49 protein-coding genes and 1 riboswitch (2 of these 50 cut by a window edge) are annotated in these 57,671 nt (G+C 39.0%); of the genes, 23 read left to right on the forward strand and 26 right to left on the reverse strand.

Annotated elements, in window-relative coordinates; translation table 11 throughout:
• Positions 1 to 328: the end of a 4'-phosphopantetheinyl transferase family protein gene (locus DUT68_RS06250; RefSeq protein ID WP_113636730.1), read on the forward strand. The gene continues 404 nt to the left of window position 1, outside the view; 328 of the gene's 732 nt are visible here — the last part of the coding sequence; its start codon lies off the left edge, out of view; its stop codon occupies positions 326 to 328.
• A gap of 83 nt (positions 329 to 411) precedes the next feature.
• Here the strand turns inward: DUT68_RS06250 and dctA are convergent, their stop codons facing one another.
• Entirely contained in the window at positions 412 to 1,680 is a 1,269-nt protein-coding gene (dctA, locus tag DUT68_RS06255) for a C4-dicarboxylate transporter DctA (protein ID WP_113636732.1), read from the reverse strand.
• Between the two features lie 143 nt (positions 1,681 to 1,823).
• Here dctA and DUT68_RS06260 point away from each other — a divergent pair, with 143 nt between their 5' ends.
• Entirely contained in the window at positions 1,824 to 2,255 is a 432-nt protein-coding gene (locus DUT68_RS06260; protein WP_113636734.1) for a hypothetical protein, read from the forward strand.
• Positions 2,256 to 2,261: 6 nt separating this feature from the next.
• On the opposite strand, the gene DUT68_RS06265 is transcribed toward DUT68_RS06260, so the two are convergent.
• Together DUT68_RS06265 and truA are read right to left on the reverse strand one after the other, a co-directional pair.
• The gene (locus DUT68_RS06265; protein ID WP_113636736.1) at positions 2,262 to 4,040 is read right to left on the reverse strand and encodes an ABC transporter ATP-binding protein; all 1,779 of its coding nucleotides are present in this window, start codon (positions 4,038 to 4,040) and stop codon (positions 2,262 to 2,264) included.
• Between the two features lie 147 nt (positions 4,041 to 4,187).
• A complete protein-coding gene (gene truA, locus DUT68_RS06270) occupies positions 4,188 to 4,946 on the reverse strand; it encodes a tRNA pseudouridine(38-40) synthase TruA (protein WP_113636737.1) in 759 nt (252 codons plus the stop codon).
• Between the two features lie 116 nt (positions 4,947 to 5,062).
• Here truA and DUT68_RS06275 point away from each other — a divergent pair, with 116 nt between their 5' ends.
• The 5 genes from DUT68_RS06275 (at position 5,063) to DUT68_RS06295 (ending at position 10,660) form a co-directional block, all read left to right on the forward strand.
• Complete coding sequence (locus DUT68_RS06275; protein ID WP_113636739.1) at positions 5,063 to 5,506, forward strand: DUF4293 domain-containing protein; 444 nt, start codon at positions 5,063 to 5,065, stop codon at positions 5,504 to 5,506.
• A gap of 83 nt (positions 5,507 to 5,589) precedes the next feature.
• The gene (locus DUT68_RS06280; RefSeq protein WP_113636741.1) at positions 5,590 to 6,870 is read left to right on the forward strand and encodes a T9SS type A sorting domain-containing protein; all 1,281 of its coding nucleotides are present in this window, start codon (positions 5,590 to 5,592) and stop codon (positions 6,868 to 6,870) included.
• 503 nt (positions 6,871 to 7,373) lie between these two features.
• Positions 7,374 to 9,296, forward strand: coding sequence for a DEAD/DEAH box helicase (locus tag DUT68_RS06285; RefSeq protein ID WP_198659543.1), 1,923 nt, complete (start codon positions 7,374 to 7,376; stop codon positions 9,294 to 9,296).
• Positions 9,297 to 9,482: 186 nt separating this feature from the next.
• Positions 9,483 to 10,166, forward strand: coding sequence for a Crp/Fnr family transcriptional regulator (locus tag DUT68_RS06290; protein ID WP_113636743.1), 684 nt, complete (start codon positions 9,483 to 9,485; stop codon positions 10,164 to 10,166).
• 95 nt (positions 10,167 to 10,261) lie between these two features.
• Positions 10,262 to 10,660 carry a DM13 domain-containing protein gene (locus DUT68_RS06295; RefSeq protein WP_113636744.1) on the forward strand — a complete coding sequence of 133 codons (399 nt, stop codon included), beginning with the start codon at positions 10,262 to 10,264 and terminating at the stop codon, positions 10,658 to 10,660.
• A 77-nt stretch (positions 10,661 to 10,737) separates the two neighbouring features.
• Here the strand turns inward: DUT68_RS06295 and DUT68_RS06300 are convergent, their stop codons facing one another.
• The 6 genes from DUT68_RS06300 to DUT68_RS06325 form a co-directional block, all read right to left on the reverse strand.
• Positions 10,738 to 11,070: a hypothetical protein gene (locus tag DUT68_RS06300; RefSeq protein WP_113636746.1), complete on the reverse strand. Its 333-nt coding sequence runs from the start codon at positions 11,068 to 11,070 to the stop codon at positions 10,738 to 10,740.
• 64 nt (positions 11,071 to 11,134) lie between these two features.
• Positions 11,135 to 11,776 carry a 1-acyl-sn-glycerol-3-phosphate acyltransferase gene (locus tag DUT68_RS06305; RefSeq protein WP_113636747.1) on the reverse strand — a complete coding sequence of 214 codons (642 nt, stop codon included), beginning with the start codon at positions 11,774 to 11,776 and terminating at the stop codon, positions 11,135 to 11,137.
• Complete coding sequence (locus tag DUT68_RS06310) at positions 11,751 to 12,605, reverse strand: alpha/beta fold hydrolase (RefSeq protein ID WP_113636749.1); 855 nt, start codon at positions 12,603 to 12,605, stop codon at positions 11,751 to 11,753. The genes DUT68_RS06305 and DUT68_RS06310 overlap by 26 nt, the downstream gene beginning before the upstream one ends.
• A gap of 4 nt (positions 12,606 to 12,609) precedes the next feature.
• A complete protein-coding gene (locus DUT68_RS06315) occupies positions 12,610 to 13,608 on the reverse strand; it encodes an NAD(P)H-dependent glycerol-3-phosphate dehydrogenase (protein ID WP_198659544.1) in 999 nt (332 codons plus the stop codon).
• 122 nt (positions 13,609 to 13,730) lie between these two features.
• Positions 13,731 to 15,083, reverse strand: a complete 1,353-nt coding sequence (locus tag DUT68_RS06320; protein ID WP_113636752.1) for an efflux RND transporter periplasmic adaptor subunit — start codon at positions 15,081 to 15,083, stop codon at positions 13,731 to 13,733.
• A gap of 32 nt (positions 15,084 to 15,115) precedes the next feature.
• Positions 15,116 to 16,543, reverse strand: a complete 1,428-nt coding sequence (locus tag DUT68_RS06325; protein WP_113636754.1) for a TolC family protein — start codon at positions 16,541 to 16,543, stop codon at positions 15,116 to 15,118.
• A 111-nt stretch (positions 16,544 to 16,654) separates the two neighbouring features.
• Between DUT68_RS06325 and DUT68_RS06330 the strand changes: the two genes are divergently transcribed.
• Positions 16,655 to 17,308 (forward strand): polysaccharide deacetylase family protein, encoded by a 654-nt coding sequence (locus DUT68_RS06330; protein WP_113637053.1) that lies wholly within the window; start codon positions 16,655 to 16,657, stop codon positions 17,306 to 17,308.
• 1 nt (position 17,309) lies between these two features.
• On the opposite strand, the gene DUT68_RS06335 is transcribed toward DUT68_RS06330, so the two are convergent.
• The 3 genes from DUT68_RS06335 to pgi all read right to left on the reverse strand — a co-directional run bounded on the left by DUT68_RS06335 (position 17,310) and on the right by pgi (position 20,708).
• Positions 17,310 to 18,098, reverse strand: coding sequence for an erythromycin esterase family protein (locus DUT68_RS06335; protein ID WP_113636756.1), 789 nt, complete (start codon positions 18,096 to 18,098; stop codon positions 17,310 to 17,312).
• A 260-nt stretch (positions 18,099 to 18,358) separates the two neighbouring features.
• Complete coding sequence (locus tag DUT68_RS06340) at positions 18,359 to 18,889, reverse strand: DUF4251 domain-containing protein (RefSeq protein ID WP_113636758.1); 531 nt, start codon at positions 18,887 to 18,889, stop codon at positions 18,359 to 18,361.
• A gap of 172 nt (positions 18,890 to 19,061) precedes the next feature.
• The gene (pgi, locus tag DUT68_RS06345; protein WP_113636759.1) at positions 19,062 to 20,708 is read right to left on the reverse strand and encodes a glucose-6-phosphate isomerase; all 1,647 of its coding nucleotides are present in this window, start codon (positions 20,706 to 20,708) and stop codon (positions 19,062 to 19,064) included.
• A 150-nt stretch (positions 20,709 to 20,858) separates the two neighbouring features.
• Here pgi and DUT68_RS06350 point away from each other — a divergent pair, with 150 nt between their 5' ends.
• Positions 20,859 to 22,160, forward strand: coding sequence for an amidohydrolase (locus DUT68_RS06350; protein WP_113636761.1), 1,302 nt, complete (start codon positions 20,859 to 20,861; stop codon positions 22,158 to 22,160).
• Positions 22,161 to 22,208: 48 nt separating this feature from the next.
• On the opposite strand, the gene DUT68_RS06355 is transcribed toward DUT68_RS06350, so the two are convergent.
• The gene (locus tag DUT68_RS06355) at positions 22,209 to 22,658 is read right to left on the reverse strand and encodes a hypothetical protein (protein ID WP_113636762.1); all 450 of its coding nucleotides are present in this window, start codon (positions 22,656 to 22,658) and stop codon (positions 22,209 to 22,211) included.
• A gap of 501 nt (positions 22,659 to 23,159) precedes the next feature.
• On the opposite strand from DUT68_RS06355, the gene prfB reads away from it, so the two are divergent.
• Both prfB and DUT68_RS06365 read left to right on the forward strand, forming a co-directional pair.
• Positions 23,160 to 24,234 (forward strand): peptide chain release factor 2 gene (prfB, locus tag DUT68_RS06360; RefSeq protein WP_113636764.1). Its coding sequence is split into 2 segments (ribosomal slippage): positions 23,160 to 23,219 and positions 23,221 to 24,234, totalling 1,074 coding nucleotides; the frame shifts between segments, so codons are not numbered across the junction.
• Positions 24,235 to 24,336: 102 nt separating this feature from the next.
• A complete protein-coding gene (locus DUT68_RS06365; RefSeq protein ID WP_113636766.1) occupies positions 24,337 to 25,257 on the forward strand; it encodes an alpha/beta hydrolase in 921 nt (306 codons plus the stop codon).
• Positions 25,258 to 25,608: 351 nt separating this feature from the next.
• Here the strand turns inward: DUT68_RS06365 and DUT68_RS06370 are convergent, their stop codons facing one another.
• Entirely contained in the window at positions 25,609 to 27,219 is a 1,611-nt protein-coding gene (locus tag DUT68_RS06370) for a S41 family peptidase (RefSeq protein WP_113636768.1), read from the reverse strand.
• Positions 27,220 to 27,382: 163 nt separating this feature from the next.
• On the opposite strand from DUT68_RS06370, the gene murQ reads away from it, so the two are divergent.
• The 6 genes from murQ (at position 27,383) to DUT68_RS06400 (ending at position 35,702) form a co-directional block, all read left to right on the forward strand.
• Positions 27,383 to 28,186, forward strand: coding sequence for an N-acetylmuramic acid 6-phosphate etherase (gene murQ / locus DUT68_RS06375; RefSeq protein WP_113636770.1), 804 nt, complete (start codon positions 27,383 to 27,385; stop codon positions 28,184 to 28,186).
• Positions 28,187 to 28,266: 80 nt separating this feature from the next.
• Positions 28,267 to 28,839 carry a hypothetical protein gene (locus DUT68_RS06380; RefSeq protein ID WP_113636772.1) on the forward strand — a complete coding sequence of 191 codons (573 nt, stop codon included), beginning with the start codon at positions 28,267 to 28,269 and terminating at the stop codon, positions 28,837 to 28,839.
• Positions 28,840 to 28,874: 35 nt separating this feature from the next.
• A complete protein-coding gene (locus tag DUT68_RS06385; protein WP_237088273.1) occupies positions 28,875 to 29,633 on the forward strand; it encodes a Bax inhibitor-1/YccA family protein in 759 nt (252 codons plus the stop codon).
• Positions 29,634 to 29,749: 116 nt separating this feature from the next.
• A riboswitch (SAM riboswitch) is annotated at positions 29,750 to 29,863 on the forward strand.
• Between the two features lie 154 nt (positions 29,864 to 30,017).
• Positions 30,018 to 34,256 carry a methionine synthase gene (gene metH, locus DUT68_RS06390; RefSeq protein ID WP_113636773.1) on the forward strand — a complete coding sequence of 1,413 codons (4,239 nt, stop codon included), beginning with the start codon at positions 30,018 to 30,020 and terminating at the stop codon, positions 34,254 to 34,256.
• Between the two features lie 47 nt (positions 34,257 to 34,303).
• Positions 34,304 to 34,666, forward strand: coding sequence for a four helix bundle protein (locus DUT68_RS06395; protein ID WP_113636775.1), 363 nt, complete (start codon positions 34,304 to 34,306; stop codon positions 34,664 to 34,666).
• A gap of 82 nt (positions 34,667 to 34,748) precedes the next feature.
• A complete protein-coding gene (locus DUT68_RS06400) occupies positions 34,749 to 35,702 on the forward strand; it encodes a methylenetetrahydrofolate reductase (protein ID WP_113637057.1) in 954 nt (317 codons plus the stop codon).
• Positions 35,703 to 36,449: 747 nt separating this feature from the next.
• Here the strand turns inward: DUT68_RS06400 and DUT68_RS06405 are convergent.
• The 6 genes from DUT68_RS06405 to DUT68_RS06430 form a co-directional block, all read right to left on the reverse strand.
• Positions 36,450 to 37,580 carry a cytochrome-c peroxidase gene (locus tag DUT68_RS06405; protein WP_113636777.1) on the reverse strand — a complete coding sequence of 377 codons (1,131 nt, stop codon included), beginning with the start codon at positions 37,578 to 37,580 and terminating at the stop codon, positions 36,450 to 36,452.
• Between the two features lie 2 nt (positions 37,581 to 37,582).
• The gene (locus DUT68_RS06410) at positions 37,583 to 38,197 is read right to left on the reverse strand and encodes a hypothetical protein (protein WP_113636779.1); all 615 of its coding nucleotides are present in this window, start codon (positions 38,195 to 38,197) and stop codon (positions 37,583 to 37,585) included.
• An 11-nt stretch (positions 38,198 to 38,208) separates the two neighbouring features.
• Positions 38,209 to 39,642, reverse strand: coding sequence for a RagB/SusD family nutrient uptake outer membrane protein (locus tag DUT68_RS06415; RefSeq protein WP_113636780.1), 1,434 nt, complete (start codon positions 39,640 to 39,642; stop codon positions 38,209 to 38,211).
• A 10-nt stretch (positions 39,643 to 39,652) separates the two neighbouring features.
• Entirely contained in the window at positions 39,653 to 42,916 is a 3,264-nt protein-coding gene (locus tag DUT68_RS06420; protein ID WP_113636782.1) for a SusC/RagA family TonB-linked outer membrane protein, read from the reverse strand.
• Position 42,917: 1 nt separating this feature from the next.
• Complete coding sequence (locus DUT68_RS06425; protein ID WP_113636784.1) at positions 42,918 to 43,931, reverse strand: FecR family protein; 1,014 nt, start codon at positions 43,929 to 43,931, stop codon at positions 42,918 to 42,920.
• An 82-nt stretch (positions 43,932 to 44,013) separates the two neighbouring features.
• Complete coding sequence (locus tag DUT68_RS06430) at positions 44,014 to 44,547, reverse strand: RNA polymerase sigma factor (RefSeq protein ID WP_113636786.1); 534 nt, start codon at positions 44,545 to 44,547, stop codon at positions 44,014 to 44,016.
• 170 nt (positions 44,548 to 44,717) lie between these two features.
• Between DUT68_RS06430 and DUT68_RS06435 the strand changes: the two genes are divergently transcribed.
• The 3 genes from DUT68_RS06435 to DUT68_RS06445 all read left to right on the forward strand — a co-directional run bounded on the left by DUT68_RS06435 (position 44,718) and on the right by DUT68_RS06445 (position 47,105).
• Positions 44,718 to 45,032, forward strand: a complete 315-nt coding sequence (locus DUT68_RS06435) for a hypothetical protein (protein ID WP_113636788.1) — start codon at positions 44,718 to 44,720, stop codon at positions 45,030 to 45,032.
• A gap of 54 nt (positions 45,033 to 45,086) precedes the next feature.
• Positions 45,087 to 45,497, forward strand: a complete 411-nt coding sequence (locus DUT68_RS06440) for a tail fiber domain-containing protein (protein WP_157960786.1) — start codon at positions 45,087 to 45,089, stop codon at positions 45,495 to 45,497.
• 117 nt (positions 45,498 to 45,614) lie between these two features.
• Positions 45,615 to 47,105, forward strand: a complete 1,491-nt coding sequence (locus DUT68_RS06445; RefSeq protein WP_113636791.1) for a glycoside hydrolase family 10 protein — start codon at positions 45,615 to 45,617, stop codon at positions 47,103 to 47,105.
• A 104-nt stretch (positions 47,106 to 47,209) separates the two neighbouring features.
• On the opposite strand, the gene thrC is transcribed toward DUT68_RS06445, so the two are convergent.
• The 4 genes from thrC to DUT68_RS06465 all read right to left on the reverse strand — a co-directional run bounded on the left by thrC (position 47,210) and on the right by DUT68_RS06465 (position 52,945).
• The gene (gene thrC, locus DUT68_RS06450) at positions 47,210 to 48,514 is read right to left on the reverse strand and encodes a threonine synthase (RefSeq protein WP_113636793.1); all 1,305 of its coding nucleotides are present in this window, start codon (positions 48,512 to 48,514) and stop codon (positions 47,210 to 47,212) included.
• A gap of 80 nt (positions 48,515 to 48,594) precedes the next feature.
• The gene (locus tag DUT68_RS06455; protein WP_113636794.1) at positions 48,595 to 49,575 is read right to left on the reverse strand and encodes a homoserine kinase; all 981 of its coding nucleotides are present in this window, start codon (positions 49,573 to 49,575) and stop codon (positions 48,595 to 48,597) included.
• Positions 49,576 to 49,671: 96 nt separating this feature from the next.
• A complete protein-coding gene (gene thrA, locus DUT68_RS06460; RefSeq protein WP_113636796.1) occupies positions 49,672 to 52,119 on the reverse strand; it encodes a bifunctional aspartate kinase/homoserine dehydrogenase I in 2,448 nt (815 codons plus the stop codon).
• A 370-nt stretch (positions 52,120 to 52,489) separates the two neighbouring features.
• Complete coding sequence (locus DUT68_RS06465; protein WP_113636797.1) at positions 52,490 to 52,945, reverse strand: GNAT family N-acetyltransferase; 456 nt, start codon at positions 52,943 to 52,945, stop codon at positions 52,490 to 52,492.
• A 620-nt stretch (positions 52,946 to 53,565) separates the two neighbouring features.
• Between DUT68_RS06465 and gcvT the strand changes: the two genes are divergently transcribed.
• On the forward strand, positions 53,566 to 54,648 hold the full coding sequence (gene gcvT, locus DUT68_RS06470) for a glycine cleavage system aminomethyltransferase GcvT (protein ID WP_113636799.1): 1,083 nt from the start codon (positions 53,566 to 53,568) through the stop codon (positions 54,646 to 54,648).
• Between the two features lie 79 nt (positions 54,649 to 54,727).
• Positions 54,728 to 55,441, forward strand: a complete 714-nt coding sequence (locus tag DUT68_RS06475) for a 2-phosphosulfolactate phosphatase (RefSeq protein ID WP_113636801.1) — start codon at positions 54,728 to 54,730, stop codon at positions 55,439 to 55,441.
• Between the two features lie 8 nt (positions 55,442 to 55,449).
• On the opposite strand, the gene DUT68_RS06480 is transcribed toward DUT68_RS06475, so the two are convergent.
• Together DUT68_RS06480 and gldB are read right to left on the reverse strand one after the other, a co-directional pair.
• Positions 55,450 to 56,229, reverse strand: a complete 780-nt coding sequence (locus DUT68_RS06480; RefSeq protein WP_113636803.1) for a patatin-like phospholipase family protein — start codon at positions 56,227 to 56,229, stop codon at positions 55,450 to 55,452.
• A 56-nt stretch (positions 56,230 to 56,285) separates the two neighbouring features.
• Entirely contained in the window at positions 56,286 to 57,320 is a 1,035-nt protein-coding gene (gene gldB, locus DUT68_RS06485) for a gliding motility lipoprotein GldB (RefSeq protein WP_442417760.1), read from the reverse strand.
• A gap of 144 nt (positions 57,321 to 57,464) precedes the next feature.
• Between gldB and DUT68_RS06490 the strand changes: the two genes are divergently transcribed.
• Positions 57,465 to 57,671, forward strand: partial view of a porin family protein gene (locus DUT68_RS06490; RefSeq protein ID WP_113636806.1) — the beginning only. The gene runs 438 nt beyond the window's last position; 207 of the gene's 645 nt are visible here — the first part of the coding sequence; it begins with the start codon at positions 57,465 to 57,467; the stop codon falls past the right edge of the window.

Genomic DNA, 57,671 nt, shown 5'->3' on the forward strand with positions numbered 1-57,671 from the left:
GGGCATCGATATTGAACATTTAAATAGAGATTTCGATTTCAAATCCATACTGGACATCACGTTCTCCAAAAAGGAGATAGACTATATTGGCGATAAAGACATCGATCCTACAAATTTTTATGTGATGTGGACGCGTAAAGAAGCCTTACTAAAAGCTAGCGGTGAGGGCGTAAGCGATAATCTTCACTTAATCGAATGCCTTGATGAGCACTTGGAATATCATAAAAAAGTGTTCAAAATGCGCACTTTTATGATTGAGGAAAACTATGTGGCAAGTATTGCAACCACACTCGAACAAAAAGAACTACTTTTTTGGAATTGGATTTAGCTTTGGTTGTTTAGTTGACGGGTTGTTTGGTTGTCTGGATATGATTAAATTTGAATCATCATTGTGTTTGCTTTTGGCTTGCCTTAAATTTCCTCAGCATTTTCAATGGCGATGGCACTTGTTGCTTTCTGGTATTTCTCTTCATCAAAAGCTTTTTCACTTTTAGCAATAACAATAGCGGCTATTCCATTTCCTATCATATTGGTAATGGCCCTAGCCTCGCTCATAAACCTATCTACGCCTAACAATATGGCAATATGTTCTACAGGCATAATTTTAAGTGCCGTTAAAGTACTGGCCAACACAATAAACCCGCTTCCAGTTACACCAGCCGCACCTTTACTAGTTACCATTAAAACAAGCATGATTGAAACCTGCTCGCCAATGCTTAAATCAATCCCAAATACCTGCGTTAAAAAAATCACGGCCATGGCCAAATAAATTGAAGTGCCATCTAAATTAAACGAATAACCTGTAGGAATTACCAAACCAACTACTGATTTATCGCAACCGATATCCTCCATTTTTTTCATCATGCTTGGCAAAACCGATTCGGAAGAGGAGGTACCCAAAACAATTAAAATTTCCTGGCGGATGTATTTAAGGTATTTCCACAAACTAAACTTGTAATACCTACAAATAGCATTGAGCACTACAAAAATGAAAAGAAAGCAAGTAAGGTAAACTGCACCCATTAACTTGGCCATTGGCAGCAACGTATGAAGTCCAAATTTGCCTACGCTGAAGGCCATACCACCAAAAGCACCCAGCGGCGCCAAACGCATAATTACCTTCATCATATTAAAAAGCACCTTGGCAATTTTATCGAAAGTAACCAACAAGGACTCCCCTGTTTTACCCATTTTACTTAAGCCATAGCCAAACAAAATAGCGAATACTAAAATTTGCAAAATTTCGCCCTTGGCAAAGGCATCAAATATATTTTTAGGAAAAATATGTGCTATAAATTCCAACCAATTAATAGTTCCTGCCTGCTTGGCGTAGGCATCTATTTTCGAAACATCGCCCTCAGGCACACTAACGCCAACGCCCGGCTTAATTACATTGGCTACGAATAAACCAATTACAATGGCCACCGTAGTAACCAATTCAAAATAAAGTAAGGCCTTACCGCCTACAACGCCTACCTTTTTCATATCGCCCATGTGGGCTATACCTAACACTATGGTGAAGAAAATTATAGGCGCTATCAACATGCTAATCAGGTTGATGAAACTTTTGCTAATCAGCTCAGCATGCGGCGCAAACCCCGGAAATTTTACGCCTACCAAAATCCCTAGTGCAATAGCAAAAAGTACCTGAAAAGTTAAGTTCGATAATAATTTCTTCATGTTTTGGTTTAAATTGAAGAGGGAAATATATAAACTATTTCACGAAGCGCCCAACACTATATCGCGATAGGTAAAAAAAGATTAGTTTTGGTTAAAAAAACACAAGCTTGTTTTGTTTCGTATATTTGTTAAAAAAATCGAAAATGAGCAGATTAAGATTTCTTCCGGCTATTTTAATTGGTATTGCAATAATTTGCTTTGCTTGTGAAAAAGTGCCCGTAGATAGCAAAATTTTCGTGGAGCGCTACCTCACAGGAACAGCGTCTACCAAATGGCCTATACAGTCATACGTTAAACTTCAACTTAAAGGTAAAGACACCTTAGTTAAAGACACCATTGATTTGGCCATTGACAGCGCTATTTTCAACATCAATTCGAAATACATTAGAGGAACAGATACGGTGAACTTCGCTATTGATCAAGCTGGCGAAAACATTACTTTTTCTACCAAGCCAGATAGCACTTGGCATATTGAATACTTAAGAACCTCTACTTTTAAATTGGTGCATCAGCGTAATGAAACCGTAAATGGTGTAACTACCAACTATAAAATTGAGCAGATTTTCAGGAAGTAGAACCCGCTATTTCGCAATCCCTACCGAAGAGAACTGCAAATCGTAAAGTTTTTTGTAGTATCCGTCCAATTTTAGCAGTTGCTGATGAGTGCCCTTTTCTTTGATTTCACCTTTATCCAATACAATAATTACATCAGCTTTTTGAATGGTTGATAAACGGTGTGCAATTACAATAGAGGTACGCCCCTGCATTAACTTGTCGATGGCATGTTGAATAAGCAATTCCGTTTCGGTGTCTACGGAGGAAGTAGCTTCGTCCAATACCAAAACCGCAGGCTGATAAACTAAGGCCCTGATGAATGAAATCAGCTGAGCCTGACCGGCGGAAAGCGTTGCGCCACGTTCCATAACATTATAGTGGTAACCGCCGGGCAAACGTTCTATAAATTCATGTGCGCCAACCTGCTTAGCGGCATCCACTACTTCTTCAAAGCTGATATCCGGATTATTTAGCGTAATGTTGTTGTAAATGGTGTCCGAAAAAAGGAAAACATCTTGTAATACCGTGGCAATTTGCTGGCGCAGAAAATTCAAATCATAATCTTTAATAGCTACACCATCCACGCTGATACTGCCTTTCTGAATTTCGTAAAAACGATTGAGGATATTGATGGTGGTAGATTTTCCAGCGCCAGTAGCGCCAACCAATGCTATTGTTTGTCCAGATTTTACTTCGAATGAAATGTCCTTCAATACATACTTCGGATCCGTTTCATTATCCTGATCATAGCTGAACCAAACGTTTTCAAAGGAAATATCTCCCCTAACTTTTGCAGGTTTAAAAGTTCCGTTGTTAGCGGTAATTTCTTGCGTATCTAGCACCTTGAAAACACGTTCGGCACCAACCATACCCATTTGCAAGGTATTGAATTTATCGGCCAACTCTCTAATTGGTCTAAACAACATGTTAATGAACATGATGAAAGAGGTGATAATGCCAGGTTCAATTTTTGGATTTTCAAGTACTGATTTCGCACCATACCAAATCAGCAAGCCTAACGACATCGCAGATATCAATTCAACTACTGGGAAGAAAATGGAATAGTACCAATTTGAACGGATATTGGCATCGCGATAGCGCAAATTAATGTTTTTAAATTTTTTATATTCTTGGTTTTCCCTTGCGAAATATTGGATAATAGATATTCCGCTAATGTGTTCCTGTAGAAAAGTATTTAAATTGGACACTTCTGCCCTAACTTCCTGAAAAGCAACCTTAATGGCTTTTTGAAAAACACGGGTAGCCATAATTAGCAGTGGCATTGGTAAAAGCACAATCAACGTGAGCTTCCAATCTAAATAAAACATGATTCCCATGATGACGATCACCTGCAACAAATCGCCAATCATGGCAATTAATCCTTCAGAGAAGATATCTGCAATGGTTTCCAAATCAGAAACAGTACGGGTAATCAACTGACCGATAGGTGTTTTATCGAAAAACTTTAACCGCAACTTGGTGATATGATTAAATACATTGATCCTTAGATCTTTAATAGCCGACTGCCCAAGTTTATTGGTGAGTAAAGTATGTGCATATTGGAAAACCGTTTGCAAAACGAGTAATGCCAACATCAAAATTGTCATGTTAAGCAGGCCATTGTAATTCCCTTTTAAAATATGCTGGTCAAGCGTGTAGCCCACCAATAATGGCCTTGCTGGAGCTACTGCAGCCAACAACAGTGTAAGTGCTACCGACCATAAAAAAACGGCACGATAAGGCCTAACGTAAGCCATTACCCTTTTCAACAAACTGAAATTAAATGCGTCGCCAGTTACAGCCATCTATTTAAATTTTAAATGAGTAAATTTTGAATGATTGAATTATTGCTAATGCCCTATTTTTAATTTTAAATGAGTAAATTTTTAAATGATTAAATATTGCCGAGTTCATCAACATTTAATCATTCAGTCATTCAATCATTTAATTTTTTAATCACTTTCAACATACGGATATACCACCGAAGTCAGAAATAGTCCGCAGGCAGGCACCGATTGCCCCGCATTGCTTCTATTTTTACTTGCTATGATATCCGTTAAGTGTTCCGCTTCAATCACGCCCTCTCCAACCATCACCAAAGTACCCATGATAGCTCGTACCATGTTACGCAAAAACCGATCGGCCTTGATGGTAAAAACCAAGCCATCAGCCTGTTGTTCAACTTTAGCATAGCTGATGTTACAGTTGTTCGTAAATGTTTGCGTATTGGATTTGCTGAAACAGGAAAAATCCTTTTGACCTAACAGCAGCTCGGCGGCTTTGTTCATTTGCTCAACATTCAGCTTACCTTTGTACAACCACGATCGGTTAACTTTAAAAGGATTTTTGCGAAAATGCAGATAATAATGATAAGCTCTTGCAGTGGCGTCAAAACGGGCATGTGCAACTGCAGCTACCTCAAATATCCTGTGAACCGCAATGCTGTAAGGCAATAAGGCATTAACTCCGGTTGTAGCGTTAAGCAGTTGTCGTTCATTCACACCAACCAAGTCAATATGGGCAAAAAATTGCGTAGCATGTACGCCTGTATCTGTACGGCCACAGCCCAAGGAGGCTACCTGCTGCCTGAAATAAGTACTCAAAGCTTTGTCCAAGCACTCCTGTACCGACACCGCATTTGGCTGAATTTGCCAACCGTGATAGTTAGTGCCGTCGTAGCTTAATTCTACAAAGTATCTTTTCGTTTCCAATAGGTGCAAAAATAAAGTTTTAGCCTATAAGTTTTCAGTATACAGCTATATAACTTTTAACTTTACCGCAATCAAACAGTTCAACAATTAAACAATTAAACGTATTTTCGCAGTATATGATTCAAAGAATACAATCTATTTGGCTTTTACTTGCTGCTTTAGCGGCCGTATCTTTATTATTTGTTCCAATAATTGGCTTGGGAAGTGCTGAGGGATATTTTACCTTGAATGGCGCTGGGTTAAAAAATGAAGCTTTGCCCACCACCAATAATTATCCTTTACTGATTAGCACAATTGCGGCTGCTTTAATTAGCGTAGCCAATATTTTCAATTTCAGGAATAGAAAATTGCAAATGCGATTAATATGGATCAACATCTTACTATTAATTGGCCTAGGGCTATGGATGTTTTTGCTAGGTAAATCTGTAACAGGATTAAAAACACTTGATATTGAAGAAGGGGTATTTGTAATTCCAGTGGCTATTATCTTTCTTTTTTTAGCACTAAGAGGAGTAAACAACGATGAGAAATTGATTCGTTCGGCGGATAGACTACGTTAAAATTCTATTAAAATAGTTACAGAAAACCCTGTAAAGGAGATTTTTACGTACCTTTAGCCATTATTAAAACTAACTTAGTGTATATGAAAAAACTTTTACTCCTTTTTTTACTAATTAGTAGATTTGCTACTGTTGGATACGGGCAAATTTTCACACAGAATTTTAGCAGCTCTACAGTAGTTAGCGATTATGTAGACGCAACAAATGGTTATGTCGCTAATAAGTTCACGGCAATAAGCTCCCTTACAAACTCTCCGTCCAGCGTATCAGGAGGAAGGCTAACTTTCTCAAAAACAGGAAATAGCGCATCTTATCTTTCGCAAATCAAAGACATGGGCGCCACAGTATTAATAGTGTCATTTGATTTTTCAGTATCAGGACAAAGTGCTGCTGGAACTTCTGCGGTTGTTTTTAACGTGGGATCGGCTTTCGGAAACAACAGCTCCGCTTACACAGGCTCAACAGGTGGAAATTCAAGGTTTGCTATCAATTTCGCAGCTACATCAGGAGAATTTACAGTACGCGATATCGTAAACACAACTAATTCAGCAAACACTTACTCAGGCAACCAAACAATTACCTTTGTAGTCAACAACAAAGCTGTTGGTATCTCTTATGATTCTCCTACTGGAAATAAGGAATCACTACCCGCCTATACTTGGGATTTATGGGTAGGCAATACCAGAGAATTTAACGATGTTGCGGTTGAAAACTCTAGCAATGCCTTAAATAACTTTAAAATTTCTGCTCAAAGCAGCGCTCCAAATTGCACTATGTCTTTCGACAACTTTGTGATAAAAGATCAAATGGAGCCTACGGTACTTCCAGTTGCCCTGAACGCATTTAAAGCAAAAGCCAACCTTCAACAGGTGGACTTAACTTGGAACACCGCAGCTGAAACAAACAACGCTCGTTTCGAAATTCTTCGCTCGGCAGATGGCAAAACTTTCAACAAAATAGATGAAGTTAGTGGCGCAGGAACAAGTACCGAGAACCGCAGCTATGCCTACACAGATCAAAACCCACTTCCTGGTGTAAACTATTACAAATTAAAACAGGTGGATTTCGATGGACAATATTCGTTCTCGGAAGTTGAAGCGGTAAAATCAAATGTTGCGGCCAGTAATTTCAAAGTTGCGGCCAACAAACAAAGCGGAACTGTTAAGCTAACGGTTTATGCAGCTAATAACGGTAAAGCAACGTTCAAGATTTACGACTTAAACGGACGCAAGTTAGCTGAACAGGAATTGAACTTAAGCAAAGGTTATTCAAATGTTTCGGTCCCTTTTAATGGCGGCAATGGACTACTTATTGCTTCCTTAACTACACCTACGGAAACCTTGACACAGAAATTTATTCAGTAATTCACCAAGTTTATAATACTTCGGGGTATTTATAGTTAAAGCCAGTTTGTTTTCCAAACTGGCTTTATTTTTTTAAGGAAATGCTACTAATCGAAATTTTACTAGTGGATTTTAACAGCTGTACGCCCAGCTGAAACAATAGGGACTCGCAGTTATTACCGCTGAGCTAGAAAAACGTTAAAACGAGCTACTTTACTGCGTTAAATAGCCCCGATTAAACGGAAAGCTTTTTTGTTGCACAACGGTATTTTATACTTCGTAAGTTTTAAAAACTTAAGAAGTATGACGAATAACTTTCACAAAAAACTTGAAGTGAAAGCGGGACTTTAGATGATAGAAAGTACTAAAAATGCGCTTCTAATGGTGCTACACCTACATTAACCAAAGGCGGGTAAAGCTAACTTTCTTATTTACAATTTATTAAGCAAAAAACTATTTGTTAATTTGTGCAAGAAATACCAATTATTAACTGTACCTTTGCGCCTTAATTTAAAAATGTTATAATGATAAACCCATTTAGTAAATTGGGGATAAGTGATGACGTTGTTAATGCCGTTAAAGAGCTAGGATTCGAAAATCCTACGCCTATTCAGGAGCAAGCCATTCCTGTACTGTTAGAGGGTAGTAACGACTTTGTTGGTTTGGCCCAAACAGGAACAGGAAAAACAGCCGCATTTGGTTTGCCGTTGTTAGAATTAATCGACTTTAAGAGCAATAAGCCACAGGCACTAATTTTGTGTCCTACACGTGAGCTTTGTTTGCAAATTGCAAACGACATCAGGAATTTCTCCAAAAACAAGCCTAATGCTAGCGTAGTAGCCGTTTACGGTGGCGCAAACATTATGCAACAACTACGCGAAATACGCAATGGCGTACAAGTGGTAGTGGCCACGCCCGGCCGTATGTTAGATATTATTGGTCGTAAGGCTATCGACTTTTCTAACGTGAAATATGTTGTTTTGGATGAGGCAGATGAAATGTTGAACATGGGCTTCCAAGAAGACATCAACGACATTCTTTCTACCACACCAGACGAAAAGAAAACTTGGTTATTTTCGGCTACGATGCCACCTGAGGTGCGCCGTATAGCTAAAAATTACATGGAAAACCCTACAGAGTTGACCATGGGCACCAAAAATACAGGTAATGCTAACATTGAACACGAGTACTACGTTGTACGTGCCCGTGATAAATATGCTGCCTTGAAACGTATTGTAGATTACAACCCAGATATTTTTGGCGTAGTTTTCTGTAAAACGAAAATGGATACGCAGGATGTTGCTGAGCATTTGATTAAAGACGGTTACAATGCCGATGCTTTACATGGCGATCTTTCGCAGCAGCAACGTGATAAGGTAATGAAACGTTTCCGTGAGAGAAGCATGCAGTTGCTTATTGCTACTGACGTTGCAGCTCGTGGTATTGACGTAAATGATGTTACCCACGTAATTAATTTTGCTTTACCTGATGAGATTGAGAGTTATACACACAGAAGCGGTCGTACGGCTAGAGCTGGAAAAACTGGTACTTCTATTTGTATCATCAACTCAAAAGAGGTTGGCAAAATTCGTCAGATTGAAAAAATTATTGGCAAAAAATTCACTAAAGCTGAATTGCCTACAGGCTTTGATGTTTGTGAGAAACAATTGTTTGGTTTAATTCACCGTGTACACAATGTGGATGTGAATGAAGAGCAAATTGGCCAATACATTTCACGTATCAATGATGAATTTGCTGATTTGAGCAAAGAAGAAATCATCAAAAAATTCGCTTCTTTGGAGTTTAACCGTTTCTTAGAATATTACCAAAATGCCCCTGATTTAAACATTAGCGCCGATGAGCGTGAGCGTGGTGAGAGAGGTGAGCGTGGCGGCAGAGAACGCGGAGAGCGTGGAGAGCGTGGCGATAGAGGTAGAGGCGCTGAAGCTGGTTATGCTCGTTTGTTTATCAATGTAGGATCAGTTGATGATTTTACCAGAGGTGATTTGTTAAGCTTTGTTTGCAACCACGGCCGCATTAGCGGTAAAGCAGTTGGAAAAATTGATTTAAAAGGTGTCTTCTCTTTCGTTGAAGTAGAAAGCGAAACTGCTGAATCTCTTTTGGCTAACTTCAAGGATGTGCAATACAATGGCCGTGAGGTGAGGATTGAAATGAGCGGTGATGCCCCTCGTAGCAGCAATCGCGGTGGTGACCGTGGAGGTCGTGGTGGATTTGGCGGAGAGCGTAGAGGCGGCGGCGAACGTCGTGGTGGCGGTTACGGCGGTGGAAGAGGCGGAGAACGTTCTGGCAGCGGAAGAAGAGATCGTGGCGAACGTTCAGGCGGAAGTAGCGAAGGCGGCTTCAGAGATTTTTCTGGACGCAGTCGTGATGACCGTGGCGGTAGCGGCAGACGTGAAGGCGGTGATCGTTCTAGACGTAGGTCTTAACATTCAGTTACCATATATAAAACGACAAAGCCCCGAAAATTTCGGGGCTTTGTCGTTTTATTAACTAATCCAAAAAGCACAGATTAAACATCTTTCACAAAATTTAACATTTGCTTTTCCACTAAATCAGCGTAAATATTTATTTTCATAGATATTTATCTATACCATTTACCTAAATCGTATTTCATGAATAATTATTGGCTATTTGAAAATGTAAATTTATTTTCAATCATTTGCCCTCATAAATACAGGGGCTATACTTCAAACCATCCTTTTAATTTTTTTAATAAAAACGAGTTTATTTATTTTCAAGGAGATGTATCAGACACCATCTTTTTGGTAAATAGTGGAAGTGTAAAAATTGGTTTTATAGATAATAAAGGTGAAGAATACATTATTGCATACCTAAAAAAAGGCGACATATTCGGCGAAAACGTTTTACTCAGTGAGATCAATCGCAAGGAATTTGCGCAAGCCGCAGAAAAAAACACCTCTCTTTGTGCGGTCACCACAAAGCAAATTGAAACTATAATACGGGACAATCAATCTTTTAGCACTAGCATCTACAAACTTATTGGATTAAAACTTAAAAAAATCGAACGTCGGTATCAAATCATGCTTTTCAGAGATGCAAAAACTAGAGCCATTGAATTTATTAAAGACCTTAAAGACGATGATAAAAATGCGACCAATTTGTTATCTGGCGAAATATTAATCAACAACCCTTTCTCTCAGCATGAAATAGCGAAACTTATTGGCACTTCTCGCTCAACATTCAATTTAATTTTACACGAACTAGAGAATGAAGGATTTATTATCTATCAAAAAAAACACTTTATACTAAAAAATAGGTTTTTGTTAGAAAGCTAACACTTTTTCATATTTAGGTATTTTACATTCGTATCAATCATTAAGTAACGACTGATTGCTATTGAAACTACCTATTAAAACTAATTACTTAAAATATGAAAACAATTAATCTTTTTCTTTTAATCTGCCTTTGTTTTACAGTGAGCTGTAAAAAAGACGATGCTAACGATAGCACCACCACCGCCTACACATATAAAGGCAATTTTCAGGCTTCTGCACATCCAACTTCTGGAATAGCATTAGTTTCTACAGATAAAACAAAACTTCTATTAGAAAATTTCAAGAGTGATAGCGGCCCGAATTTAAACATATACCTAACTACAAGTTTAAATAGTGTTAAAGCCGATTATATCGATCTTGGAGATATTAAAGGCCTAGATGGAAATTATGATTACAATATAGCATCGTCGACTGATTTCACGAAGTATAAATATGTAGTAGTTTGGTGTGTTGATTTCAATGTAAATTTTGGCTATGCAACGTTAGCACCATAATTATACATTACAACTGGTGTTGTACTACATCAATTTATAGGATAACAACACCAGTTGTAAATTTAACTAAATACGTATTACATTGGCCTAGTTTTGATTTGGCTAGCTTTTAAATAAATTTTAGCTCCTTTTTTATTGATGTAATACTTGCGGTTTTTACCATCAATGTAAACATTGGAACCATCTGGTGCCATTTTACCTTTGTAAGTTTGATCAACTACTTTTGCGCCGCCTTTTACGGCTACCTCTGCGGTTTTATTTCCAACAGCAGTAGCTCCTTTTTCTACAGCCTTACCTGTTTTTTGGATAGCCTTACCTACTTCGGTTTTTTTCTCCTGGGCGCTCACATTAGTAGTGAATAGGGTTACTGCAGCTATAGCAGCTAAACCCAATAAATATGTTCTTTTCATCTTTTTAAATTTTAGTGAAAGAAGAACAAACGACGGTATGATTTAGTTTGATTTGCCCATGCCTTCACTCCAAAACATGCAATGGCGGGTTGTATAATTTACGTTGTGCCTGCCTGCATGACTGATAAAATTGGTTGTAGGCATCTTCCAATTCTTTAGGATGTTGAACACCGCTATAATTCATCAGGTAAACGTTTGCTTTTGGTTTAAAACCAGCTAAAAAATCAAGCAGCACTACAGCAAAAACCACTTGGATCGGCTTTTCCTTTTTCTTCAAAATTCTGTCTAAGCCTTGTTCAAAATGGATACGCTCCAGGTGCAACGAAAAAACTCCTCCCTGCGGAAAAATGCCAAGCATATTTTTAGGGTCGCTTAGCAAAGACGCCGCATAATCTAAAGATTCGACTAATGACCTTGATTTTTTATTAACGGAAAAACAGCCGATGTACTTTAATGCCTTGAAGTTTTTCATTTGTTCTTCCAGCACCATTACTTTAAATGCTTTCTTTAGCACTTTTCTACAAAGAAAATGCATCATTGGACCATCATTAAAACTAAAATGGTTCATTAACACCAGCGTAGCTACGTTATGATCAATACTTGGGGCATTCAAAAAGTTGATTTTGGAAAACTTCGATAAAATGTATTTCTCTGCTCCCAACATTAACCATTGAATAATTTTAATTGGACGATCTTTGATAATCATTTGATTGCTGCAGTTGGGCGGTTAAATATTGATTCATTTTTTCGTTCACAAGTTCATGTCCATCATCGAATAAATGGATATTTGGTAAATGTAGCAATTTGGCAAAGCGCTCCCCTATTTGACTTGGGAATAATTTATCCTTTTTACCGAAGTAAAGATGCACCTCTATGTTGTTTTCATTAATCTGGTTGGCAATTCTACGCCTATCAAAAGAAAGCGTACCATAATAAGTGATGGTATTGTAACAAGTTAAGCGGGTATCAACAGTACCAAATTCAGCCTGTAAAATACGATAGATAGCCGCATCAACATAGTTAAGCTTCAGCAAAAGATTCAGCAAGAAATAAACCGCTTTAGGGCTATAAACTAGTCGGTAAAACAACCTGTTTACCAAAAAATTTGCACCGCCTAATTTCAATAATTTATTAGGCTCTATCCCATCAGGCGCAATTAAATAAGCACTTGCGATTCTTTCTGGCATTTGCTCAATTAAAGCCAGTGCCATGCGGGTGCCTATACTGTATGATAACAACGATACTTTTTCCGTTTCGGGATAGAGCGCCCCTAAAAACTGCTTGATTTGCTTTGTAAAAAAAACAGGCTGTAAACCTTTCCTTACCTTTTTAACATCAAAATCCTGTAGTGTAGTTTCTCCGTGAAAAAATAAATCGAAGCTAATGATTTTGTACTTTTTCCCAAGAGATGCTTCTAATACTTTAAACTGTGTGCCTTTCATGCCAAACCCGTGAAATGCAAGTAGTAAAGCAGTGCCGCTACCATACTCATGGTAACTTAGGCTGCAAGAAGAATCCACTTGAAATACGGGCATGTTGCTAACTCAACTTCTCGGTTAATAATTTCATTTCAACATGCGGCGATTGGCGTTCATATAAAATTCGATAAACTGCTTCGCAAATTGGCATATCTACCCCATATTTTTCATTAATGAGATGCATAGAATTAGCTGCGTAATATCCCTCGGCAATCATATTCATTTCAAGTTGTGCCGATTTTACCGTGTAGCCTTTTCCAATCATGTTGCCGAAGGTGCGGTTTCTACTAAATTGGGAGTAAGCGGTAACCATTAAATCGCCCAAGTAAGCCGATTCGTTAATATCACGTGCTATTGGATGCACTACATCTACAAAGCTTTTGATTTCCCTAATAGCATTTGAAATAAGTACCGCTTGGAAGTTATCGCCATAACCTACACCATGGCAAATACCACTGGCAACGGCGTAAATATTTTTCAGCACGGCAGCATATTCAGTCCCAAAAATATCATCAGAAATATTGGTTTTGATATATCTTGTGCGCAGCAACTGCGAAAAGCGATCAGCGTTGTTTACATTGGTACAAGCAATGGTTAAATACGATAGTTTTTCTAAGGCCACTTCTTCAGCATGGCAGGGCCCGCTAATCACTAAAATATCCTCATAAGGTAGGTGGTATTTTTGATGTAGAAAATCGCCTATAATTAAGTTGTCTTCAGGTACAATGCCCTTAATAGCCGATACTACTTTTTTTCCTTTTAGCTGCTCAGGACTGATGTTTCTCAAACTATCTCCCAAGAAAGCAGCCGGTACATTTAGAATGATAAAATCCGCTTCAGCAATGATTTGAGCAATATCCGAAGATACGTTTTCGGGCTTTAATTTAATTTCAACAGCACTTAGGTAACTTGGATTGTGTTTATAGTTTCTAATGTGGTCAATCGCTTCCTCATTACGCATCCACCAAAAAACTTCTTTTTCAGTTTCGTTATCAGAAAGCATTTTGATGATAGCTGTTGCCCAACTTCCTCCGCCAATCATGGCTATCTTTGCACTCATAATTTTTTTTTATTTAGGCTATTTTATCTTCAACTAAAATTAAAAATAAAAGGTTTAAAGAAATACACGGGGCATTTCCTTAAACCTTCGCAAAAATAATTAAATATTATGATTTGTAACTGCTACTTTTTGTTTGTAGCGTTAAACAATTTATCCTTAGTTGTTTGTTCCACTTTCAAATCATCTTTTAGTTTAGTTTGAATAGCTGTGTAAGGGCCAGTTACAATTTGCTGACCAGCTTTTAAACCAGTTTTAACAATGATGTATTGATCGTTTTGTATTCCAGTAGTGATTTCAGCTTTTTTAACTGTTGAAGCTTTGGCATCAAACAAATAGATGTACTGCCTGATTTTTTTATCGCTCAATTTGGTCTTTTGTTTTTCAGTATCAGGAGCTTCGCCATTTTTCTCGCTATCCGATTTATTTTCTGTAAACACAGCCTGAATAGGAACGGATAAGCCTTTCACGGTTTCGCTTTCAATATCTACAGTAGCCGATAGACCCGGACGAAAAGGTGATGGTAAATCCTTTGCGCCACCTTTAACACTGCTGTAAGATTGAGACAATAACCTCACCTTTACCGAGAAATTAGTAACCTGATCTACAGAGGCGGTAGCCGCAGCACCAACATTTGTTGCCGAGCTAGCAATTTCGGTGACTACACCCCTAAATTTTTTGCCAGCAAAAGCATCAACTTCTACAGTGGCGCTATCGCCCAAGCTTACGCGGTTGATATCATTTTCATTTACATCAACATTTACCTCCATATTGCTCAAGTTAGAGATTCGCATAATTTCGGTTCCAGCCATTTGTGAAGTTCCCAAAATACGATCGCCAAGCTCAATAGAAAGTTTAGAAACCACCCCATCCACAGGAGCGTAAATTGTTGTTCTTGCTAAATTGGCACCTGCCTCTTTCACGTTAGCAGCTGATTGCTCTAAGCCAAACTTAGCGCCGGTTACATTTTCTTTAGCACTTTGAAGTGTTGATTTTGCAGTTAAGTAAGCTGCTTTTGCATTATCAAACTCAGCCGCCGAAATCACTTTTTTATTGTATAGCTCCACATTTCTTTTGTACGTGGCTTCCGCATTTGCAAAATTAGCTTGTGATTGTACCAAGGATTGCTGTGAAGCGGCTACACTTGCTTTTTGCGAATTGTAAGACGCTACAGCACGCTCATAACCCGATTGCAAAATATCCGGACGTACTTTACATAGCAACTGACCTTTTTTTACCATATCACCCTCTTTCACCAAAAGTTCAGTTACCTCACCCGAAACCTCCGAGCTTAATTTAACCTCAGTTTCAGGCTGAATTTTACCACTTGCTGTTACGGTTTCGGTTACTGTTTTTTCGCCTACTTTTTCTACGGTTACCTGTACGGGTTTTTCTTTACCTATTACCCCAGCAAGTTTTAAGATGATGAGCAATCCTAAAATTACTCCTACGCCTATTAAAATGTGTTTTAACTTCATAATTTATTTAATATGCCTGTTGGCGATGTTGTTTAAAATGCTATTTGCTTCCCTAAATAGTAATCAATTACTTTTGACTTGAATAATAAATCATATTTGGCCTGTATCATATCTATTTCAGCCCTGTTTTTGTTTGTTAAAGCCGTACTATATTCTACAGAGTTAGCCAAGCCCACGTTGTAGCGCTGTTCAATTACGTAAAAAGCATCTTTTTGTGCTGCAAAGGCGTTAGTGGTTGATTCAAATTTGCTTTCCGCAGCTCTCAAATCGGCTACTGCCTGGTAAATTACCTTATTTAAGTTTACCCTCGAAAGCTGCTCTTGCACTTGCGTATTCTGGTAATTGATTTTAGCTCGGCGTACGTTAGACCTTGAAGTAAAGCCATTAAAAATTGGAATTGATAGGTTAACGCCAATAAACTGATTAAAGTTATCTTGAATTTGCGATCCAAATTTTTGATTAGCTAACGTAGTAATGAAATCAGGGACAAGTACTCTTTCATTTCCCGTTTCTGTTCTACCAATCTCTCTAAATCCGTTTGGCACAACGGCTACCACACTTTGACGGCCACTTGAATAATTGGTCCCCATGCCGCCACCAAAACTCAACCTTGGATAATAAGTACCTTTGGCCACGTCTACCCCTTTTTGAGCAGCCTGCGATCTTAGTCCAGCTAATTTGATATCTGGAAAAATACTCATCGCAGTGTTAACCACCTCTTCAGGACTTGCGTCGTTTTTTGGCAACATCTTAGGGTCAATCACAGGAACTTGAATTTCGAACTGATTATTTGCTGGCATCTCCATTAACTGATTTAAAGTCAAATAAGCAATTGCCAAATTATTTTTCGCATTTGTTACTTCCAATTCCGAGCTAGCTACCTGCGATTTGGCTTGCGATACATCGGCCAGTGTTTTGTTACCTACATCAAGCAATTGCTGTTGTTGGTTCAGTTGCTGCTTGGCAACTTCCAATTGTCCTTGTGCAGCCTTCAACAAATCTTTACTAAATAAAATCTGCATGTAGGACGTAACCACCTGCAAAATCAAATCGTTCTTAATTTTCTCAACGCTAGCTTTATCAGCATCTAACAGCAATTTATTTTGCTTAATTTGATTAATTTTTTGTCTACCAGAAAACACATCTACACTGGCAGAAAGGTTGCCACTAGCAGAGTTAAACTGTTGACTGATGTACTGGTTGGTTGAGGGGTCAATGCTACGGCCAAAATTCCGATTGCCGCTTGCACTAGCATTAACGTTTGGTAACAGTGCGTATTTCGATTGCGAATAGTTCTCATCGCTTAATGCCACACTAAGTTGCGCTTGCTTCACCTGCAGATTGTTTTGCAAGGTCCTATCAATGGCTTGCTGTAGCGTAAGCACTTCTTGCGCAGTGGTCACCTGCGACAAGGCTAACAGCAAACCACAACTTAAGCTTTTCAATAACAGTTTCCTCATTTACGTTTTATAGGTTTATTTGGCAATAAAGTAGCCAATAGTTTGTTTTGGCCATCATTACTGGCGCAATATCAATTTTTCAAATCGCCTTACAAATGTTACTTTTACCAAATGTACACTGTTAGGCCACCTTTTTTTCTCAAATGGATTTATCCCAAATTGTTATGGAATAAAGCTAACACTGAAAAAATTGTGTATTTAACCTTTGACGACGGTCCCATCCCTAATGTTACAGAATTCGTTTTAAATACCCTAAAAAACTTTCAAATTAAGGCTACCTTTTTTTGCATTGGCGATAACATACAAAAGCATCCAGAGATTTTCGAACTTATAAAAAAAGCGGGTCACGCTGTAGGCAACCACACCTTTAATCACCTAAAAGGATGGGATACAAACGATGAAACTTACATTGCAAATTTTTGGAAATGCCAAGCGCTTACAAACACTAATTTGTTTAGGCCGCCATATGGCAGAATTAAGAAAAGTCAGATCCGAGAATTAGCTAAAAGTTGGCAATTGATGGCAAACGACAAAGTAAAACCTGAGCATAGCCAACAACAAATTGTAATGTGGGACGTTTTAAGTGGCGATTTTGATGCTGGTATTTCAGGAGAACAATGCTATCAGAACGTGATTAGAAACACCCGCAATGGCTCAATCATTGTATTTCATGATAGCCTAAAAGCTTGGGACAGGTTGGAATATGCACTTCCGAAAACCATTGCTTTTTTAAAAGAAAAAGGTTTCCGATTTGAAGTGCTTTAACCTATTTTATCACATCACTTGCAGATGTTTTTCTGATAAAGATTAAGGCGTTAAAATCTTCCGCGATGGTAGTTGGCAACGCAAAAGGGGCTTTCCAATTTACCATGATATTTGTGATTTTTCGAGTCTGGCTAACAAATGGGTTCCCCTTGCTAAAATGGACATAGAAATTTGGATGTTTTACCTGGTTAAAGATTGAAGTAAAACTATCTTTATCAACCGGAGGTAGCGTTTTTATGTCAAACGTATACCCATTTTCGTTGCTCCAATTCATCGTATGCACATCACCTTCGTAAGTAGCAAAAGCAATATTAAAAAACTTGTCAGTGTAAGTTTGACTCAAATAATCACCCATAGCACTAATTTCTGGCATGGTTTTGTTCCTGACAGTATGGATATTATGAGCCCACAAAATTATCTTCGCATTGGTTGCATCTTTAACTTTTACTACCTCCTCACACATCAGTTGGTCTCGGGTAAAAGGATCATAAAAGCCTTCTTTATGGAAACCGAAAACCGCAACTTTATGATTAGGATTTTTTATGTTATAGGATCTTAACCATTGGAAGAGTTCGGCAAATTCTTGAGTCTTATAAGCCATAAGGTTCTCCATCGCCTTTGGCAAGTCTTGGCTTCTATCTGAAGAGATATAATCATTAATTTTTTGGATCTCGGTGTCCATATGCTCAAAGCCTATTTGAGTATAGCCATCGTTGCTAATCAAATATTTTATGATTTCATTTTTCTCCAGAAAAAACTCCTTTGTCCCGTGACTGGCTTCGCCCAGCATCAAAACCTCTACCCCCTTTAAGTCTGTTTTTAGTTCTTTTGATAACTTTTTAAGCTAATTGAATTTTCGTTCAACCATGCTAATTCTGTTTGCTGGGCACAACAAATGCTAGTTATTAATATAAGCTTGAGAAAGCAGAGTATTTTTATCATATAAGTTTGATCATTGTAATGAGATACTTTAACTATATGTAATGTATCTCAACAAAAAATGAAATTAAATTAAAACGGATGGATGTTGAGCTATTTAACGATTTGCTCTCATTTAGTTTCGTTTTCCTTTAAATACCCTTGATAAGTAATTGATTGTTTGTTATTGCTGTTCAATGATAAGGTTACGTATCCTTCATCGCCAATGTTAAAAGCTAATCGGTAATATTCTTTAGCATCCTTAGTTTGAACCAAGATATCCCAGCCACGTTTTTTGCCTTTTTTGCTAGTGTAAGTAAATTCTTTTGAATTAAATTTTACTCCACCTTCATTTTGGTTAATGGGCGCAGAAAATGAACGGCCGTAATATGGCAAAAACGCCACTACACTATCTGGCGTAACCCTAACCTCATAATAAGATTCATTTAAATTGATGGATCCGCCCTGCATAGCACCTGGCATCTTCCCTAAAACCGAATTGATATCTTGAACATTTAATGGCGTTGCCGTTCTAGCAACAAAAGTGTAGGATTTAGCTGCTACAATTTTTGCGGTAGTAGCTTTATCGGTTTGTGCGTTGGCGTTAAAAGAAATGAAAACAACCGCTGCAAAAGCGTACAATATTTTAAATTGATTCATCATTTGAAATTTTAAATTTATTTGTAGCTATGATGTTAAAAACGGTCGAAATCCATAAATGTTTCTTGGATTCCTCAAAATCAGTGTAATGCTGAGCTTACCGAAGTCTTTTCTACGATTTGCAGAAACCTTTCGACAAGCTCAACGTGACACTTATTATTGGAAATAATTTAGCTTATCTCCAGTTTTTGTATTGGTTAATCAATCCATTAGTTGATGCGTCATGAGAAGTTACCGGAGAAGCATCTTTAAGTTCAGGCTGGATTTTTTGAGCTAATTGTTTACCTAGCTCTACCCCCCACTGATCGAAACTAAAAATATTCCAGATGATCCCCTGTACGAAAATCTTGTGTTCGTAAATGGCAATTAAGCTACCCAAACTGTAAGGTGTAACTTTCTTCAACAAAATAGAATTGGTTGGACGGTTGCCTTCAAAAATTTTAAAAGGTGCCAATTTCGAAATTTGCTCGTGGGTTTTACCAGCTTTACTCAATTCCGCTACCACCTCTTCTTCATCTTTGCCGTTCATTAAGGCTTCCGTTTGTGCAAAAAAGTTAGAGAGTAAAATAGGGTGATGCTCGCCAATTGGATTTAAACTTTGCGCAGGAGCGATAAAATCAGACGGGATAAGTTTAGTGCCCTGATGAATCAACTGGTAAAAAGCGTGCTGCCCATTGGTGCCTGGCTCGCCCCAAATTACCGGACCTGTTTCATACATTACAACCTCGCCATTTCTATCAACATATTTCCCGTTACTTTCCATATCACCTTGTTGAAAATATGCCGCAAAGCGATGTAAATATTGATCATAAGGTAAAATAGCTTGTGTTTCGGCACCAAAGAAATTAATGTACCAAACGCCTAAAAGCGCTAAAATAACAGGCACATTTTGTTCGAACGAAGTTTCAGCAAAATGCTTGTCCGTAGCGTGTGCGCCAGCTAATAACTGTTTGAAATTATCAAAACCAATGCCTAGTGAGATAGATAATCCTATAGCGCTCCATAACGAATAACGACCGCCAACCCAATCCCAAAACTCAAACATGTTTTCGGTATCAATACCAAAGGCGGCAACATCTTTAGCATTGGTAGAAAGTGCGGCAAAATGTTTGGCGATATCTGCCTCGCTTGCGCCTTTACTTAAAAACCAATCCCTGGCCGTATTGGCGTTACTCATTGTCTCCTGTGTAGTGAAAGTTTTTGAAGCCACTAAAAACAAGGTAGTTTCAGGGTTTACGGCCTTTAAAGTTTCGGCAATGTGTGTACCATCCACATTAGAAACAAAATGCAAGTTCAGTCGGGTTTTGTAGTGCTTTAAAGCCTCGGTAACCATTACTGGGCCTAAATCAGACCCGCCAATGCCAATGTTTACCACATCAGTAATTTCCTTACCTGTATATCCTTTCCACTCTCCAGAGATGATTGCATTACTAAATTTCTCCATTTTTGCAAGCACAGCATTTACCTCGGGCATTACATCCTTACCATCAGCAAAAATTGGCGTATTACTTTGGTTGCGCAAAGCGATATGTAATACTTCCCTTCCTTCCGTTTCGTTGATTTTCTCGCCACTGAACATGGCTTTAATTGCTTCATCCAACTTACACTCTTTAGCCAACTGCACCAAAAGTGCCATAGTTTCATCGGTGATTCTGTTTTTTGAATAATCTACTAGGATATCTTCAAACAAAATAGAGAATTTATTGAAACGCTCCGGATCTTCCGCAAAAAGCGATTTCATGTCGGTTTGATTGATATCGATATAATGATCGGCTAAATATTGATAGGCCTTGGTAGTAGTAAAATTGATTTTTGGCAACATAAGATGATATTTTTAGTATGTGGTAAAAATACAAATTAAAAATCCACAGACGCACAGATATGGATTTTTTAGCATAATAGCTGAGAGCAGAAAATCAATTGTGCATCTGTGGCTAAAATAAACTATCTTGTATCAACCTAACTAATTAACATGAAGAAGCTTCTATTACTAAGCACCGTTTTGCCATTATTTGCAACAGCCCAAAGCAACCTAAAATCCGATGCAGCCAAACGGACAGCAACTATTACCCAAAAAGTTATCGACTGGCGTAGAGATTTCCATCAAAACCCCGAGCTTGGAAACAGCGAAAACAGAACTGCTGAAATTGTTGCCAAGCACCTGCAGGCTTTAGGCTTGGAAGTAAAAACGAAAGTTGCTAAAACTGGTGTGGTAGGTATTTTAAAAGGCGCTAAACCTGGGCCAGTGGTAGCTTTACGAGCAGATATGGACGCCTTACCCGTTACAGAACGTGGAAACTTGCCTTTTGCTTCTAAAGTGAAAGCGGTGTACAATAGCCAGCAGGTGGGTGTAATGCATGCTTGCGGGCATGATTCGCATGTAGCCATTTTGATGGGCGTTGCTGAAGTGCTTGCGGGCATGAAGAAAGATTTGGCAGGTACTGTGAAATTTATTTTTCAGCCTGCGGAAGAAGGTGCACCGGTTGGTGAGGAAGGTGGAGCCGAGCTAATGGTGAAAGAAGGTGTATTGGAAAACCCTAAAGTAGATGTGATTTTTGGGCTTCACATTAACTCACAAACGCCGGTAGGACAACTAACCTACAAACCTGGCGGCACAATGGCTGGCGTTAACGACATGAAAATTACGGTAATGGGAAGGCAGGCGCATGGTGCTTATCCTTGGAGCAGTATTGATCCGGTTGTGGTGTCGGCACAAATTATAAATAACCTACAAACTATTGTAAGTAGGAACCTGAATTTGACTGAAAATCCCGGCGTAGTAACAATAGGTAGCATACAAGGCGGCGTAAGATCAAACATTATTCCAGAGAAGGTGGAGATGCTTGGCACCGTAAGAACTTTTACCAATGAAGATGAGGCGATGTTTATTGACCGAATTAAAACGATTGCCACTAAAACTGCCGAAGCTGCAGGTGCTACTGCTGAAGTGAAAATTCCATACAGTGCACATTACCCGGTTACGTTTAACGATATTGCTTTAACAGAAAAAATGCTGCCCACGCTACAATTTACCGCAGGTGCAGATAACGTGAAATTAAAACCACCGGTAACAGGCGCAGAAGATTTTTCCTTCTATCAGGAGAAGGTTCCCGGGCTGTTCTTCTTTTTGGGCGCTATGCCTAAGGGACAAGATCCGCTGAAAGCACCATCGCACCATACACCGGATTTTTTTATTGATGAAAGTAGTTTTAATTTGGGGGTAAAAGCCTTGTGTAATTTAACGCTGGATTATATGGGAATGAAGAGGCAATAGTCTAATCATTTTAGAAGAACTAACGAGATCAATCTATATCTAGGTGACTTATACATTATTATGTAAACGATGTATCAGAGAAGAAAACTCATCATTAAGTTCATTTATTTTAAGTTGTTTATAAAAATTCTCTAATTCGACATGCCCTTGTGAAGTTTCGTGATTTAAATAAATCTTGTTGATGTTTTCAGCGATATCGTCATTAACAAAAAAATTTTTTTGGGTATAAATCAAACGAAGACTGGCTTCTAAAGATTTTAATTCCGTTGCGGTCAGGGCAGTAAGGTACATTTCCCAACATTTAAAAATGTCTTCTATATCATACTTTAATGAAGTTTTCTTTCTTGCAATACCCTCAATGGGAGTAGCTACAACATTTATAAAGTCCTTTATTGCAATATCTGGATTTACCCATTTTTCACTTGTTTTCTTGGCGAAAAAATCTGGAACATAGGCAAATAATATCAAACCTAAAATTAAAAGTAATATCCAATACATAATGTCTTATTTCATCACATTCGTCGATTAGCAAGATAAATATAAACATACAGTTTTTAAAGGCACTTTGCGAAAGCTTATTTAAACCTTTGCGGTTAATTTTTTAACGCAAAGAAAAGGAGGAGTTTCGCAAAGAACGCTAAGGCGGTAATGAACTTTGTCAATCTTAATTTGCTATATGCTCAAAAGATTGACAAAGTTTAGATAGGTTTTTGTTAACTAAACCCGGCAGCAGCGGAAATCCTTTTTGTAGCGTCATTTTCGACGAGGTACGAGGAGAAATATCTGTTAGTTGGTATAACTTAGCCTGAGGTTTCCCTCTACATTCGGAATACCTAGATGGAATTAAACAAAAAGATTGTAGCGAATGACGGGACTATCGGTACAGAAGAACCACCGCAATTGCTTTTCAAAACCTCATGCGCCCCGTTCCCGAAAATATTGCGGTTTTACCACGCTCGGCTTTCAAACATTACAACCTATTAACGTATATTTGCCCTTATGACTAAAGAACAGTTACAAGATTTGAGAGATAGGCTAGCTTCTCTGAGGGGGTATCTTTGACCTCGATGAACTTTTATACCAAATAAGCGAGGAAGAAAAAATTACCCTCGACCCTAATTTTTGGGACAATCCAAAAAAAGCAGAGCAAGTTTTAGCTCAAATTAGCAGTAAAAAGAAGTGGACAGAAGGATTTGCGCAGGCGAACGCAGCATATGAAGATACCGCTGTGCTGTATGATTTCCAGCAGAGTGGCGATGCTACTGAGGAAGAAGTAGAAGAGCAATATCAACTGGCGTTAAAAACTGTTGAAGAACTGGAATTGAAAAATATGCTGAATAGCAAGGAAGATCAGTTAAATGCAGTTTTACAAATTACGGCAGGCGCAGGAGGTACAGAAAGTTGCGACTGGGCCAGTATGCTAATGCGGATGTATTTGATGTGGGCGGAGAAAAATGGCTATAAAGTGGCAGAGCAAGATTACCAAGAGGGCGATGTAGCAGGTGTAAAAACGGTTACTTTAGAAATTAGTGGCGAGTTTGCTTATGGTTATTTAAAAGGCGAAAATGGGGTACATCGTTTGGTGCGCATCTCCCCTTTTGATTCCAACGCCCGTAGGCATACCTCATTTGCATCGGTTTATGTTTATCCTTTAGTAGATGACACCATTACTATTGATGTTAACCCGGCTGACATTGAGTTTGAAACTTTTAGAGCTGGCGGTGCTGGCGGACAGAACGTAAACAAAGTGGAAACTGCAGTACGTTTGTACCATAAACCTTCGGGGATCATTATCAAAAACCAAGAATCCCGTTCGCAATTACAAAATAAAGAAAATGCCATTCGTTTATTAAAATCTCAATTGTATGAGATAGAAATGCGTAAACGTATGGAAGCAACTGCTGCTATTGAAGGCAGCAAAATGAAAATTGAGTGGGGTTCGCAAATTAGAAGTTATGTTTTGGACGACAGGCGAGTGAAGGACCACCGTACGAATTATCAAACATCTAACCCTGATGCCGTGTTAAATGGAGACATTAACGAGTTTTTAAAGGCCTACTTGATGGAATTTTAATTTAGCAGCCAAAGCAGCATTTGAAATGAAGTTAAATAGTTTGATAATTATAAATAAATGTTGATTTTTAAGATTTGATGCCAACAACACAACAATTAAGCAATGAAACAATATAATGCTTTAAGACTTTTAACCTTTCTATTGATATTGGCGATGAACGCAAATGCCCAACAGGCAATTCCTTTGTATGGCGGTGCTGTACCTGGAGCTAAACCTACACCTGCAGATTACATTGAAGAAACTATTAAAGGTAAGGATGAAGTTGTGCGAACTGGCAAAGTATCAAAACCTGAATTGTACGTATACAAAGCGGAAAAACCTAATGGAACTGCGGTAATTATTTGCCCGGGTGGCGGCTATAGCATACTTGCTATTGAAAAAGAGGGTTTTTTAGTGGCAAAGCGATTTCAGGAAGTGGGTATTACTGCTTTTGTACTGAAATACCGTTTACCTAGTGATTTGATTATGAATGATAAAACTTTAGGCCCGTTACAGGACGCTTTGCAGGCCATTTATCTAGTTCGCAAGAATGCAGCGGTTTGGGGTGTTGACGTGAACAAAGTTGGAATCATGGGCTTTTCGGCAGGCGGCCATTTGGCATCGAGCGCTAGCACCCACTTTGCAGACATGAAAATTGACAATCAAGAAAATATTAGCTTAAGGCCCGATTTTTCCATTTTAGTGTACCCGGTAATTAACTTTGGTACTTATGCGCATTCAGGTTCGGTAACCCGATTGTTAGGAGAAAATCCAACTGACGCACAGCGCAAATATTTTTCATCGGAAAGGCAGGTAACTAACCAAACTCCTCCAACGTTTTTGGTACATGCTAACGACGACAAATCAGTACCGGTGCAAAATAGCTTAAGATACAATGAAGCCCTAGTTAAAAATGGCGTAGCGGCGGAAATGCACATTTACCAAGGTGGCGGCCATGGCTTTGGCCTTTACAACAAAACTACAAAGGATGTGTGGTTTGATCGATTGAAAAACTGGCTACAAGCAAATAAATTTTTGAACTAACCTGAGTTCGGAACAAGAGAATTATGCTATTTGCTAGCTATAGCGCTTCAAATCTTCGTTCAGCTAATTTTCGGTCGGTCTCTTGTTTTTAATGTTGTTAAAGAGCGCCTTACGGTATTCGGGCTGCAATAATAACCTGAGTCATCATTAACTATTTATTTGATTTACAGGAATATACAATATTTTCTAGCTAACTGACCCTGAAATAAATTCAGGGTGACGGCAACTTAGCGTTTGGTCATACTGTCCAAAATGTTCGGGATTAGTATCAGTTTTGAAAGCTAATTAGCAATGAATTAATAATTGAACTCTGGTTAATTGAAAGAAACCTGCGAAGCAAGCATATGCACTTTAATTTGTAGCCAAATAATTTAGGGCTTGCTTAATCATAGGATCGCTTTGATTATGCGCCCTGTAATAACCGGCATCACCCAAATAGTATTTGCAAAGCATTAGCTTAAGATTTTTATAGATTAAAGGCTTAGCAGCAATTAACTGTTTGGTATCAATTTTAACCTTCTTGCTTTCGGCATACTTCAAAAAATCAACATAATCCTTATCGGAGATGCTGAAAACACTCATATTTTTATTGAGATAGTCTGCCGTATACCTATCCGCCAATGTTTCAAATACAAAGTCGATAAAAATTTTCTTTTGTAACAGCGTAGCATAAAACCCGTTATAACCCGAAGTATCCAATCTTACATAAATATCTGGTTGTATACCTCCGCCAGCAAATATTTTCCTGCCATCTTTTGTGATATAGGGCATTTGATTCATTAAACTATCTGCTTTTTGCGATTCGGCAGTTAGCTCGCCACTATTTAGGCGGTTCTCAATATCTTGCTGGTAAGCTTTATATCCCTTTTTATAAGATTTTTGAATGCTGCGACCCAACGGCGTGTAATACCTTGCAATGGTTAAATTCAATGCAGAACCGTCCTCAAAAGCGAACTGCTCCTGCACTAAACCTTTACCAAAAGAACGGCGACCAATGATTACTCCACGTTTTAAATCCTGTATAGCTCCGGCAAAAATTTCGCTAGCAGAAGCCGAATTTTCATTGATAAGAACGGCCAGTTTGCCTTGCTCAAATTCACCTCCGCCAGTGGTAAAATACTCCGTACGCGGATCGTGTTTGCCTTCGGTATAAACCACTAGCTTGTTTTCGGGAAAAAACTGATTGGCTAAGGCCGTAGCTGCTGTGAGATAGCCTCCGCCATTATCCCTTAAATCCAACACCATTTTTTTCATGCCCTTTGCTTTTAAATTTTTTATAGCAATGGCAAAATCAGCATCAGTAGTAGCACCAAACTTTCCAATTCTTACATAAGCTGTTTCCGGATTAATCATATAGGCAGCATCTATACTGCTCAGTTCCACTTTTCCACGCTTTACACTAAAAAGCAATGGATTAGCAGTTCCTTGACGCTGTATAGTGAGTTGAACCGTAGTGCCCTTTTTACCTTTTATTTTACCCATCATGGCTGAGCGGGGCAAAAAACGACCGCTGACCACGTTGGTATCAACTTTTAAAATTTTATCGCCGGGTTTAATTCCACTCAAAAATGCGGGACCATCTTTAAGTACATTGGTTACCAACAAAGTATCGTTAAGAATGTAATACTCTACACCAACGCCTTCAAAATTACCATCTAAATCTTCAGCTAATTCAAAAGCTTCAGTGGGCGGCAAATAAACACTATGCGGATCCAGTTGATGCAATAAACTATCAATTGGCAAATTCTTTAGGCTGTCCGCATTAATGTCGTCAACGTATTTTTTTTTGATGATATGGATGATATCTTCTACTTTACCTTCTTCGGTATTAGCATATCTAACATCTTTTTGGACTTGAAAGCCTTGATCTTTTAAAAACCTATAGCCCAAAAACATACCGCCAATTAACGTTACGCAGTAGGCCAACGCAATTAATAAGTTGAGGCGAGTACTTTTTTTCATTAGTTTTGGGTACTGCAAAGTTAGCAAAATTACTTTCTCAATAAAAAGAACGTATAAATTAGGATTTAGTTTTTTGAAAATTTATGCAGATATTTGAAAATTCTTGCAACAAATTGCGGTTATCTGTAAGTTTGTAAGAACGAATGATCTATTAAACCACTCAATGAAAAGAATAACCGAGCAGGAATCCAAATATAAAGACATTGATAAAATGTCGGTAATGGAAATCTTAACTAACATTAATAATGAAGACAAGTTAGTTCCATTAGCTGTTGAGAAAGCATTACCACAAATTGAAAAATTAGCTTCGGCAGTTGCAGAACGCATGAAAAAAGGCGGCAGGCTATTTTACATTGGTGCTGGTACCAGTGGCAGGTTAGGTGTTGTTGATGCTTCTGAATGCCCTCCAACTTTTGGCGTTCCGTTTGACTGGGTTGTAGGAATAATTGCCGGTGGTGACACCGCCATTAGAAAAGCAGTTGAATTTGCCGAAGATGATGCCGAGCAAGCTTGGAAAGATTTGCAGGAATATGATATCAACGAAAAAGATTGTTTGGTTGGCTTAGCGGCTTCTGGCACTACGCCTTACGTAGTTGGAGGCTTAAATACTGCCCGCCAACATGGTGTACTTACCGGTTGTATCATTTGCAACGTAGGCGGCCCTGTAGTTGCCGAATCAGATTTTCCTGTGGAGGTAGTGGCGGGCCCCGAGTTTTTAACAGGCTCAACCCGTATGAAATCAGGTACTGCACAAAAATTAGTATTAAACATGCTGAGCACTACCGTGATGATTCAACTAGGCCGTGTTAAGGGCAATAAAATGGTTGACATGCAACTTACCAACCATAAATTGGTAGATAGAGGCACACATATGGTAATGGAAGAATTGAACATTGACCAAGCGCAGGCAGCCGAACTACTAATTAAATATGGTAGCGTACGTAAAGCCGTAGAGGCAAGCAAATAGATTTACGAATTACGATTTTAGAAAAACGATTGTTGGGTGTAGAAATCTAAATCGTCAATGTAAAATCGTAATTTTGCTTTATGCACGAAATTGAACCATATTATCAGTGGAGAGACGACTACATTGCCGCTGAGGATGAGCGTTCGCCATTTTTCAATACCGAGTACTCTGAGTTTTATTACGATAAACAACTCTATAATTACCTGATCCACCCTCAATGGGACAACTTCGGATCAAACACACTTTACATCAAGGTACTTTACGCCGATTACGAAAGACAATACGCCATTATCGAGTTTATTGGTGAGTGGAATGATGCCATCACTAACGACATCATGATCCTAAAAAGAGAGATTATTGAGCTGATGATGGATGAAGGCATTAGCAAATTCATTTTAATTGGCGAAAACATTCTGAATTTCCATGCTTCGGATGATAGCTATTACGAAGAGTGGTTCCAAGAAGTGGATGATGAAGAAGGCTGGATTGCGGGCATCAATTTCAACGAACATGTAATTAGGGAGTTCAGAGGAAACAATATCGATTACTACATTAACTTTGGCGGCGATTTAGACGATTTGCACTGGCGCAAGCTAAAACCGCTGCAGTTTTATAAAAAAGTTGAAGAAGTACTGACTAAAAGGTTGAACTAAAATTGTACTTTTAACCGTTAACCAATTTTAAATTAATGATGGAACAACAAAATTATCAATATCAGGATCACTCTGTTTTTGTAAGAGAGCGCTCCGTTTCTAAAAAATTCTTTGCCAATGTTTTCACTTGGATGTTTGTGGCATTGGCTATTTCTACTGCATGTGCTTACTTTTTATCTGCAAATATTGAATTGCTTCAGTACCTAACTAAAGTAAATATAGAGACTGGCCGAGCAACATTAAATATTTACGGATGGATAGTAATGCTGTCTCCTTTATTTATATTTCTGGCTATGAGCTACGGTCTATATAAGCTCTCCTATGCTACTTTAGTGCTGTTATTCACTGTTTATGCGGCGTTATTTGGCGTTAGCTTAAGTTTTATTCTAATGCAATATACCGGTGTTTCCATTATCAGTTGTTTAGCCGCTGCAGTAGCAATTTTTGCAGTAATGGCATTTATGGGCTATACAACAGATGTTGACTTAAGCCGCTTTAGAAGTATTTTGATGGCGGGTATAATTGGCATGATCGTAGTAAGCATTGTCAATATTTTTATTGGTAGCGAAACCATTTATTATATCTTAGGATATATCGGAGTAGCCATTTTTACCGCTTTAACGGCATATCAAATTCAAGAAATTAAACGCATTGGAGAAGGTTTAGATGAGTATGGTAATGAAATAGCTATGGTAGATAGCAAAAAATTAGCGCTCATTGCGGCACTATCACTTTACATCACATTTATCAATTTATTCTTGTCCTTATTAAGGATTTTTGGAGATAGGCGATAAGCTCGTTAACAAAATTTTATACCGAAGGCCGTGCAAATTTGCATGGCCTTTGTAATTTTATTTGGCTGTGTTGCTGATATTTTTGGAAATGATAAGCGGATGTTGCACCTTTGCACTGCTTATTAAGAAAGACGGAGGGAATAGACCCAACGAAGTCTTAGCAACCTGTGCCAACAAGGTGCTAATTTCTAATCCAGTCCCGAACGTTCGGGAGCGAGAGAAGATAAGTTTATGAGGAATATCTATTCTAAACCTTTAATAGTAAGCAATTTTGTATTTAGTATTGAGTATCTAGTAATTTGATATTACTATGCTTTATGCTAAGCTAAACGTGGTTGTTAAAAGTATTTTCTGAATACTTTCTACTAACTACTAAATACTACTATGAGCATTAGAGAAGAATTACAAAAACGTATTTTGATTATCGATGGCGCCATGGGCACCATGATTCAGCGTTATACCCTAACGGAAGAAGATTTTCGTGGGCAAAGATTTGCCAACCATCCCTGTGATGTAAAAGGGAATAATGATTTGCTAAATATCACCCGCCCAGATATTATCAAGGCTATCCATAAGGAATATTTAACAGCAGGCGCTGATATCATAGAAACGAATACTTTCAGTACGCAACGGATTTCCATGGCCGATTATCAAATGGAAGAGCTGAGCTACGAACTGAGCTATGAAGGCGCTAAAATTGCAAAGGAAGCTGCAATTGAATTTATGGCCGAGCATCCCGAAAGGAAATGTTTTGTAGCTGGAGCAATTGGCCCTACCAACCGTACACTTTCACTTTCACCTGATGTAAACGACCCTGGCTTCAGAGCCATCTCCTATGATGAGCTTTTTGACGCTTATTACGAACAGATAAGAGGTTTAGTAGATGGTGGTGCTGATGTGCTATTGATAGAAACCATCTTCGACACGCTGAATGCAAAAGTGGCTATTGCCGCCATTAAGCAATATGAACAAGAACTAAAGTCCCGCCCCTTAGGGGAGGGATTTAGGGAGGAGCCGCTAGAGATCATGATCTCGGGCACTATCACCGATGCTTCGGGAAGGACGTTATCTGGCCAAACAGCAGAAGCTTTTTTAAATTCGGTGGCACATGCCAAGCCTTTAAGTATTGGATTTAACTGTGCTTTAGGTGCAAAAGAAATGCGCCCTCATATTGAGGAGCTGGCGGCAAAAGCGGAATGCTATGTTTCAGCTTATCCGAATGCTGGCTTACCTAATGAATTTGGCGCTTATGATGAAATGCCACATGAAACCGCACATTTGGTAGATGATTTTATCACTTCTGGATTTGTAAACATTGTTGGCGGTTGTTGCGGCACTACGCCAGACCATATTGGCTGCATTGCTAAAAAAGCAGCAAAAGCCACCCCTAGAAAAATTCCAACCATTGCGCCTCACTTGCGCTTAAGCGGATTAGAGCCCGTAACCATCACTCCCGAAAGTATTTTCGTGAATGTTGGTGAGCGTACCAATATCACTGGATCTCCCAAATTTGCTAAATTGATTTTGGGAGATGACTATGAAGCCGCATTGGCTGTGGCATTGCAACAGGTAGAGGGCGGTGCACAGATTATCGATGTGAACATGGATGAGGGCATGATTGATTCGGAGGCGGCAATGACCAAGTTTCTGAACTTAATTGCATCAGAACCTGATATCGCCAAGTTACCAATTATGGTGGATTCATCCAAATGGACCGTAATAGAAGCAGGCTTGAAATGTTTGCAAGGCAAAGGCATTGTGAATTCTATCTCTTTAAAAGAAGGAGAAGAAGTTTTTAAAGCCAATGCCCGTAAAATTATGCGTTATGGAGCCGCAGTTGTGGTAATGGCGTTTGATGAGCAAGGCCAAGCCGACAATTACGATAGACGGATTGAAATCTGCAAACGCAGTTACGATATTTTAGTTAATGAGATAGGTTTTCCTCCTCAAGATATCATTTTTGACCCTAATATTTTAACGGTTGCGACAGGTCTAGAGGAGCATAACAATTATGCGGTAGATTTTATTGAAGCTACCCGCTGGATTAAGCAAAACCTTCCTCATGCAAAAGTTAGCGGTGGTGTTTCCAATATTTCATTTTCTTTCAGAGGAAATAATGTAGTACGTGAGGCGATGCACTCTGCATTTTTGTACCATGCCATTAAAGCTGGCTTGGATATGGGTATTGTAAATGCGGGTATGCTAGAAGTTTACGAGGAAATTGAGCCTGAACTTTTGGAGAGAGTAGAAGATGTACTTCTTAATCGTAGGGAGGATGCCACTGAGCGTTTAGTTGAGTTTGCGGAAACCGTGAAAAACAAAGGCAAAGCGGTAGTTAAGGATGAAGCTTGGAGAAAGTCTTCAGTTGAGGAAAGGTTATCGCACTCTTTAGTGAAGGGCATTGTAGAGTTTTTAGATGATGATGTGGAAGAAGCCCGTCAGAAGTACGACCGACCTTTGCAGGTAATTGAAGGCCCACTAATGGACGGGATGAATATTGTAGGTGATTTATTTGGTGCTGGAAAAATGTTCTTGCCCCAAGTAGTAAAATCCGCTAGGGTAATGAAAAAAGCCGTGGCCTATCTGCTACCGTTTATTGAAGAAGAGAAGAGGGCCCTCTCCCAACCTCTCCCCGAGGGAGAGGAGAGCATAACGCCTAAATATCATACCGCCGATCCTATGCTGTATCCAATGTTAAAGGAGTTTGCTTTAAACCATAGATCAGCGCCTACAGATGCCGAAAAGGTAATGTGGGACTTGATCAGAGGCAAACAGCTAGAAGGATATAAATTCAGGAGACAACACATTATAGGACAGTACATAGCCGATTTGGTATGTTTAGATAGAAAATTGGTTGTAGAAATTGATGGACTCATCCATCAACTGCCGGAAAACAAACTTTCAGATGAGGAAAGAACAGCTTGGCTGCAAGAACAAGGCTACGAAGTAGTTAGATTTACCAACGAAGAAGTACTATTTGATACCGATAATACCTTAACTAAGTTGGTTTTGGCTTTAGAAAACAGGCCGTCGATAAAAGCACAAAAGGACTTAATAAGCAGTCGCGAAAACTCCTCCCCTCAGGGGAGGTCGGGAGGGGCTGCTGGACGTATACTACTCGCTACCGTTAAAGGCGATGTACACGATATCGGGAAGAACATTGTAGGTGTAGTTTTGGCCTGCAACAACTTCGAAATTGTGGATATGGGCGTGATGGTTCCTGCTCAAGAAATCATTAAAAAAGCCAAAGAAATTAATGCCGATATTATAGGTTTAAGCGGCTTGATTACGCCATCATTAGATGAGATGGTACACTTTGCTAAAGAAATGGAGCGTGAAGGCTTTACCATACCGCTAATTGTTGGTGGAGCAACCACTTCTAGAATTCATGCAGCAGTTAAAATTGCACCTCATTATTCTGGTCCGGCAATTCACGTTTTGGATGCCTCAAGGAGTGTGACGGTTTGCAGCACGTTAATGAACGGAGAACTTAAACCGGGCTATGTAGACCAAATTAAGGCCGAGTACGATAAAGCTCGGGAAGCACATTTAAACAAGCGTTCGGATAAGCGTTTCAAAACTTTGGAAGAAGCAAGAGCAAATAAATTCCAAATTGACTTATCGCAAATTGCACCGGCACCAACATTTACCGGCACCAAAGTGCTAGATGATTATCCTTTAGCAGAACTTTTGCCTTACATCGATTGGACACCTTTTTTCCACACTTGGGAGTTGAAAGGAAGTTATCCTCGAATTTTCGAGGACAAAAATGTAGGTGCTGAAGCCACTAAGTTATTTGACGATGCTCAAGCTTTATTGAAACGTATTGTCGACGAAAAATTATTGAAAGCAAAAGCGGTGTTTGGTTTTTGGCCCGCACAAGCCATAGGCGATGATATATACTTAGAAGCCCACCCCCAACCCCTCCCAAAGGGAAGGGAGAGCGAGTTGCGAAATGAGCTACTAGCAGAGCAGGTGCAAAACTCCTCCCCTCAGGGGAGGTCGGGAGGGGCTGTTGTTATTCACACTTTGCGCCAACAGGCTGAGAAAGTTGATGGCCAACCTTATTATGCATTGTCGGATTTTATTGCACCAGCAACTAGCGGCAAACAAGATTATTTCGGCGGTTTTGCTTTAACTGCGGGTATTGGCTGTGATGAGCTAGTAGCTGAGTATGAAAAAAACCACGATGACTACAATAGCATCATGGTTAAAGCTTTGGCCGATCGTTTAGCGGAGGCTTTTGCCGAAAAGTTACATGAATTGGTACGTAAAGAATACTGGGGTTATGCGAAAGATGAGCACCTATCCAATGATGAGCTGATCAAAGAGCAATATGCAGGCATTCGCCCAGCACCAGGTTATCCAGCTTGTCCAGAACATACGGAGAAAGGCACTTTGTTCGCACTGCTTCAAGCGGAGGAAAAAATTGGGCTGAAATTGACGGAAAGTTACGCGATGTATCCAACCGCAGCGGTGAGTGGTTTTTATTTCTCGCACCCAGAATCAAAGTATTTTGGATTAGGAAAAATTACCAAAGAGCAAGTGGAGGATTATGCTTTAAGGAAAGATTTGAGCGTAGAAGAAGTAGAGCGTTGGCTGGCACCTAATTTAGCATACTAGTTGGTTTGTTGTTAGTTTTTTGGATGTTTGGGATAGCATAGCTGATTATGGCCTATCATAAATATACAGAGTTGGAAGTTTGGAAGACTGCGAGAGCATTTGCTGCAGACGTCTATAAACTCTCAGCTGGGTTCCCCAAAGAGGAAACGTACGGATTAACTTCTCAAATTAGAAGATGTGCGATTTCTGTACCATCAAATATCGCTGAAGGTTCAGGAAGACAACATCCAAAGGAAACCATTCAGTTCCTGACAGTTGCTAGGGGCTCACTTTACGAATTGGAAACGCAACTATACGTTTCTTATGATATTGGATTTATTTCAGAATTACAATTAGCTGAAAGTATCTCCAAAATAGAAGTGCTAGGAAAATTGATTAACGGTTATATTAGATATTTGAACAAGGAATAAATAAGATTTTAGCTTTGGGGCGAGATTGTTTAGCGAACCTATATTTGCCCAAACAACCAACAACCAAACAACCAAACAACCAATGAAGATTACAGAACATATTAAAAACGCAAAAGGTAAAACGTTATTCTCTTTCGAGTTATTGCCGCCAATTAAAGGGCAAGGTATCGATTGGATTTACAATGGAATAGAACCTTTGCTTGAGTTTGAACCACCTTTTATAGATGTTACCTCGTTAAGGGAGGATTATATCTACAAGGAGCATCCAAATGGTTTGCTGCAAAAGGTTTCCTATCGCAAGCGTCCGGGAACTATCGCTATTTGCGCAGCAATTATCCATAAATATAAAATTGATGCCGTACCACACTTAATTTGCGGCGGATTTACCAAAGAAGAAACCGAAAATGCCCTAATCGATTTACAGTTTTTAGGTATTGATAACGTATTGGCCCTAAGGGGAGATGCTCGCAAAGCCGATAGTTCGTTTGTGCCTACACCGGGAGGTCACGCTTATGCTACCGATTTGATTCAGCACATTAAAAACCATAACGAGGGCAAGTTTTTGCATGAAGATGTAGAAACCTTCAAAAGCGACTTTTGTATCGGCGTTGCCGGATATCCAGAGAAGCATTTTGAAGCGCCTAACTTAAATACAGATTTCAAATATTTGAAACAAAAAGTTGACTTGGGAGCCGAATTTATCGTAACGCAGATGTTTTTCGATAACCAAAAGTATTTCGAATTTGTGCAGAAATGTAGAGATAATGGAATTAATGTTCCAATTATTCCGGGTTTAAAGCCAATTAGTACCTTAGGTCAAATCAATGCTTTGCCTAAGATATTCCATATTGATTTACCAGATGAATTAACGGAAGCTTTATCTCATGCTAAAAATAATGCCGAAGCGAAGGAAATAGGAACACAAGCTATGATTAAGCAGTGTAAAGAATTAATTGAATTTGGCGCACCAGTACTACATTTTTACACCATGGGCAAGCCAGATCAAACTAAAGAGATTGCCAAAGCGGTATTTTAGGATGCATGGAATGATTAAGCTTTTTAGCATCATTAACCGTTTGAAATAACCAAGACAGCAAAGTTTCTAAATGAAAAAGCATGGAAATAAAATCCATGCTTTTCTATTTAACTTGAGTTCGGGTTGAGAACTTTTACAACTCTTTAAAATTTAGATTATACGTGTTTTTTAGCTCGCCGCCGCTAGGCTCTTACTTTTTGACCGCAAAAAGTAACAAAAACTCTCGGTTGCTTATTTTTCTTTCAAAGAAAGTGCGTTGGCTTATTAGTGCAACCCGAAAAATAAGAGACCGAAAATTAGCTGAACGAAGATTTGAAGCGCTATCGCTAGCAAATAGCATAATATCTTGTCCCCAACTCACGCTATTTTACACTGTATTAGCCTTTAACTTTTTTAAATAGCCATTTGATAAAAACATATAAAAGCGCCACAAAAAGACATGAAAGTATAAGTCCCCACAAGTTACTAATTGGGTCAAAACCGTAAATCTCCATAAGTCATTTTACAAATTATTTTGGCTATCTCTGTTAGGAAAAGATATTTATCTAGCCTAAAAACCTATTTTAGCCAAAAAAAGCACAGACTAAAAACCTGTGCTTTTTTATCTAATTACTTTTAGACTTTTGAACAAATTTAACTATCGCATACACCAACAGTAACATCAATGTTAACGATACGGTAGTTGAAATTAGCCAAATGGTAGTGCTTGTTTCTGATGCAATTAAATTCATGCGTTAAGGCGTTTAATTATTCTGGCAATTTAGGAGGCATAATTTTTTGCACTTGAGTGCTTATTGATTTTAAAAATGCCTCTAACTGCTGCTGTTCGGTTAAAGTTAAGTTTAATTTTTTTAACATCGCTGATTTTGGATTCTTTAATGAATCGGGGATGATGTGAGCTTTCTGATAACTTACCGGATTACCCAAGTTATAAAACTCAATTACATCTTTCAACGATGGAAAATTACCGTGGTGCATCCACGGGCCAGTAATATTCGTTTCGCGTAAAGATGGCGTTTTAAACGAACCAATGTCTTTCAAGTTTTTGGTTACGTTATACCTCCCTAAATCTTCCATGCGTGAACCTAACAAAGCCTGCCCATCGTTATGGAACTTGTTATCACTAAACAGAGGCGTGTTATGGCAATTGATACAGCCAGCCTTAGTACGGAACAAGTGTAAACCCATTACTTCATCATCTTTCAGCATTTTGCTGTTGCCTTTTACAAAAGCATCAAAGCGGCTGTTGGTACTTACTACGCTTCTCTCAAAAGTGGCGATTGCTTTCTGAATTTTATCCAAAGTTACTTCTTCGGTACCAAAAGCTTTCGCAAACAGTGGCTTGTAACCGGCCACTTTAGTTACGTTTTCCACCATCACTTTGAGGTCGGTATTCATCTCTACGTGGTCAGCAACAGGGAACCTAGCTTGATCTTCCAAACTCATGGCACGGCCGTCCCAAAAAAGTTTTTCGTAAAAGCCAACGTTCAACAACGTCATGGCATTGCGCTTACCGGTTTGCCTGCTATGTCCGTAGGCTACACGCTTTCCATCGCCCCAACCTAGTTCAGGATCATGACAAGAGGCACAAGCAATTTGCCCAGAAACAGATAGCCGAGGGTCAAAGAATAAAATTTTTCCCAACTTCTCTTTATCCGCATTAAACGGATTTTCGGCTGGATAGGTTGGACGACCAAGGTAGCCAATATCTCTAAAGCCTTTTTTAGCCTCCTCATGCAATTCAGGTTTTGGCCATTTGGCAGGGTCGCCGCTGTAGAGCGCTCTTAATTGGGCTACGGTATATTCTTTATTTTGTAAAAAGGCAGAGCTACAAACAAAAATGCCTAAAGCGCCTAGTAAAAAAAGTGTTCTTCTCATTATTAGTTTAAGGTTAATGCGTTTGGACTCAATTTATATTTAATGGTTCGTGTAGTACCACCAATGGCAGCTTCGTTAAAAGTGACATTCAAATCCATCACTTTGGTATTTTCATCGTAGGTACCGCTACCACTCATGCCAATAGCAATGGTACCTCCCGCTGATTTGCGTAAAATCACATCTTGCTGTTTAACCTTAACGATACCTGTTTTAGCACCCTCAAAATCTGGGAAAAATTGCAGCACCTGATCTGCGTTAATACCTACCGTTTTAATATTGGTAGTGCCCGTATATGTGCTGTACAAACGTACCATATCAAACATGGCTACGCCGCTATCTACTACGTAAGGATTGGTGAACCCTAAAAAACTTGGATCGGTTGTAGAAACCGTAGAAAAATGGCTGGCTATCCTAGCGCTCCAAGTCTTGGTGTCAGCATCATAGCGGTAAACATACATTTGGTAAAAGGATACTGCTTGATGAAACACCGCAATTGCAGACGATGAAGGCACAGTAACTGGCTGCGCAGGATATAAATCTTCTTTTGCTAATGGCTCGTCTTTTTTACAAGCGCTAAACAGAGCAGAGGCCACAAATAACATTAATAACTTTTTCATATCAAATCTTTTTAATATCCAGGGTTTTGAATCATATTTCTGTTAGCGTTAACTGTATTAGCTGGCAAAGGCATAATTACCCAATTACTAGTATAAGGCAAGTTTTTAATGGTGGCTGTTACATCAACCCTTGTTATATCCTTTTTCTTCCTCAACAAATCAAAAAGCAGGTTACCTTCAAAGGCCAGTTCTTTCCTTCTCTCCAATAGAATTGCGTCAATCATATCACTTTTTACGGAGATGCTTAATGTACTGGCGCTGGCATCAGCACGTTTTCTAATTAGATTTAAATCGGCGTTAGCCACCGTAAAATCAGGAACTGCCTTTTCTACGGCTGCTTCAGCACGGATCAGGTGTAGCTCTGTTAATCTCAATACTTTTATCGGCGTTGCCTGAAGACCACCAACTGTATACTTTTTGGTGAATTGATAATTGGTACCGCTGATATTTACCGTGTTGAACAAACTTGCACTGTTTCTTACATCAGTGGCGCTGTATAGCCCAAGCAAATCTGAGGTAGCGGCGTACATGCGGTAACCCGATAAATTTCCACTATCGTAATAAGAGCCCAAACCATTTCCCGAAAACGAAGCTTCGATAGCAAGCTCGAAAATAGACTCTGTAGATGGTACCCTTCCTACCCAGCTCGCTACATAATTAGCATTACTTAATAAAGTGTACTGGTTGCTTTTAATGATTTCATCGGCAAGCGCATAAGCCTCGTCCCATTTGTTCTGATAAAGGTAAACTTTTGCTAAAAGCGCCTTCGCTGAACTTTTAGTGAAGTAGTTTTGCTTATATCCGCCACTAAGCACTCCCACATTATTGCTATCGAATACGGCAATTGCTTCGTTTAAATCACGGGTAATGGCAGCATAAGTTTCGGCAACGGTAGCACGCTGAGGCAATGGATCAGAAAAAAGTTGAGGCTGCAAAACCAAAGCTATACCTAAATGAGAGCCATCGGAAGTAAAATTGATTGGCCTTGCAAATATCCTTACCAAATCAAAGTGTAACAAAGCTCTAATGCACTTGGCCTCAGCTATAATTTTTGCCTTATCGGCTGATGAACCTTGAGCAGTTGGCGTATATTTAAGGATGTTATTCACATTATTTAACTCGCTGTACAAGCCAGTATAAGTTTCGTTCATAGACGAATTTTGTGCGTCTGTAGATGCTTCATAAACATCTTCCAAACGCAAATTGGTAGTTTTGCTGAATTTGATGTTACCTGCTAAAATTTCAGGGTAAACCATTAAATTTTTCTGGTAATGAAACTCTTCCAGCATGTTTTTGTAGGAGCCTGCCAACGCAGTTTTAGCACCCTGAACATCTTTAAACAAATCTTCAATGGATAATTTGTCTGTAGGTTCTTTAACTAATATCTTCTCACAAGAAGAAAAAATCATTAAAGCCGCCACTAGTAATATGTAATATCTTTTCATGATTCAATTTTTAAAATCCAAGTCTAACACCAAACGTAAATGCCGAGCTCTCCGGATAAACGAAACGTTTTTCTGCAACACCATTTCTACCTTTTGTTCCGGCATCTTTATAGAGATATAGCAAGTTGGTAGCGTTGGCAATGATGTTGACATTATTTAAATGCAGCTTTGATGACAGCTCCTTTGGCAACTTGTAAGCAAGCGATACATTGGAAAGCTTTAAATAACTGGCATCATACAAATACCTCGACGAGTTGGCCACTATAGTTCGGTTAATGAGCAATCGAGGGATATCGGTGATATCACCTGGCCTTTGCCATCTATCTAATAGGTTAACGCTTTGATTTCTGTTCTGTAAGTTTCTCCCATCAGCTTCGTCAATGTAATTTACCATAATGGAAGCCCCATAACTGTAAAGAATATTGAAGGAAAGATTGAAGTCGTAAATGGTGATGTTATTGATAAAACCTCCCTGAAAATCAGGCAATCTATCAGCCAAAACCAACGTAGATGAGATAGGTAAAGCATTTATTTCCGAGGCAGTTCTTAACACGCCATTGTTGTCATAAAATTGCTCTACACCATCTTGCGGATTTACACCAGCCCAACGGTAGCCATAAATAGCACTAGTACTGTTGCCCACTTTTAGTCCTGCGGCGTCAGTTGCAGAAGAGTACAATGAAGCATAGCCGTTGTTAAAAGAAATCAGCTTATTTTTATTGGTACCTAGGTTAAATGAGGTATTCCAAGCGAAGTTCTTCTTATCAATAATCGGGGCATTGATACTTAACTCGAAACCCTGATTACGCATTTTCCCTGTATTTGCTGATATGGTTGTAAAGCCGGTTTCCTGAGGCACCGCTACAGAAGAAATTAAATCCTCGATGGTATTATTGTAATACTCCGCTGTAACCTGTACTTTTTTGAATAAGGTTAAATCCAAGCCAAAATTGAGTTTGAAATTCTTTTCCCACCCTAAATCTGGATTTGGTGCCGATGAGTTATCAGGCAATGAAATAATGTTTCCGTTATAGGTAGAACCCAATGCGGTTCCAAAACTATATAAACCACGGGCTGCATAGCTCCCAATTCGCGAGTTACCGGTTGAACCAAACGTAGTTCGTAACTTCACCAAGCTGAAAACGTTATTGTTTTTGAGGAAGTCTTCGTTGCTAAGTAACCAAGCTAAACCAACTGAACCATTAAATGCAACTTGTTTATCGCCTCCAAAAATGGACGACTTATCTAGCCGGGCGTTGAAGTTAGCAAAGTATTTCTTCTTAAAATCGTATCCCAACTGGCTATAATAAGACAAAGTAGCATCAGAATATCTAGATGATGCAGAACCTTGTATAGAGGCCATGTTAAGCACCCTGTAACGGTCGAAACTAAACCCTGTCCCTGAACCTCTCAATAAATCGGTGGTTTTATTTTCTATTTGATGACCGATTAAGAAGTTAACTGTATGTTTTTCAGCAAAAGTTTTGTCGTAGGTAGCTTGGATAAAACCTATGTAGCTTAAATAGTTCCTATCGTAAATTTGCAATCTGCCGTTGGCGTTTCTTCCTGTAGCATTTTGGGCCGAAAAATACTGGGTTTGCTTGTTCTGATAATTATCGCCTCCCAAAGTAGCCGATATGGCAATGTCTTTTGTAATTTGATATGAACCATTAATATTTCCCAAAAGCTGTATACCCTTGTTATTATTTTCGTTCTGGTTTAAAATTGCCAATGGATTAGGTACGCCTAAAATATCTGGGTACGAGCCATCTGGACCGTAAGGAGAAATATTCGGCGGAAGCAGTACACCACCATAAGTAGATAGCGCATTGCTTTGCGTATAGGTTGGGCTTAAGTTGAATCCAACTTTAAACTTGTCGTTCACTTTGTGATCAACCCTTAAGCGCAAATAAACTTTCTGCAAATCGTTGCCAAGCGAGGCCGCCTTCTGATCGCGGTAGCCGGTTGAAAACCTAAAGGTAGTTTTATCTGAACCTCCTGATAAATCCAAGCCTACGTTTTGATAAGTTGCATTTCTGTTGGTTAAGTCAAACCAATCTGTATTAATTGTGTTGCTTCCTGCCAACTGGGTAGCTTCGGTAACTGATCTTCCACCGTTAATGTAAGCCTCCCTAAGCAAGCTAAAATATTGAGGACCAGAAAGCCATTTGTATTGGTTAATAAAGCTGGATACGCCGGTTTCGTAATTAACATTAACCGATGTTTTACCCGCAACACCATTTTTTGTAGTGATGATGATTACACCGTTTGCAGCGTTAGCGCCATAAAGTGCAGAAGCAGTGGCATCTTTAAGCACTGCAATTGATTTGATATCTTCTGGATTAATATTAGAAAGTGGATTTAAATAGCTCTCGCCGTTAAAAACACTAGCTTCATTTCCCCTTTGTTGTTCGTAAGCAGGTATTCCATCAATTACAAATAGTGGTTGTGTTGATGTACCCCTACTGGCACCAAAACTGGGTAACGAACCTTGCCCACGGATATTTATTTTCACTGGTGTGTTTAGCTCCGTGGTAGTTTCTACCTGTACCCCTGCTACTAAACCTTCCAATAATTTATCAAAACTTTCTATTGGACGATAGGTTTGCAACTGCACACTACTTACTTGCGCAATACTTCCTACAACATCTTCTCTGCGTTTTTCTTTGGTGTATGACCCGGTTACAACAATTTCGTTCATCCCAAACACGTTAGATTGTAAGCTCACCTTCAAATAGGTTTGGCTGCCAAGCACTATGGTTTTAGTTTGCATTCCGATATAGATGAACTCTAAACTCACATCGTCCAAGTTATCGCCTACCAAACGCAAGGTAAATTCGCCATTGCTATTGGTAATGGTACCTTGCCTGGTGCCTTTTCTAAAAATATTTACCCCTGGAATAGGCTCGCCATCTTCAGTAACTACCAATCCTGTTACCATTTTAACTTGCGGAGGACCTTTTCTTTTACCTTTTCTAATGGAGATATTTTTACCAACAATATTAAAATCGAGCGAAAATTGTTCGGATAATGTTTCTAGCACATCCCTTAAACCGGCCTTTACATTTACCGTAGCCAATTGAGATAAATTCACCTCTTTTTGATCGTAGTTAAATGTAAATCCAGTTTGTTTTTCTATTTCTCTAATCACTTCCGTAAGTGGTTTCTGACGCACATTAAGGCTAACCGAAGGGTTAACTTGTTGTGCCACAGCCGAAAATGACAAAAGAAAAATTAATAGAGCGGATAAAAGATACTCTCGGTTTTTCTTCATTTTATTTAATTATGGTTATGGTTTTTTGTGTTAATTGATAATTGAGCCCTTTTGCAAAGCAGATGCTTTTAACGATATCGATGTAGTTGGCCTTTTGGAAACTTCCGGTGTAGTTCCATTGCTGCTCCCCTGATTTATTAACTAGGGTGATTCCGTAGGCATTGTAAAGTTGAGCGGCAATTTCATCGAAAGCGCTGTTATTGAAAGTAACGGTACCCTTTTGCCAAGCTAATGCAGCGCTGGTATCAAATGTTGTTTGCAGCAAGCTATTGGCCTTTGGATTAAAAACGGCCATTTGAGCAGGTTTTAGTTTCAACTTTTTATTTGAACCATCGATATTTAAAGCAACACTACCTTGCAAGAGCGATACTTTGATTGTGCTTAAATTGGGATAAGCGCACACATCAAATTTGGTACCCAATACTTTGGTGAAAAGCTTTCCTGTTTTTACAATAAACGGCTTATCTGGCTGGTGTGCCACTTCGAAAAAAGCTTCCCCGATAAGCTCTACGCTTCTGGTTTCACCTTCAAAGTTTTTTTGAAAAGTAAGTGTACTATTGCTGTTCAACGTAACTTTGGAGCCATCACTTAATACGATGATACTTTTATGGCCAAAGGTATTGCGCTTAGTGATGTAAATTGGCGTTACATTGCGCTGTTGATACGTAGTGATGGACAGCAAAGCCACCAAAACAACCACAGCAGCCGCAGCAACTATCTTTAAATAATTGAATGAACTGAAGATTTTCCTCTGAATAGGAACAGTATCGATTGTTGCAGGTCCTTTTAAAAATTCGTCGAACTTTGCAACTTCCATTTCAATTTCTGCTTCATCCAAACGAAGATATAATTGAGTAAGCAAGCGTTCGGCGGCTTTTACTTCATTTGATTTTTCAGGATGCGCAGCAAGCCAATGTTGCCAAAATGCTTCAGCATCGGCATCTTTTTTTAGGAAATAAGCCACAAAAGACTCGTCGGCGGCAAAGTCTGCGGCCTCGTAGGAATTGTATTGCATAGTTCAAGTTGGTTGTTACTACTAAGAGTTGCAACCCGTCTATTTTTACCAGAAAAAATTCAACTTTTTTTACGGAACGGTTTTAAGAAAGATAATCTCGCAAAATATTTAACGCTGCATGAACGTGATTATACACAGTACGCACCTTCAAATCAAGCATTTGCGAAATTTCTTCGTAGTTGTGGCCTTCATAAAAACGAAGCTTAAGCACTTCCTTTTGTGTTTTGGTTAACTTTGAGATCCCAATTTCCAACTGCCTTTTTTTCTCAGCGTTTTCCAAACTATCAATCAACAATGTTTCATAAGATTGCTGAATGGTTGCTTCCATTTCAAAACTATCTGGCAAAGTGAGCAAAACTGCATCGTGCTTCATTTGCTTCAACAGCTTATTCCTGAGGCATATTTTAATATAAGGCATCAGTTGGTAAACTATAGGTAAGTGCTCATGCTTTTCCCAAAATTCGCAGAAGAGTTCATGTATGGCATCCTTAGTCTTCTCCTTATCTGCAATCAGCTTAAATCCATAAACATACAATTCCTGAAAGCTATTTTGATATAAGCTTTTCATTGCAGCGCTATCGCCATTACGAATTTTATCCCAAAGGTTGACTTGCATGCCGGATGAGCAAAGATACAACTTATAAAACTATTTAGAATAATTCTAAACAAATGAGGGAATTAATTTAGTATGATAAAAATAAGGAGAGATTTGAACTTTTAATGCAGCAATTTGTTGTTTTACAGATAAATGATTTACACTTTCTTTATAAGGATTATATTTGCCCTATGCAAAAACAGAAACTTGGAAGCGCATTACTGTTGGGCCTACTACTTTTAGTAGCGTCTGTTTACAGTGCCCACGTTTTTGTTGGTAAACAAAATTCGATTGTTGACTTTGCAAACGTGAGCCAACAAGACGATACACCAGACAACGAAAATGAAGGCGCAAAAGAGGGGGCTCAATTTATTTTATTTGCAGAGAAATTACCGCATTACCTAAAGCCGCTAAATCCACTATCAATTACCTATAATAACGAAATTTTTCATTTGCTTCCCGAAGCGTATACGCAGTTGCATACACCGCCGCCCGATCTAACTTAATGATGCGGCACTAACCAAAACCAAATTTTTAATCAATTATAAATGTTCAAAAAGATGAAAAAATCACTTTTATTGAGTGCTATTGCCATGTTTGGCTTTGCACTACATACTTCGGCACAAACTGTTAAACAAACAGAAATCGCTTCTATTAACAATTCTTTAAATACTGTTTTAAAACTAACTCCCGTAAACTTTAGCTATGAAAAAGATTGGGCTACCAAACTTAAGCTAAGCACACAAAAACAACATGGATTTGCGGTAGAAGAAGTTGAAAAAGTAGCTCCAGAATTAGTGGTGAACCAACAAAAAACTTACACCGCTGGCAAAAATGCTACTAAAACAGCAACCGTACCTATGGTAGATTACGAAACTTTAATTCCGCTTTTAGTGGGTAGCATTAAAGAACAGCAGCTACAAATAGAGGCGCTAAAAAAAGAAATTAGCGCTTTAAAAAAGTCTAAATAACTAATAACAATCCCGACCGCAAATCGGGATTTTTTTACCCCCTAAAATGAAGCTTTATGCGGAAAATTGCAGTATTTTGAGAATTTATTTTTAATATTGATTATAAATCAAATCATCATGTTTAAAAAATTACTTCTCGTTTTATTCATCTGCTCCTCATTTATTGCCCAATCGCAAATTGTTAACCAGCCTAAAATACAAAGAGAATTTAGAGCTGCATGGATTGCAAGCGTAGCTAATATCAATTGGCCAAGCAAACCAGGGCTTACCACACAACAACAACAGGATGAAGCTATAGCACTATTAGACATGCTTCAAAAAAATAACTTCAATGCTGTAATTTTTCAAATTAGGCCTCAGGCTGATGCCTTTTACAAAAGTGACATTGAACCTTGGTCGTATTATTTAACAGGTGTGCAGGGGCAAGCACCAAATCCGTACTATGACCCGCTTGAATTTTGGGTAAATGCAGCTCACGAACGTGGCATGGAACTTCATGTCTGGTTAAACCCCTACCGTGCTCACCACATAGCCGGTGGCGAAGTAAGTGAGTTTTCGGTAGTTAAAAAGCATCCTGATTTGGTAGTTAAATTGAAACAGGGCTATTGGTGGTTTGACCCATCGAAAAAGGGAACGCAAGATCTAGCTTCGTCTGTTGTGAAAGATATTGTTAAACGTTATGACATTGACGGTGTGCATTTTGACGATTACTTCTATCCTTATGCAGAATACAATGGTGGCGATGATTTTCCGGATGAGGAGAGTTACGCTAATTACCAAAAGGATGGCGGCAAGCTTTCAAGGGGAGATTGGCGAAGAGAGCAAGTAAACAAGTTTGTAAAACGTGTTTATAGCGAAATTAAAAAGGAGAAAAAACATGTGAAATTTGGCATCAGTCCGTTTGGAATTTGGCGACCGGGCTACCCAGAATCAATTAAAGGAATGGACCAATATGAAAAATTGTACGCTGATGCTAAGCTATGGCTTAACAAAGGTTGGATCGATTATTTTATGCCGCAATTGTATTGGCAAATCAATAACATTCCTTTAAGCTTTCCGGTATTATTGGGATGGTGGCAAACGGAAAACACCAAAAATAGGCACTTGTGGCCAGGTTTAAATAGCGGTATTGGTGGTGGCGAAAAAAACAGCGATGAAATCATTAATCAGATCATGATTGCAAGAGGAATTGTACCTAACTCGCCGGGTGTGGCACATTGGAGCATTGGCGCTTTAACCAAACACGAAAGCTTAAGAAATGATTTACTGGCAGGGCCTTACAAAGAGGAAGCACTGATCCCGACATCTCCATGGCTGGATAAAAAAGCACCTGCAGCAGTTAGTGTAGATAAAGAGGACAGGAACACTGATCTATACATTAAATGGACAGCTAAGGACGAGAAAGACGTATTTAAGTATGTGGTTTACACGCAATACGGCGACAGGTGGACCTACCGCACCTTAAACAGTAAAAGTAGCTTTTTCCAAGTGCCTAAAGTTGCGGAGGTAAATGCCAAAACTAAGGCTACAGCACCTTTAAAAGCAATTAAAGTAACAGCGGTTGATAGAACTGGAAATGAAAGTGAGGGAGAGGTTATAGCTCTTTAATCAACCGTCTCACTATCAAACTAATTATACTAAAAACGGAGCAATCTTTTGATTTAAGTTAAAAGATTGCTCCGTTTCTTATTTAAGAATGGCTATTCATCCCACTAGTTCTTCTCCAGCCAATGTTTAAACCCTTCAAAATCCACACCTAACTCGTCCGCTTGTTTTGCCCTGCCTTCTAATGCTTTCACCGAGGCAGGTATTTCAATTTTAGCGGCTAATTCTGGCGGGAAAATATCCGGAAATTTACAGGCATGAGCAGTAGATAGGAATACCGCAGCGCCATTGTAATCTTGATCTTTTCGGTAAGCTTGTACCGCTAAATAAGCAATTGCCGTATGCGGGCAGGCAATGTAGTTGTACTTGGAGTGAATAGCTTTAATGCCTTCCAGTGTTTCTTCATCGGTAAATCTGTAGGCGCTCACTTTTTCCTTTACTAATGCTGCCTCCTGAAGAAATAAATCCATAATGCGGACCCAATTGCTAGGCGCCCCAACATCCATTGCGTTAGCGTAGGTTTGTACTGAAGGTTTAGCTTCATAAACACCTGTTTCCAAGAAACGAGGTACAGTATCATTTACATTGGTAGCAGCAATAAATTGATGCACTGGCAAGCCCATTTTATAAGCCAACAAACCTGCACCTATATTGCCAAAGTTTCCGCTAGGCACTGAAAAAACCACTTCTTTAAATCCTTTTCTCTTCAATTGAGCGTAGGCATTAAAGTAATAGAACGTTTGTGGAATTAAGCGTGAAATATTGATAGAATTGGCTGAGGTTAAACGGAATTTCTTATTCAGTTCCTCATCCGCAAAGGCCTGTTTTACCAAAGCTTGGCAATCATCGAAAGTTCCATCTATTTCAATGGCTCTGATGTTTTCTCCCAAAGTAGTAAGCTGCTGCTCCTGTATTGGACTTACCTTTCCCTTTGGATAAAGGATAGTTACCCTTGTATTTGGAACGCCTAAAAAGCCTAATGCAACTGCACCTCCGGTATCCCCAGAAGTGGCTACTAACACATCAAGCAATTGCTCGCCATCTTTCAAATAATAGCCCATAATGCGGCTCATGAAACGGGCGCCAAAATCTTTAAATGCTAAAGATGGACCGTGGAAAAGCTCCAGCACGAAAGTGTTTTCATCTAATGGGACTGCCGGTGCGTCAAAATTTGCAGCCTCAGCAACTAAAGCTCTTAAATCATCCGCAGGGATTTCATCTTTAAGCAAGGCTGATGCTACTTCATAAGCAATTTCCGTTAAGCTGTATTGCTCGATATTTTCGATAAATGAAGCAGATAATTGAGGAATTTCCTCCGGCATGTACAGGCCTTTATCCACTGGCATGCTATTAAAAACAGCATCTTTAAAAGAAACGCGTAAATCTTTATTATTGGTTGAGTAGAATTTCATTTTTTAAGGTTTAACCCCTAAATCCCCTGAAGGAGACTTAAGTTTTAGCGACTATAAATCGTAATTCGTAAATCTAAAATCTAAATTGTTTTCGGTCCTTCCGTATTTACTTCAGACACGTAAGCTTGGCTTTTGATATTGATTTGATGTAAATGCATTTGCTGCGCCTTGGTAATTTTCTTGGCACTTCCTTCATCTTTTGTTAAGGCAAAAACAGATGGACCTGAACCTGATATCCCGAATCCAACGGCGCCATTTTCCATCGCCAATTGGCGCAAAATTTCAAAATCTGGAATTAGGATAGAGCGGGTAGGCTCAACCAAAACATCTTTCATGCTTCGGCCTACCAAGTCCATATCGTTTAAAAACAAACCACTCACCAAACCTGCAACATTTCCCCATTGGGTAACGGCATCCTTCAAAGCTACCTTTGAGCGGATCATTTGACGGGCATCTTTAGTGGGAACATCTACCTCCGGGTAAACAATAGCGGCAAACATACCATCAGGTACCGGCAAAGAAATTACATCCAAAGGCTCGTAGCTGCGCACCAGTACGAAACCGCCCATCACCGCGGGAGCAACATTATCTGCATGGCCGTAACCACAGGCAATTTCTTCGCCCTTCATTGCAAAAGGAACTAGCTCTTTAGCACTCAATAAATTTCCCATCAGTTGGTTAATGGCGTACAAACCAGCCACTGTACTTGCCGAGCTTGAACCCAAGCCACTTCCGATAGGCATTTTTTTGTGCAGCTCTATTTCAACACCAACATCTTCCCTTTCGATATGCTTTAGGTAATGCTTTACAGATGCACTAACCGTATTTTTATCGCTGTTTAATGGAAGTTTGCCATCATCTCCGGTAATTTTAAGCAAACGTACGCCCGGCTCTTCCACCAACCGCATTACCACTTCGTCGCCAGGTGCATTTACCGCAAAGCCCAACACATCAAAGCCACATACTACATTGGCTACCGTTGCCGGGGCGAAAACTTTGATTTCTTTTAACTCCACTTTTTGTTTTTTAGGTTCTACAAGTGTATCTGTATTGTTTGACATTTGTTTTCTTTTAGTAGTTCTGCCGTTATTGCTAACAATTGGAAAAATCTATTCCAAACAGATTCTTCGCTATGCTAATAACGACAAGATCCATAGTTAAGGGGTAGCTACATTAATGATATCCGCAAATACACCAGCCGCTGTAACTTCTGCACCAGCACCTGGACCTTTTACCACCATTGGGCGGAATTTATACCTATCAGTTACGAAAGAGATAATGTTATCTGCACCAGAAAGGGCGTAGAAAGGATGATCTTCGCCTACCATTTGTAAACTGATTTCAACTTTTCCATTTTCCAATTTTCCAATGTAACGTAACACTTTATTTTCGCTTGCGGCAGTGTGCTTTAAGTTCTCGAAGTAAGCACTATTATTTTTAAGTTCCTGATAAAACTCCTCCACCGTTGCTGCTTTTAAACAAGCTTCAGGTAAGATATTATCAATTTTTACATCGGTAGATTCTAAAGGATAACCTGCATCACGAGCTAAAATCAGCATTTTTCGCATGAAATCCATTCCGTTTAAATCATCACGCGGATCTGGTTCGGTGTAACCTAAATCTTGAGCTTCCTTCACAATGTCGTAAAATTCTTTATCGCCTTTAAAACTATTGAAAATGAAAGAGATGGTACCGGAAAGAATTGCTTCGATTTTATCAATTCTATCACCACTCATCATCAGATTTTTTAATGTGCCAATGATTGGTAAACCGGCACCTACATTGGTTTCATAGTAGAAATCTACGCCGTGCTTTTTAGCGGTATCTTTAAATAATTTATACTGGGCAAACTCCGCCGAATTTCCTTTTTTGTTACACGCAACAATAGAAACGCTACTTTCGAACACTTGTTTATAGAAAGGAATTGGTGCCTCACTTGCTGTGTTATCTACAAAAACACTATTTGCTAAATTCAGTGCGTTCATTTTACCCACAAACTCTGATAGGTTGGCCTGCTCCCCTTTTTCCTCTAAAAAGTTCTCCCAGTGATCTAAATCAATTCCATTTACATCGAAAGCCATTTTACGGGTATTGGCAATGCCAACAACCTTAACCTGCAGGTCGTTTTTCTCGGCCAAAAATTGGCTTTGTTCTTTTATTTGCTTGAACATTGTTTTGCCAATGTTTCCAGTACCTAAACAGTAAACGTTTAAGGTACGTTTCAAATCAGTGTAAAAAGCATCATGAACGGCATTTAATGATTTTGCTAAATCATCTTTACCGATAATTACCGATATGTTGTACTCAGATGAACCCTGTGCAATAGCCCTTACATTAACCCCGTTTCTACCGAGTGCGTTAAATAACCTACCGCTCATACCAGGGGTACGCTTCATGTTTTCGCCTACAATGGCTAGCACTGCCAACTCCCCTTCTACTTCTGGATAGGCCAATTTTTCCGCAGCCAACTCCAATTCGAATTCTTTGTTAATTAACGTAACGGCTTTGGCAGCATCAGAAGGATTAACTGCAAAGGTGATGCTGTGCTCAGAAGACGATTGTGTAATTAAAATGACGTTGATTTGCTCACGCGATAACAGAGAGAACAAACGGCCGCTAAAACCAGCTTTGCCTACCATGCCGCTACCACTCAAATTGATAATGCTAATTTGATTGATTGATGAAATTCCTTTGATGGGTAATTCAGAAGGCTTGATGTTGCTACGAATAAAGGTTCCGGCAAATTCAGGCTCGAAAGTGTTTTTAATGACCAATGGAATTTTTTTAGCAAAAGCCGGCACCATGGTTGGCGGGTAAATAACCTTTGCGCCAAAATAGCTCAGTTCCATTGCTTCGATATAGCTCAGTTCATCTAATGAAAAGGCTTTTTTAACAATCCGCGGATCGGCGGTCATCATGCCGTTCACATCTGTCCAGATTTCTATTTCCGAAACATTGAGAGCAGCTCCCCAAATAGCGGCAGTATAGTCGGAACCTCCCCGCCCAAGTGTAGTGATTTGATTTGCAGCATTGCTGGCAATAAAACCAGTTACAAAAAGTACTTTGTCTTGGTGCTGTTCGTGGAACTCTTTAATTAGCGCATCAGTTAATTCAAAATCAACCCTTGCATTGCCAAAATTGCTATCGGTTTTAATAAGCTGCGAACCATCTACGTACAAAGAGTTTTCAAAGTACTGCGTGGCGATGTGTGCCACCATCACATTAGAGCATCTTTCGCCAAAACTCACAATAAAATCTTTGGTACGTAAGCTTAACTCCTTCAAGCTAGCCACTGCTTGCAGCGCATCTTCTAGCTCGTTAAAATGAATTTTGAGTTTGGTTAAAATTGGATTTTGAGCTGCTGCTGGCAGTAAAGCCTTTACCACATCAAAGTGTTTCTTCTCGATGCTCTGGATTTGCTCCTGATAACTTTCGCCTTTTTCGGCAAGTTCTGCCATTTCAAGAAGAAGGTTGGTTACTCCGCTCATTGCCGATAATACAACTACCGGGTTGGCATTTTTTCTTTCTTCTTGTACTAGCTTCAGAAGTGTTTTAATGTTTTCGGTGGTACCTACGGATGTACCGCCAAATTTGAGGACTTTCATTGTTTCGGTGATTTGTTTTATTTCCTGTTTAATGTTTAAAAAAAAAGCGTCCCGATTTGCTATCGGGACGCTTTCTGTGTTTTTTATCTTCTTTCAATTTTACACAAGGTTGCTCCCGATAGCTTGGCCGCCGGTAATAATAATTGTGGTAATAATTGAAGTGTTAAAGTTCATTGCTTAATTGTTGGTGTATGTTGTACACCACAAAGTAGGTTATAATTTTTTACAATTGCAAATGCGAAGTGAAAATATTTTAATTTTTATCAAGAAGATTTGCAAAGTTCATTTCAAAAGCGCTGCAAGGTTATGATTTTCGTAAATCGACAAGCTTATTTTTTCTATTTCGACACAGAAAGTCTAATAATTCATATTAGGCGATAAACTTTTCGAAGCACACACTATTTTCGACACCTATGTATTGCCCGTAGTTAGGGATAATTTGGTAACCATTTTTACCGTAAAGCGCTAATGCATCGGGCTGCCGTTTGCTGGTTTCTAAAACACACTTTTCATAGTTCAGTTCCTTAGTCCAGTTTTCTAGTTCCTGCAGCAGCATACTGGCAGCGCCTTTCCCTCTGTAATTTGCAAGGGTAAACATGCGCTTCACTTCCATTGCGGCATTGGAAAACTGCTTAATGGCTCCGCAAGCTATGGGTGTTTCATCATCATAAATTAAAACCACATGATTGATTTTATCAATTTTATTGAACTGGGCGTAAAATGCATCGTCATTACCATTGATTTCCGATAGTTCGGCATCCAAATGGCGTACCAGCTCAACAAAGTCTGGATGGGTAGAGGTAGTTCTTTTAATGGAAAAAGCCATAGCTGAAATTTTGTCTTCAAAGATAATTTAAATCGCCTACTTTATGCCTTGAGTAAGCATGAGCAAGTTAACATTGTAGGCAAAGCATATCAAAATCATTATCGGCTTTTACACTTCCACTATTATTTAACTTGAGCTCGGGTTAAGTACTTTTATAATTCTTTAAAAATTTCAATTAAGCGTACTTTTTTAGCTCGCCGCCGCTGGGCTCTTACTTTTTGACCGCAAAAAGTAACAAAAACTCTCGGTTGCTTATTTTTCTTTCAAAGAAACTGCTTTGGCTTATTAGTGCAAACCGAAAAATTAGAGACCGAAAATTAGCTGAACGTAGATTTGAAGCGCTATCGCTAGCAGATATCACAATTTTCTTGTCCCGAGCTCATGGTATTTACCAAAATCACCCTTTATTGCACCAACGTTGAGCCAATAGCTATTGCAAAACAAGTTTTCCTTTTTAAAGAATTGTTGGGGAAAAACTTAGGCTTTTTCTTAGTACTTTTGCGGCAACAAACCAATGTAAATCCTGATAACAACTTATTATTAAGATGAATTTGTTATGGTTAAAATGATCTCATTTACAAAATCATAATCACTTCATCGCAAAGCAAAAAATAAAAATGATGAAAAACACCGCTTTAACCGAAAAACACATCTCCCTTGGAGCTAAAATGGTTCCCTTTGCTGGTTACAACATGCCAGTACAGTACGAAGGAATTAATGCTGAGCATGCCACTGTGCGTAATGCGGTAGGTGTTTTTGACGTAAGCCACATGGGTGAATTTATCCTAAAAGGAGAAAACGCCCTTGACCTTATCCAACGTGTAACAAGCAACGACGCTTCAAAACTTTACGACGGCAAAATCCAGTATTCTTGTCTGCCAAATGAAAATGGCGGCATTATAGATGACTTATTGGTTTATCGCATTGATGAAAAAAGCTACATGCTAGTAGTAAACGCTTCCAATATTGACAAAGATTGGAACTGGATCCAAAAATTTAACGACAAAGGTGTTGAAATGCACAACATTTCAGATCAAACATCTCTTTTGGCAGTTCAAGGTCCAAAAGCAGCAGATGCCTTACAAACGTTAACCGATATGGACTTGGCTTCGATGGAGTACTATACTTTCAAAAAAGGCAAATTTGCCGGGGTTGACAACGTTTTAGTATCAGCTACAGGTTATACAGGAGCTGGTGGTTTTGAGATCTATTTTGAGAACCAATATGCCAATCAAATTTGGGATGCTATTTTCCAAGCAGGTGCCGAATTTGGCATTAAACCTATTGGCCTAGGCGCCCGCGATACTTTACGTTTAGAAATGGGCTTCTGTTTATACGGAAATGATATCGATGACACCACCTCACCTATTGAAGCAGGCTTAGGCTGGGTTACAAAATTCACTAAAGATTTCACCAATTCGGCAGCTTTACTTGCACAAAAAGAAGCTGGTGTTAGCAAGAAATTGGTAGGCTTCGAAATGATTGACAGAGGCATTCCTCGCCACGATTACCTGGTAGTAGATGCTGACGGAAACCAAATTGGCAAAGTAACTTCGGGGACACAATCGCCATCGTTACAAAAAGCAATAGGCATGGCTTACGTGGCTAAAGATTTTGCTAAAGAAGGTACAGAAATCTTTATCGACATTAGAAATAATAAAGTAAAAGCTAGGGTAGTTAAATTCCCTTTTCTTAAGAAATAAGGTTGTAGGTTTTAAGTTGTAAGTTCTAAGTTTTGGGCTTGCAACTTATAACGTATAACTTAAAACCTATAATTTAAAGATGCCTAAAATAGAAGTTTGTTTAACGCCTGCACTTTTAGATTTATATGCTATCGAAAATAGCATTGTTGTGGTAATTGATATCCTACGTGCTACATCTTCCATTACCTATGGCATTGACAATGGCGCCGAAGCAATTATTCCCGTAATGAACGTGGAGGATTGCTTGAACTATGCGGATAAAGGCTACTTGCTTGCAGCAGAACGTAACGGCGAGGTGGTAGCGGGTTATGATTTCGGTAATTCGCCGTTTTCCTACACGGCTGAGAAAGTAGCAGGTAAAACGGTGGTACTAACTACCACTAACGGTACCAAGGCCATGCACTTAGCACAAGAAAGGGCACACAAAGTGATTGTGGGTTCGTTTCTTAATTTGGCTGCTGTTTGCTCCTATCTTCAAAAAGAAAATAAAGATGTGATGCTGCTTTGCGCTGGCTGGAAAGACAACTTCAATTTAGAAGATACCTTATTTGCGGGAGCCGTTGTAGCGCAATTACAACAAAGTTTTACTTTAGGAGATGATGCTAGCGTAGCCGCTTTGGACATGTACCAATTAGCCAAAAATGATTTAAGGGGCTACTTAAAAAAATCATCGCACAGCCATCGATTAGTGAAACTTAACATTGAAGATGATGTTCAATTTTGCTTGAAGCTGGATATATGCAACACTATTCCAGTTTTGGAAGGGGAAAAACTGATTGCCTTACCACAATAATCAATTGCCTATCCGCTTGCCTGTGCTTTTAACAGCTCCTTAAAGCTCTCGCTACTTTTGATCGTTTTTAATGCCTCTTCATAGGCTACCCAATAAATGGTTTCGGCTTTGCGGGTATCGAAGGTGTTAATTTCTCCCATGCCCTTTGGCTCAATCATTAAGTTGCAAAACTTTGATTTACGCTCCATATCGTGATTAACGGACATGATGGCAGCTCGTTGCATTAGCCTAGTAATACCTACTATTTTATCCACTGGCTTAAGGTGGTTACAAGTTGAACCAATAATGTAATCGCACTCTCCTAACAATGGCTCCACTGGAAAATTATTTAGCACGCCACCATCCACATGCATTTCGCCATGAATCATAATGGGTTTAAATACGCCAGGGATACAGCACGACGCGTGGATAGCCCTAACTAAAGGCCCTTTAGTAAAGTACGCCACAGTTCCTTGACTGAAATTCGTGGTGCAAATGCTCATCGGAATTTTCAAATCTTCAATATGTGCAGGCAAATATTCTTTAAAAATATCGCCGGTACGCTCAATATTAACTAAGCCCAGAGATCCCAAAGCTGGGCGCACAAATTTGATTAAGCGGGTTTTCATGAAAATATCGAAGGCATCTTCAGGATCAATACCGGCAGCATAAAATGAGCCTGCAATGGAGCCAGCACTAGTGCCAACAACATGACTAAATTTGATGCCCGTTTTTTGTAATGCCTTAAGTATACCTAGGTGTGCAATACCTCTAATTCCGCCGCCGCTTAATACAATGCCGACTTTCATTTATTGAATGATTGATTTTTAAATGATTGAATGATTAAATTAAATCTTACTGCAGATTATTTAAGTTTTGGTTTGTATTTGGATTGTGTCAGTATTTTTTGCGCATCACGCTCTTCCATTAACTGCTGCAAAGTAACTTTCGGATTCTCCTCCATGTATTTTCGCACTATTTGCCAGCCAGTCCAAACGCCAAGCTTAGGTGCAGATAATCTATTTTCGCCAAGACCAGGCGTAAATGGCCCTTCGCTAAGGTATACCTGGATTTTAGGATAATCTGTTTCGAATAACAGGTTATTTTCCAAATAGTAGCCCCAAATATCACCCTCAAAAGATTTACACCACTCCAACTGCTGGTTAGTGTAACCTATTTTTACACTGTCTGGCGTATTTTCGGGTAATATCTGATCCATGAAATATAAAATCTTACCATTATAAATCATTTTAGATAACAAGCTTCTATCTTCATCACGCTCTTTGAACAAATTCTCCCTCACATAATATTCGCTTGCCCTAGGTACAATATATTCTGGCGTAAACCTTCTGGATAAATACAGCGGGATACTGTGCACCAACGCACCATAAAATTTGCTGTCTTGCCCCAAAAACATATCCAAACCAATTCCTACATAATCATCGCCAATTGGCGTTTGATAGGAAAATCCCGACAGGAAACCAATAAAGCGTGGTATTTGAGCCTTAGGATAATAATATTTGACATATTTAAATGTTTCCGACAGTTCTGCCTCTACCTTAGTTAAATTCGGAAAGACACTATCTACTTCATGATTCAAATCCGTGTAAGCCCTATCATCATACAAGCCTTTTAGCACTTCCAGCCTGGTAAAGCTATCATTGCCTACCATCTTGAAAATAAAATCTTCATAAAAAGCGCCGTACTTGCGGTACAGCAAACTATCCGTATACGCCAAGTCCTTTCCTTTTCCAGCATATAAATCTTTATCAAACCTTTCTATTTTGATATCAACTTTAATTTGACTTACATCTGGTTTTTTGCCCGACTTACAGGAAAAAAATACGACAGCACACAGAAAAAATAGATAACTTTGGCGAATTGCTTGTAGGTATTTCATCATTAACAGCAAATATATAAAAGCAAGTGCAAACCTATGCAATATGCTTTGGTTTGATTTTTGACATTGAATCAGAATTAATCAACTTCTCTATAAAAGCGTTTTGATTATCGCACTTTTTAGGAGAATAACAACACATACATTATGAAAAGAACACTATTCTTACTTTCATTTTTATCAATTTTTGTTTTTGGAAAAGCCAACGCCCAATTACGTTTGGGGTTAACAGCACATCCAAATTTTGGATTTTTAAAAGTAGAGAACGGAAAAAGCAACGGCATTAGTACAGGGTTTACCTACGGATTAATGAGCGATAATGAGTTTGCAGAAAACTACTGCTTTTCAACCGGA

The organism is Pedobacter zeaxanthinifaciens (assembly GCF_003313335.1).
GTDB lineage: Bacteria > Bacteroidota > Bacteroidia > Sphingobacteriales > Sphingobacteriaceae > Pedobacter > Pedobacter zeaxanthinifaciens.

Coding starts and splice junctions, on each gene's coding strand:
- dctA (WP_113636732.1), bottom strand. CDS start 1,680: ATGAAGAAATTATTATCGAACTTAACTTTTCAGGTACTTTTTGCTATT.
- DUT68_RS06260 (WP_113636734.1), top strand. CDS start 1,824: ATGAGCAGATTAAGATTTCTTCCGGCTATTTTAATTGGTATTGCAATA.
- DUT68_RS06265 (WP_113636736.1), bottom strand. CDS start 4,040: ATGGCTGTAACTGGCGACGCATTTAATTTCAGTTTGTTGAAAAGGGTA.
- DUT68_RS06275 (WP_113636739.1), top strand. CDS start 5,063: ATGATTCAAAGAATACAATCTATTTGGCTTTTACTTGCTGCTTTAGCG.
- DUT68_RS06280 (WP_113636741.1), top strand. CDS start 5,590: ATGAAAAAACTTTTACTCCTTTTTTTACTAATTAGTAGATTTGCTACT.
- DUT68_RS06285 (WP_198659543.1), top strand. CDS start 7,374: ATGATAAACCCATTTAGTAAATTGGGGATAAGTGATGACGTTGTTAAT.
- DUT68_RS06290 (WP_113636743.1), top strand. CDS start 9,483: ATGAATAATTATTGGCTATTTGAAAATGTAAATTTATTTTCAATCATT.
- DUT68_RS06295 (WP_113636744.1), top strand. CDS start 10,262: ATGAAAACAATTAATCTTTTTCTTTTAATCTGCCTTTGTTTTACAGTG.
- DUT68_RS06300 (WP_113636746.1), bottom strand. CDS start 11,070: ATGAAAAGAACATATTTATTGGGTTTAGCTGCTATAGCTGCAGTAACC.
- DUT68_RS06305 (WP_113636747.1), bottom strand. CDS start 11,776: ATGATTATCAAAGATCGTCCAATTAAAATTATTCAATGGTTAATGTTG.
- DUT68_RS06310 (WP_113636749.1), bottom strand. CDS start 12,605: ATGCCCGTATTTCAAGTGGATTCTTCTTGCAGCCTAAGTTACCATGAG.
- DUT68_RS06315 (WP_198659544.1), bottom strand. CDS start 13,608: ATGAGTGCAAAGATAGCCATGATTGGCGGAGGAAGTTGGGCAACAGCT.
- DUT68_RS06320 (WP_113636752.1), bottom strand. CDS start 15,083: ATGAAGTTAAAACACATTTTAATAGGCGTAGGAGTAATTTTAGGATTG.
- DUT68_RS06325 (WP_113636754.1), bottom strand. CDS start 16,543: ATGAGGAAACTGTTATTGAAAAGCTTAAGTTGTGGTTTGCTGTTAGCC.
- DUT68_RS06330 (WP_113637053.1), top strand. CDS start 16,655: ATGTACACTGTTAGGCCACCTTTTTTTCTCAAATGGATTTATCCCAAA.
- DUT68_RS06335 (WP_113636756.1), bottom strand. CDS start 18,098: ATGCTGGGCGAAGCCAGTCACGGGACAAAGGAGTTTTTTCTGGAGAAA.
- DUT68_RS06340 (WP_113636758.1), bottom strand. CDS start 18,889: ATGATGAATCAATTTAAAATATTGTACGCTTTTGCAGCGGTTGTTTTC.
- pgi (WP_113636759.1), bottom strand. CDS start 20,708: ATGTTGCCAAAAATCAATTTTACTACTACCAAGGCCTATCAATATTTA.
- DUT68_RS06350 (WP_113636761.1), top strand. CDS start 20,859: ATGAAGAAGCTTCTATTACTAAGCACCGTTTTGCCATTATTTGCAACA.
- DUT68_RS06355 (WP_113636762.1), bottom strand. CDS start 22,658: ATGTATTGGATATTACTTTTAATTTTAGGTTTGATATTATTTGCCTAT.
- DUT68_RS06365 (WP_113636766.1), top strand. CDS start 24,337: ATGAAACAATATAATGCTTTAAGACTTTTAACCTTTCTATTGATATTG.
- DUT68_RS06370 (WP_113636768.1), bottom strand. CDS start 27,219: ATGAAAAAAAGTACTCGCCTCAACTTATTAATTGCGTTGGCCTACTGC.
- murQ (WP_113636770.1), top strand. CDS start 27,383: ATGAAAAGAATAACCGAGCAGGAATCCAAATATAAAGACATTGATAAA.
- DUT68_RS06380 (WP_113636772.1), top strand. CDS start 28,267: ATGCACGAAATTGAACCATATTATCAGTGGAGAGACGACTACATTGCC.
- DUT68_RS06385 (WP_237088273.1), top strand. CDS start 28,875: ATGATGGAACAACAAAATTATCAATATCAGGATCACTCTGTTTTTGTA.
- metH (WP_113636773.1), top strand. CDS start 30,018: ATGAGCATTAGAGAAGAATTACAAAAACGTATTTTGATTATCGATGGC.
- DUT68_RS06395 (WP_113636775.1), top strand. CDS start 34,304: ATGGCCTATCATAAATATACAGAGTTGGAAGTTTGGAAGACTGCGAGA.
- DUT68_RS06400 (WP_113637057.1), top strand. CDS start 34,749: ATGAAGATTACAGAACATATTAAAAACGCAAAAGGTAAAACGTTATTC.
- DUT68_RS06405 (WP_113636777.1), bottom strand. CDS start 37,580: ATGAGAAGAACACTTTTTTTACTAGGCGCTTTAGGCATTTTTGTTTGT.
- DUT68_RS06410 (WP_113636779.1), bottom strand. CDS start 38,197: ATGAAAAAGTTATTAATGTTATTTGTGGCCTCTGCTCTGTTTAGCGCT.
- DUT68_RS06415 (WP_113636780.1), bottom strand. CDS start 39,642: ATGAAAAGATATTACATATTACTAGTGGCGGCTTTAATGATTTTTTCT.
- DUT68_RS06420 (WP_113636782.1), bottom strand. CDS start 42,916: ATGAAGAAAAACCGAGAGTATCTTTTATCCGCTCTATTAATTTTTCTT.
- DUT68_RS06425 (WP_113636784.1), bottom strand. CDS start 43,931: ATGCAATACAATTCCTACGAGGCCGCAGACTTTGCCGCCGACGAGTCT.
- DUT68_RS06430 (WP_113636786.1), bottom strand. CDS start 44,547: ATGCAAGTCAACCTTTGGGATAAAATTCGTAATGGCGATAGCGCTGCA.
- DUT68_RS06435 (WP_113636788.1), top strand. CDS start 44,718: ATGCAAAAACAGAAACTTGGAAGCGCATTACTGTTGGGCCTACTACTT.
- DUT68_RS06440 (WP_157960786.1), top strand. CDS start 45,087: ATGAAAAAATCACTTTTATTGAGTGCTATTGCCATGTTTGGCTTTGCA.
- DUT68_RS06445 (WP_113636791.1), top strand. CDS start 45,615: ATGTTTAAAAAATTACTTCTCGTTTTATTCATCTGCTCCTCATTTATT.
- thrC (WP_113636793.1), bottom strand. CDS start 48,514: ATGAAATTCTACTCAACCAATAATAAAGATTTACGCGTTTCTTTTAAA.
- DUT68_RS06455 (WP_113636794.1), bottom strand. CDS start 49,575: ATGTCAAACAATACAGATACACTTGTAGAACCTAAAAAACAAAAAGTG.
- thrA (WP_113636796.1), bottom strand. CDS start 52,119: ATGAAAGTCCTCAAATTTGGCGGTACATCCGTAGGTACCACCGAAAAC.
- DUT68_RS06465 (WP_113636797.1), bottom strand. CDS start 52,945: ATGGCTTTTTCCATTAAAAGAACTACCTCTACCCATCCAGACTTTGTT.
- gcvT (WP_113636799.1), top strand. CDS start 53,566: ATGAAAAACACCGCTTTAACCGAAAAACACATCTCCCTTGGAGCTAAA.
- DUT68_RS06475 (WP_113636801.1), top strand. CDS start 54,728: ATGCCTAAAATAGAAGTTTGTTTAACGCCTGCACTTTTAGATTTATAT.
- DUT68_RS06480 (WP_113636803.1), bottom strand. CDS start 56,229: ATGAAAGTCGGCATTGTATTAAGCGGCGGCGGAATTAGAGGTATTGCA.
- gldB (WP_442417760.1), bottom strand. CDS start 57,320: ATGAAATACCTACAAGCAATTCGCCAAAGTTATCTATTTTTTCTGTGT.